We start from the raw sequence: 57,671 nt of genomic DNA, 5'->3' as shown, positions 1-57,671 counted from the left end.
AAACTTTTGACGCCAGAAGCGGGCGCAGGGCGGCTACTGCAAGAAGCCTTCCAACTTTGGCGGGAGGTTGAAATGGAGGTTTTTTGCAGAAAAAAGATCGCAGCCTTCGGCGGCGAGACTATCAGTTCTGCTAGTACCCAATCCCAACTCAACGCTCAATACTGAACACCAGCACTTCGGCCCCTCGGAGCACTCACCATGCGATCACAACCTACCACCCTGCTTTGCCGTTATGGCTACGACCCTCTTGATCGACTCACCCGCCACACGCTGGTGAACACCCTTGAGCGCCAGCGATTTTACTGCACAAGCCGACTGGCCACCGAGATACAGGGGGCGACGCGCTATTCGATCTTCCAGCATGGTGACCAGCTACTGGCGCAACAGCAAAGCGAAGGTAATGCCCTCGATACCACGCTACTGGCCACCGATCAGCAGCGTTCGGTGCTGCAGGTGGTCAAAACCAATCATCCACGACAACCCATTGCCTACTCGCCCTACGGATGCCGGCCCGGTGAAAACGGGTTACTCAGCCTGCTCGGTTTCAACGGCGAACGGCCGGATCCGGTGACCGGGTGTTATTTGCTGGGGAATGGATATCGGGCGTTTAATCCGGTGTTGATGCGATTTAATAGTCCGGACAGTTGGAGTCCGTTTGGCAAGGGCGGGTTGAATTCATATACGTACTGCCTGGGAGACCCAATCAATCTGTGCGACCCTCAGGGGCACACGGCGTTTGCGCTAGCCATCAAGACAGAACATTTACCCGGCTACATACTAAGAGCAATAAAAAATAAAGCATGGGCAAAACTAAACACGCGAGCCCCGCGATCTCAGCGCCTGAGAGATAAAGCGTTTCGTAAATTAACAGAATCCACAAAAGACGAATTCGTACCAAAATTAAAGGAAAGCGCGTTATCAGAAATGCGACTCAAAGCATCGGGACATATCACACCATTCAACCCCCCAGAGACTCCGGGCTTATCCAGAGAAAAATACAACAACCATAAAGCAGAGGGCATTCCATTCGATGAGTTCGGCATTCCCAACCCAAAACAAGCCATTATAACAACGAACAACCACCAAGAGATTTTACGTACAGATTTTTTTGACGACGCTATAGGCCATTTTCACCACCAAGCCAGTAGACCCGCTCCGCAAGGGTATAAATCACGGATGAAAAAAAATGCCGGTTCCGCGTATATTGAAAGATCAGAATACATTCAAAGATACGCTTCAGAATACGATCAAGCTTCGCGATCTTCCTCACTCACTACTCATGAAGAAACAAAGCGCGTCAGAGAGTAAAAATCCATGAAAATGGGGACTGAAAATAGGGACAGATTTATTTAAGAGAACATAAATCTGTCCCCATTCTGGCCCCGGCTACGAGGTACCGAACACGTACTCGCTACCTACGAATGGATTCTACGTCGCTACTGCTAGAACTGCCTCTGCGTGACAACGAAGTGCCATTGATATTAATGGATCTGGAACTAGAATTATTTACAACTGTGCCGCCAGACGATCCTGGCTGCGCAGCGCTTTGACCAGCAATAGGACCTTTGGAAAAATTTACAGAACGGAAATCCCAATTAACCATAACTTCTTCATATGTAGGAGGACTAGCAAGCGAGGAAGAAGTAGAGGTAGTGGAAACATTTGAGACACTGTCACGAGGTCTTGGCATATCTCTCGCCACCGCATATGACGGAGGGGGACGGCTCCCTGCAATACTGATGGCACGATATCTGATTGCCCCACCAAACCGCCCTATAGTCATCGCAGCCCCCCCAAGCGGTACGGCGATCCAACCAATCGTTTTGAGATCTGGATTACCAATAATCGTCCCCACCGCAGCAGTCACTGTTCCAGCAAAAGTAACACCCGCCCCCAGCACCTGTAGGACAAACATGAAAGAGTGCCCAGTCGGGTCACTCCGATTGATTGGATCTGCGCCACAGTACGAATACGCGTTGAAGCCCCCCTTCCCAAACGGACTCATACTGTCCGGACTGTTAAACCGCATCAGCACCGGGTTGAACTGGCGATAGCCGTTACCCAAATGATAATGTCTGGTCACAGGGTCCGGCCGCTCACCATTGAAGCCAGGAACACTGGGCAAACTGATACCACCAAGTCGATGGCCGTAGGGTGTGTAAGCAAAGGGATACAGCCGACTTGCCTCGAGCGCGCTCGACACCGAACGTTGTTGGTCCGTCGCCAGCAGCGTGGCGACAACCTTCCCGCCCTCGCACTGCTGTTGCGCCAATAGCTGGTCGTCGTGCTGCACAATACTGCGTTGGACTGCGGATTGTATTTCGCTGCTCAGGCGCTTTTGGCAGTAAAAGCTCTGTATGGCAGCCTGTTGAAAGGGTGTGCATTCGACCTGGCGATCAAGCGCGTCGTACCGATATCTGCCCAATGGGGTACCACGAGTTGAGGTAGGCATTGACTGCTCCGTGCATGATCCAAATACGAGCCTTGAGCATCTTTCTTTTTTCAGTCGTTGCCTACTATCAGAACTGTTAGTATTTTGACCTGGAAATGTGTGGAAATGGGGACAGATTTATTTAAGAGAAAATAAATCGGCCCGCATTCTGGTCGTCGGCGAAGCAGATAATCGAACAAGTCTGCAGCGGCAAGACTATCAGTTCTGCTAGTACCCAACTCCACCGCATCGATCAATACTGAGTGCCAGCATTTCGGCCCTCGGACCACTCACCATGCCATCGCAACCGCCACCCCTGCTTTGCCGTTATGGCCATGATCCCCTTGATCGACTCATCAGCCAAACACTGCTGAACACCCCTGCACGCCATCGTTTCTACTGCAAAAGCAGGCTGGTGACCGAGATACAAGGTGCGATGCACTGTTCAATCGTCCAACACGGTGACCAGTTGTTAGCGCAGCAACAAAACGAGGCTGGCGCAATCGACACCTCACTACTGGCTACCGACCTGCAGCGTTCGGTGCTGCAAACGCTCAAGGGCAATCAACCACGACAAGCCATCACCTATTCGCCCTATGGCCATCGCCCCTTTGCGAGCGCAATACTCAGCCTGCTCGGCTTCAACGGCGAACGGGCAGATCCGGTGACCGGGCATTATTTATTGGGGAATGGGTATCGGGCGTTTAATCCGGTGTTGATGCGGTTTAATAGCCCCGACAGCCTGAGTCCGTTTGGGGAGGGAGGACTAAATGCATATACGTATTGCGCGGGTAACCCTATTAATACGGCAGACCCAACAGGTCACTCGCCCACAACTTTACAGACTATCAGTAATGCTCTCATTTCCAAGCTATCTGGAACAAAAGGCCTTAAACCAACACTAAAGGCTCTTGAACGTACATACATAAAGGCGGGTGGTGAGGCGAGTATCATTGCGGAGGCAGCAAAGCGCAGCCTAACGCCCCAAGCTTATTTAGTTGAAAAAACTGTAGCCAGCAGACTAGAAAAAATTGATAAACACTTTAAGCACTTTGTAAACTTCAAAGAAAACCTAACTAGCACAGACCAAATAAGCACATTAACAACTCTTACAAGAGACAAAATCTCCAAGCACGTCAATATCATGACAAACATCAAGAACGATTCCAACACATCAATAAGCAAAAGCCTGGATAAGGATGTAAGTTCAAAACTAATGCTTACCGATAGATTTGGGAGCACAGAATCCTCGCGAATCGGCCAAGAAAGGATGCGCACTTTTCACCAGAAAAAAATCGTTCGCCCCCCTGTCGAACAACTCGATTACTTAGACGTGATTTTTACCGACCATAGATTTCGAAGTGCTTATTTTAGCGAAATAAGAAAGTGACACTTTATCGCAAACAGGCCAACTCGAATATGGAGAGCAACAACGAAAATAGAGGGATTTTCAGGGATGTGTTTCGCCTGAACCGGCCTCATCGCGGGCAAGCCACGCTCCCACAAGTGTCGTGATCGTTTGACTGGGCCGGGTTATCAGGAATCGCGTCGCAAATCCGGCGGAATCGGCAAATCATCCTTCAACGGATCCGGACGCTTGCCCTTGCCCGCGCGGTACTGGCGAATCTGATAGACGTAAGCCAGCACCTGAGCGACAGCCAGGTACAGCCCGCCCGGGATTTCCTGCTCAAGCTCTGTCGAGTAATAAATCGACCGCGCCAGCGCCGGCGATTCCAGCAGCAGGATCTCGTTGGCCGCCGCAATCTCACGAATCTTCAGGGCCAGGAAGTCGCTGCCCTTGGCGATCAGCATGGGCGCCCCGCTCTTGTCCGGGTCGTACTTGAGGGCCACGGCGTAGTGGGTCGGGTTGGTGATGACCACGTCAGCCTCGGGAATCGCCGCCATCATCCGCCGCTGGGACATCTCGCGCTGCAACTGGCGGATCCGTTGCTTGACCTCGGGTCGCCCTTCCTGATCCTTGTGTTCGTCGCGCACTTCCTGCTTGGTCATCAGCAGTTTCTTGTGGCTTTCCCACAGCTGCACCGGCACATCCACGGCGGCGATGATGATCAGCCCGCAGGCCATCCACAAGGTGCTCCAGCCCACCAGCTGCAGGCTGTGAATGACCGCCAGCTCCAAAGGCTCATGGGCGATGCGCAGCAGGTCGTCGATGTCTGAGGACAAGACTGCCAGGGCCACGAACAACACGATGAAAAACTTCGCCAATGCCTTGAGCAGTTCCACCAGCGCCTTGGCCGAAAACATCCGTTTCAGGCCGGGGCCGGGGTTCATGCGGCTGAATTTGGGGGCCATGGTGCCCGCCGAGAACAGCCAGCCACCGAGGGCGATCGGGCCGATCAGCGCCGCCAGCAACAAGGGAATCATCACCGGCTGAATGGCCAGCAAGGCAATCTGCCCCGAGTGCAGCAGGTAGGTGCCCATGGAGCGCTCATCCAGAATGACTTCGCGAGACAACGAGAAATTCAGGCGCATGAGCTCCATCATGTCCTGGGCCAGTGCGCCGCCGAACACCAGCAGCGCACCCGCTCCGGCCAGCATGACCGCCAGAGTGTTGAGCTCCTTGGAACGGGCAATCTCACCCTTCTCACGGGCGTCCTTTTTCTTTTTGTCCGTGGGGTCTTCTGTTTTGTCCTGACCGCTCTCGCTCTCAGCCATGACTCAGCGCGCCTTTGCCAGTTCGCGTAAAAACTGCAGGGCCTCTGCGGCCAGCGGTTGATACTGATTGAGGATGTCCGCCAGGCCAACCCAGAAAATGAACAACCCCAATACCAGGGTCAGCGGAAAGCCGATGGAGAAAATATTGAGTTGAGGCGCCGCCCGGGTCATCACGCCAAAGGCAATGTTGACCACCAGCAACGCGGTCACCGCTGGCAGCACCAGCATCAGCGCGGCGCCAAGCACCCAGCCAAGCTTGCCGGCCAGCTCCCAGAAGTGATTGACCATCAAGCCGCTACCGACCGGCAAGGTGGTGAAGCTTTCGGTGAGCACTTCGAACACCACCAGATGGCCATTCATCGACAGGAACAGCAGCGTCACCAGCATGGTGAGGAACTGCCCGATCACCGCCACCGACACACCGTTGGTAGGGTCGACCATGGAAGCGAAGCCCATGCCCATCTGAATCGCGACAATTTGCCCGGCGACCACGAAGGCCTGGAAGAGCAACTGCAAGGAAAACCCCAGGATCGCGCCGATGAGGATCTGCTCGGCAATCAGCATCAGCCCGCTCAGGTCCAGCGCATTCACCGGCGGCATGGGCGGCAGGCCAGGCGAGATGACCAAGGTAATGGCCAGCGCGAAATAGAGACGTACCCGCACGGGCACCAGGGTTGTGCCGAATACCGGCATGACCATCAGCAAGGAGCCGACGCGAAACAGCGGCAACATGAACGTCGCCACCCAGGTGCTGATCTGCGTATCGGTCAGCTGAAGCAGCGACATGGCTTAGCCGATGACCTGAGGAATGCTGCCGTACAGCTGCACGATGTATTCCATGAAAGTCTGTACCAGCCACGGCCCGGCAACGATCAGGGTTACCAGCATGACCAGCAGACGCGGCAGGAAGCTCAGGGTCTGTTCGTTGATCTGGGTGGCGGCCTGGAACATCGCCACCAGCAGGCCGATCAGCAGACTCGGGATCACCAGCACCGCCACCATCATGGTGGTCAGCCACAGCGCTTCACGGAAGATGTCGACCGCGACTTCAGGGGTCATGGTGAGACACCACCGAAGCTGCTGGCCAGCGTACCGATGATCAGCGCCCAGCCATCGACCAGCACGAACAACATGATCTTGAACGGCAGGGAAATGATCAGCGGCGAGAGCATCATCATACCCATGGCCATCAGCACACTGGCCACGACCAGGTCGATGATCAGGAACGGAATGAAGATCATGAAACCGATCTGGAAGGCGGTTTTCAACTCGGAGGTGACGAAGGCCGGCACCAGGATGGTCAATGGCGCCTGATCCGGCGTGGCAATGTCCGTGCGCTTGGACAGGCGCATGAACAACTCCAGATCACTGGTGCGCGTCTGCGCCAGCATGAAGTCCTTGATCGGTACCTGAGCCTTGGCCACGGCGTCCTGGGCCGTGAGTTTCTCCGCCAGATACGGCTGCAAGGCATCCTGGTTCACCCGGTCGAACACGGGCGCCATGATGAACAGGGTCAGGAACAGCGCCATGCCGGTGAGGATCTGGTTCGAAGGGGTCTGCTGCAAGCCCAGGGCCTGGCGCAGGATCGAGAACACGATGATGATCCGGGTGAAGCTGGTCATCAGCATGACGAAGGCTGGAATGAAGCTCAGCGCCGTCATGATCAGCAAAATCTGCAGGCTGACCGAGTATTCCTGCGCGCCCTGGGCGTTGGTGCCCAGCGTAATTGCCGGGATCGACAGCGGGTCGGCTGCCAGCGCCAGCGGCGCGGCCAGCATCAGGACCAGTGTCAGGACGACACGTAACGCACCCATTACTTCTTATCCTTCTGATCTTTGCCCAGAATGTCCATCAGACGCTGGGCAAACTCCGGCGTCGCTTTCTCGCTGCTCGGCACCTGCACCGGCTCCTTGAGCACATGCAATGCGGTGATGGTGCCAGGGCTCAGGCCGAGCAGAATCTGTTCGTTGCCCACTTGCACCAGCATCAACCGGTCGCGGGGGCCCAGCGCACGCGAGCCGATCAATTCGATCACCTGGCCTTTACCGGCCGGTCCCGCCTGCTGAACCCTGCGCAGTAGCCAGGCGAGGAAAAAGATCAGCCCCAGCACCAACAGCAAACCGAACACCAGTTGCGTCAACTGTCCGGCCACGCCACTACTGGCCACCGGCGCAGCGGCGGTCGTGGCAACGGTCTCAGCCGCCAGCACACATACCGGCAACGCCAACACGGCCCCCAACAAGACTGCGAGAAGCTTTTTCACTCAGCGCAGCTTCTTGATGCGTTCGCTTGGGCTGATCACGTCGGTCAGGCGAATGCCGAACTTCTCGTTGACCACCACCACCTCGCCATGGGCGATGAGCGTGCCGTTGACCAGCACGTCCAGCGGCTCACCGGCCAGGCGATCGAGCTCGATCACCGAGCCCTGGTTCAGTTGCAGCAGGTTGCGGATGTTGATGTCGGTGCTGCCGACTTCCATGGAAATCGACACCGGGATATCAAGGATCACGTCCAGGTTCGGCCCTTGCAGGCTGACCGGCTCGTTGCTCTTCGGCACGCCGCCGAACTCTTCCATTGGCAGGCGGTTGTTCGCCGACGAGGCGGTATCGGCTGCCAGCAAAGCATCGATATCGACCTGGGCATCTCCGGTTTCTTCCAGGGCCGCAGCCCACTCATCGGCCAGCGCCTGGTCGTCCTGGGTATTCATGTCGTTAGCCATCACTTGTCCTCGGCGGGGCAACTGTTCAATTAGAAGCAGTCAATAAAATAGGATTGGGGCACTGCTTCAACGGCGCTCGATCGGCTCGATCACCTGCAACGCGAGGTTGCCTTTGTGCGAACCCATCTTGACCTTGAAGGCCGGCACGCCGTTGGCGCGCATGATCATTTCTTCGGGCATCTCAACCGGGATCACATCCCCCGGCTGCATGTGCAGAATGTCCCGCAGGCGCAACTGGCGACGGGCGACCGTGGCACCAATCGGTACGTCGACATCCAGAACGTCCTGGCGCAGCGCGTTGACCCAGCGTTCGTCCTGGTCATCGAGGTCCGACTGGAAGCCGGCATCGAGCATTTCGCGCACCGGCTCGATCATCGAGTACGGCATGGTCACGTGCAGGTCGCCGCCACCGCCATCGAGTTCGATGTGGAAGGTCGACACCACGACCGCTTCGCTCGGGCCGACGATGTTGGCCATGGCCGGGTTCACTTCCGAGTTGATGTACTCGAAGTTCACTTCCATGATCGCCTGCCAGGCCTCCTTCAAATCGATGAAAGCCTGCTCCAGCACCATGCGTACTACGCGCAGTTCGGTCGGCGTGAATTCACGCCCTTCGATTTTTGCGTGACGGCCATCGCCACCGAAGAAGTTGTCCACCAGCTTGAACACCAGCTTGGCGTCGAGGATGAACAGCGCGGTGCCGCGCAACGGCTTGATCTTGACCAGATTGAGGCTGGTCGGCACGTACAGCGAGTGCACGTATTCGCCAAACTTCATCACCTGGACGCCACCGACCGCCACATCTGCCGAACGGCGCAGCATGTTGAACATGCTGATGCGGGTATAGCGGGCGAAACGCTCGTTGATCATCTCCAGGGTCGGCATGCGTCCACGGACGATGCGATCCTGACTGGTCAGGTCATAGCTTTTGACAGTGCCGGGTTCGGCAGCGTTTTCGGTCTGTACCAGACCATCGTCGACGCCATGCAACAGCGCATCGATCTCATCCTGGGACAGCAGGTCCTGCACGGCCATGTCGTGTTCCTACTGCAGTACGAAATTAGTGAAAAGCAACTGTTCGATGACCACTTTGCCGACCTCTTTCTGCGCCACTTCCTGGACGCTGGCCGTGGCTTTCTGGCGCAGCATTTCCTGGCCGACCGGCGAGGCGAGGGTCGCGAAATCCTGGCCGGAGAACAGCATGACCAGGTTATTGCGGATCACCGGCATGTGAACCTTGAGCGCCTCCAGATCGACCGGATTGCGGGCGAGCATGGTGATGCTCACTTGCAAGTAGCGCTGGCGGCCGTTCTGGTTGAAATTGGCGACGAAGGCCGGGGCAATCGCCTCGAAAATCGCTGGCTGCTTGCCGAGTGGAGTTTCGGCCTCGGCGCTGGCGGGCTTGCTCTGGGCGCTGTGCATGAAGTACCAGGTCGCACCCACGGACAAACCGATCGCGAGCAGCAACGCCACTACCATCAAGATGATCAGCTTGAGCCTGCCTTTGGTTGCGGGTTCTTTTACTACTGCGTCGCTCTTCGCCATGCCAATAATCCGTCACTATTCGGGTTTTCACAGTCGCACGGCAAGGCAAGAGCAAGTGTTATGCCAGAAGCGCCCTAGGGAAGAAGTGCTGGAGAAATGTAGTGTGGATGACACATAAACCCCCTGTGGGAGCGCAATACTGTTCACTTAAGCCAGGTCACACCTTTGTGTACACCGCGTGTAATGGTTTTGCGACTGCTTCGCAGCCGAACGGGGGCAAGCCCCCTCGCCACAAGGTGTATTGCCCCGCTTAAGTGAACAGCATTACCTGTGGGAGCGGGCTTGCCCGCGATGAGGGCAGAACAGCCAATATCTTCATTGACTGCTACACCGCCATCGCGAGCAAGCTCACTCCCGCAGGGTTTAGTGGCGTGTGTGGTCAGGCGTAGTAATCGACCGCACTGGAGCCGATCACGCTAGTGGTACTGGCAGCCACTTCGGCAACGCTCGGCGCAAGATCATCATCCATCGAATCCAGCCCCCCGCCGCCAGCATTGGCGCGCCCTCGCTGAGCCTGTTGAGACTGATCCTGCCCCTGCTGCGAACCACGGGACTGGTCCGAAACGTTGACATCGACCTGGCCCATGCCCTGCTGCGCAAACATGTCACGCAGGCGATACATCTGGCCGTCCAGCGCTTCACGGACAGCTGGATGGGCACTCATGAACGTCACTTGGGTCTGCTGATCCGGTACCATGTTCACCCGAATGTCCAGGCGCCCAAGTTCAGCTGGCTGCAACTGAATGTCGGCGGCCTTGAGATTGGTGCTGGACAGGTACATGACCCGATTGACCACCTCTTGTGTCCAGCCGCTCTGATGCATTGCGATCGGCTGGTTCACCGGCAAGGCATTCGCGGTTTTCGGTGTGGCGGCCTGTGTCAGTTCCGCCAGACGGTTGGCGAAATTGTCGACACGGGTGTCGCTGCTGGCGGACGTGAGATCCTTGAGACCGGCGTCGATCAAGCCGCTGAACGCCTTGTCGCCACCCTGGCTGGTACTGTCCTTGTCGGGCGGCATATCCAGCATGCTCGCCATGCCCGCTGCAAAGTTCTGTGCCGAAGTCAGCTCGCCATCAGCCTGGGCTGGTATCGGTGCTGCCTTGGCCTGGCCCTGGCTGGAAGCGGACACATGGCCACTGTGTTCCATCGCCAGACGCACTGCCGGCAATGCATCGAGTGGGTCAGCTTCGGGATTGAAGTCGTTATCCGTGGCGGTCAGCGCCGGGGCCACCGTCGTCTTGGCGGTCGCCGAAACCGAAACCGAAACCGGCACCGGCACCGGCACCGGCACTGCAGCCTGGACAGCTTGTGCCAAGGCCGGGTCCACCACGGCTTCGGCGGCCGTTGCAATTGGCGCCGGCACTACAATCTGGACAACCTGAGCCAATGCCGGATCATAAGCCGGATCGATCGGCGCGCAGTCACCCACCGCCTTATGCTCGATATCCGTCGTTTCGTCGCTGGCGGACTTATCGTCTGCCTGCACCAGGTGATTGACTGGCAAGGATTTGCCGTCATCGGCAACAGCCGGCTCTACAGCGGCAGAACTGTGTTCGCCAGAATCCTGCGTCTCGGGCCCTTCGGTGGTTTTTTTACCAATCGGCTCATTTGATCCGTTACCGGCGGCAGCAGATTTATCCGGGGTTTGATCGGCATACACCCGAGCGAAGCTGGACGCCTTGTTCCCAGGCTCAGGGGACGACACCGGGGCACTGGCGGGGGGCGCTTTAGCCTTGGCCTGTGTGGCGGCCTGAAGAAAAATATCGGGGGTAACGGGCATGAAACGATCTCCGCTGCACTGGATACGTAGGTACAGTTGCGGAGAGTAAAGCAAGGGTCGCGCCAGATTCACTCGAATGTCGCGTCGAACGGCTTAACGGTCCATCAGGAATCGCTGCCGCTCCTCTTCGTACAGTGGCCGGGCAATAGCAAACTCGCTGACGATTTCAGTAATCAATTGCTGAATATCGTCCTTCGATGAATGGGTTGCGCTCTTTTCCAGCCGACAGCACAACGCGGCGAGCCTTAAGGCTCCCATGTTGCTGCTGCTGCCCTTGAAGCTATGGGCGGCCTCAATCAATTGCGCCGCGCTCTGCGCCTTGTGCAACTGCTGCAAACGCGTTTCGCAATCTTCGAGAAAGGTATCCAGCAACGTCGGATACTCGCCCTCCATGATTTCCTGCAACGCATTCAACACGTCGCGATCCAGATGTGTGTCAGCCACTTGCTCACTCCTTGATCAAGAATTGTGCAGATTATGCCAGAGCCTCCCAGAAAAACTCCACGCAAGCACTTCGCCCGTCATCGCTCCATCGGGCATTTCGGCCCAACTGGCGGATCAGACTGACCCCGCGTCCGGACAGACGTATGTCGTCCACAGGTCTTTGCATCACCCGCGCAACATCGAACCCTTTGCCACTGTCCTCGACGCGGATCGTCAGGCAACCGCCCTCGCCTGTCGGCGTGACCTGCAAATGCACCCTGACATAGCCGTCCTGCAACGCATCCAGGCAAGCATTGCGCAGTTGATAGTAGCGGGCGAAACCGCCGGCATCGCGCTTGAGACTCGAATCCAGTCCGAGCACACCATGCTCCAGAGCATTGGAATACAGTTCCGCCAGCACGCTGTAGAGCGCCCCGCTCTGGGCTCGCAAACCGTGGACCTCCTGCAACAACTGCAACAGATACGGCAGCGGATTGAAGCGCTTGAGCGTAGCGGCACGGAACTCGAAACTCACCGACCAATCCAGCGGGCAGGACTGCCCACTATCAGAGTAAACCAGTGCCGGCGGCGTGATCTTCGCCGGTTGCAGCAGGCTGATTTCGACCATGCTGACATCGTCGCGCGCTTGCCCGCCAAAATCGCGCAAGGCCTGCTGGACCTCTTCAAACAGCGCATCAGGCTGACGATTGCTCGCAAACACTCGCTGCAAACCCTGCTCACCGAACAACCGGTCGTTGGCATCTCGAGTATCGATCACACCATCGGACAACAGGAACACCCGATCGCCGAGTGCCATCGGCAGCACCTCAGTGCGATCATCAAATGCCTCAGGGCTCAGCACGCCCAGTGGCAGATGGCGCGCCGCCAGCTGCGTGCGCTCGCCGCTGGCGATACGGTGCAGGTATCCATCGGGCATGCCGCCATTCCAGACTTCCACCGAGCGCCGCTGGAAACTCAGGCACAGCAAGGTCGCACAGCAAAACATGTCCACGGGCAGGATGCGCTTGAGCTTGGCATTCATCTCGCGCAACGTCTCCGCCAGGCCGTAGCCCTTGGCGGTCATGCCATAAAAGACCTCCGCCAACGGCATGGCGCCCACCGCCGCCGGTAACCCGTGCCCCGTAAAGTCGCCCAGTAGCACGTGCATATCGCCCGATGGCGTGAATGCCGCCAGCAACAGGTCACCGTTGAACAGTGCATAGGGCGACTGCAAGTATCGGATGTTGGGGGCGACATTCAGGCAACCGGAATGCGCCACTTTGTCGAAAACGGCCTTGGCCACCCGCTGTTCGTTGAGCAAATAGTCGTGGTGCCTGGCGATCTGGTCGCGTTGCTCCAGCACCGTGGCCTGCAATCGGCGCAAGCGCTCCATCGCCTTGATTTTGGCGGCGAGTATCACCTGGTTATAGGGTTTCGCCAGAAAGTCGTCGCCACCAGCTTCCAGACAACTGGCCAGGGCTTCGTTTTCGGACAAGGACGTAAGGAAGATGATCGGCACCAGGGTTTCACCGGCCAATGCCTTGATTTGCCGGGCGGCCTCGAAGCCGTCCATGACCGGCATCATCGCGTCCATCAACACCAGATGCGGTGTTTGCCGGCGAAACGCGTCGACCGCTTCAACGCCGTTGGCCGCCGTCAGTACCACATGCCCTTGTCGGCGCAGGATGCTCGACAGCAACAGGCGATCAGCGGCACTGTCCTCGGCGATCAGGATGGTCAGTTGCACCTGCGGCTGCATGGCAATCAACTGATGTCGAACAGTTTGTCGAAATTGGAAATGGCGAGGATCTTGCGCACGTCACTGCTGCTGTTGACCACGCGGATGTCGGAGTCGTCGCCACCGGCATGATCGCGCAGCAGCAGCAACATCCCCAGGGCGGAGCTGTCGAGGTAGGTCGCGTCTTTCAGGTCGACCACCACGGCGGCCAGTTCCTTGTTCTCATAGGCATCACGAAATTGCTGATGCTTGGCGAAATCGAATCGTCCCTTGATCGAAATCGTCAGCTTTTGCCCGTCCTGGGACATCTCGGAAATCACTGACATTTACCGCGTCCTAGTCTTTGGAATACGTTTAGAAGGTTTAGCATCTGAGAGAGGCAAGGTCAAAGGATCGCAGGCCCGGGCCGAGTTCGGACGATCTTTTTTCAGGCAACGCTAATACTGATCCTGGCGCGGCAACCGCTGGCACAACTCATCGAGCAGCTTCTGCTCGCGCCTGTCTTCCAGCGCCCGCGCCTCATCGGCATAACGCTGGACCAGTTTGCGCAGGCCTTCGACCCGGGTGAACGCCTGTTGCCAGGTTTCCCGCGCCTTGTTCAGATTGTTCTGATGCCAGGCCAGACTCTGGCGCTGCTGGTCGATGGCCGTGCCCAACTGCGCGAGAAAGCCCTGATACCCCAGCAGCCATTGACCCGAGACGCCGCTGCTGCCGCGTACGATCCATTGCTCCTGATAATCGAGTCGAAAGGCTTCCAGGTCACCCAGCTTACTTTCCGCCAGCCGCACCTGCCCCTGAAAATGGCCCAACCGTTGAGAGGCGGTTTTCTCGGCCTTTTCGGCCATGTCCACCACCGGCGCCAGGCGCCCTGCCCGAGTCTGGGCCATGGCCGCTTAACCGCCAGCCGCGGGCGCAAAGATCGACGCGAGGTACGCTTCGCTTTCGCCCAGGCTGATGCTGTCGTTGAGGCCCTGGCGCAGGTATTTGACCAACTGCGGCTGCAGGGAAATCGCCAGGTCGGTCTCGCGGTCGCCACCCGCGACATAGGCTCCGACGCTGATCAGGTCGCGGCTCTGCTGATAACGCGACCACAACTGCTTGAAATACTGCGCACGCGCCATGTGTTCCGGCGACACCACCGCCGGCATCACCCGGCTGATGGACGCTTCGATATCGATGGCCGGGTAATGCCCTTCTTCGGCGAGGCGCCGGGACAACACGATGTGCCCGTCGAGCACGCCGCGCGCCGCGTCGGCAATCGGGTCCTGCTGGTCATCACCTTCGGACAGCACGGTGTAGAAAGCGGTGATCGAGCCACCCCCCTTCTCGGCGTTGCCCGCCCGCTCTACCAGTTTCGGCAGTTTGGCAAATACCGAAGGCGGATAGCCCTTGGTCGCCGGCGGTTCACCAATGGCCAACGCAATTTCCCGCTGGGCCTGGGCGAAACGGGTCAGGGAATCCATGAGCAACAGGACGTTCTTGCCCTTGTCGCGAAAATACTCGGCGATGCGCGTGCAGTACATCGCGGCGCGCAGGCGCATCAACGGCGCATCATCGGCCGGGGACGCCACCACCACCGAGCGCTTGAGGCCTTCTTCACCGAGGATGTGCTCGATGAACTCCTTGACCTCACGACCCCGCTCACCGATCAGACCAACGACGATAATGTCCGCCTCGGTGAAGCGGGTCATCATGCCCAGCAGCACCGACTTGCCAACACCGGTACCGGCGAACAGACCCAGTCGCTGACCACGGCCGACAGTGAGCATTCCGTTGATGCAGCGAATGCCTACGTCCAGCGGTTCGCTGATGGGCTCACGCTTGAGCGGGTTGATGGTCGGGCCGTCCATCGGCACCCAGTCTTCGGCCTTCATGCCGCCCTTGCCGTCCAGCGCACGACCGGCGCCGTCGAGAACACGCCCAAGCATGCTCATGCCCATCGGCAGGCGACCGGTATCGGCCATGGGCACCACGCGGGCACCCGGCGCAATGCCGGCGACGCTGCCAACCGGCATCAGGAAAACTTTGCTGCCAGAAAAACCCATGACCTCGGCTTCAACCTGCACCGGATGATAGCTGTCGTCATTGATGACCATGCAACGACTGCCCATGGCAGCGCGCAGGCCTTCGGCTTCAAGGGTGAGGCCGACCATACGCAACAAGCGACCTTCGAGAATCGGCGCACCGGCCAGCTCAGTGGCCTCGGCATAGCTGCCCAGGCGCTTGGCGAAACTGGTGCGATCAAGGCGCATCGGCAACGTCCGGCTCAGCTGCGCCCGCAGGCGTGCTTTCGATCGGCAGCTCCAGGCTCAGGTCTGGCGCGGCTGGACGCAGGGCCTGGTCATGCAACTGATCGAAGAGTTTATCCATGACCCGTGCAACCCGGGTTTCGACTGTGGCGTCGATGCGGCTGTGTTCGGTCTCCACCCGGCAACCGCCAGGCAACAGCGACTCGTCCTCGACGATGCGCCAGGTTTCTTCATGGCGCTCGCGCAGGGCTTTGACCTGTTCGAAATCCTGCGGATTGATGTACAACCGCACATTGCCCGCGCCCAGGGGCAACAACTTGAGGGCGTCGCGCATGACGTGCTCGATCTGCGTTGAGTCGATCGCCAGTTCGCGCTGGATCACCTGACGGGTGATGTGCTGCACCAGGTCGACCAGGGACTTTTCAATCAGGGTGTCCTGCTCGGCGATGGGCTCGAACAGGTGCGCCATCAACTGTTCCAGCCCGGCAATCTTGGCCGACAAGGCGACTTCGGCCTCCTGACGCACCTTAAGCGTGGTGCTGTGGAAGCCTTCCTTCTCGCCCACCGCAAAGCCTTCGTTGTAGGCTTCCTGGCGAATGCTTTCGAGTTCCTCGAGGGTCAGTGGCTGGACTTCCTCCAGCGGCACCTCCTCCATTTCCGGCGGTTCGGGCTCAGGCTCAGGTTCCGGCTCGGGTTCTGGCGGGTCGAAACTGGGCAACGCCCAGGTATCGAAGCCACTGACATCCCTGGCGCGGATCAGGTCAGTGGCTGACTCATCATTCTTGACCATGGTGTTAGATCATTTCCTCGCCGCCCTTGCCACCGAGAACGATTTCTCCGGCTTCGGCCATACGGCGGGCGATAGTGAGGATTTCTTTCTGCGCGGTTTCCACGTCGCTGACGCGCACCGGGCCTTTGGCTTCCAGGTCGTCGCGCAGCAGTTCGGCCGCACGCTTGGACATGTTCTTGAAGATCTTTTCCTTGACGCCTTCGTCCGAACCCTTGAGGGCCAGTACCAGAACGTCGGAAGACACTTCACGCAACAGCGCCTGAATACCGCGGTCGTCAACATCGGCCAGGTTGTTGAACACGAACATGAGGTCTTCGATCTGACCGGACAGGTCTTCGTCGACTTCGCGGATCGAGTCCATCAACTGGCCTTCAATCGAGCTGTCGAGGAAGTTCATGATGTCCGCTGCGCGCTTGATGCCGCCCAGGGTGGTGCGCGAGGCATTCGAGTTGCCGGAGAACTGCTTCTCGAGAATCTGGTTGAGCTCTTTCAGGGCTGCCGGCTGCACGGTATTGAGCGAAGAAACCCGCAGGATGATGTCCAGGCGTGCCTTGTGGTCGAAGTTGCCGAGCACTTCCCCGGCCTGATCCGGATCGAGATACGCCACGACGATCGCCTGGATCTGCGGGTGCTCGTAACGGATCACATCGGCCACGGCGCGCGGCTCCATCCACTTCAGGCTGTCGAGGCCGCTGGTGTTGCCACCGAGCAGGATACGGTCGATCAGACCATTGGCTTTGTCTTCGCCCAAGGCCTGGGTGAGCATCTTGCGCACATAGTCATCGGAGCCGACGCCCAGGCTGGTCTGGTCGCCGACCATGTCGACGAACTCGCTCATCACCTGCTCGACCTGCTCGCGGTGCACGTTGCCCATCTGGGCCATGGCCACACCTACGCGCTGGACCTCTTTGGGCCCCATGTGGCGCAGTACCTGGGCGGCGTCAGTAGAACCCAGCGACAGCAGCAGGATCGCGGCTTTGTCGACCTTGGTCAGTTTGGCGGCAACGGCTCGGTTATCACTCATCTGCGTTAATCCACTCTTTCACGACCTGGGCCACGCGACCCGGATCTTCTGCCACCAGACTCTTGATTGCGTTCAACTGAGCGTCATAGCCTTCGCTCGGGCTCGGCAGCAGGATGCTTTGCGGGCCGCCGAGGCTGACACGATCATTGGCCAGTTCGCCATCCAGGCCGCCCATGCCACCCAGCTCGACATCGCTGCCGATACCGGCCAGCTGCTTGCCTTTGCCGCCACCGGTGATGTTGTTGAGCACCGGACGCAGGACACCGAACACCAGCACCAGAATGAACAGCACACCCAGCACTTGCTTGACGATGTCCCAGAACCACGGCTGGGAGTAGAACGGAATATCGGCTATCACTTCGCCGCGATCGGCGGAGAACGGCATGTTGATCACGCTGACACTGTCGCCACGGCTGGCGTCGAAACCGACCGCGTCCTGAACCAGACGGGTGAAGCGTGCCAATTCGTCGGTACTCCACGGCACCCGGGCGGTTTCACCGCTGGCCGGGTTGAGCTTGACCTGATCATCGACGACCACCGACACCGACAGGCGATTCAAACGGCCCTGCTGCTGCCTGGTGTGACTGATGGAACGGTCGAGTTCGAAGTTTTTGGTCGACTGTTGACGCTTGTCTGCCGGGTACGGTGCGAGCATCGGCTGGCCGGTGGCCGGGTCCATGATCTGCTGGCCGTTGGCATCGATCAATGGTTGCCCCGGCTGGACCATGCCAGCTTGTGCGGTGCTGCCACCGGTGGTTTGCGGGGCCGAAGCCGGCGACGGTGGCTGGTTGCTCAAGGCACCCGGCACACCCTGGGGGCCATTGCTGGCGGTGCGCTGCTCATTGACCGACTGCTCGCTGCGCAATGCCGGCTGATCGGGGTTGAATTGCTCGGAGGTCGACTCGACGGCGCTGAAATCAACGTCGGCCGACACTTCGGCCTTATAACGATCATTGCCCAACACCGGTTGCAAGATGTTATGCACGCGCTGGGTGAGCATGCTTTCCATGCGACGGCTGTAATCGAATTGCTTGCCGGCCATGGTCAGTTCGGAGTTTTCCGCCTGATCGGAAAGCAGGTTGCCCTTCTGGTCGACCACGGTGATCTGCGACTTGCTCAGTTCAGGAACACTGGTCGCCACCAGATTGACGATGGCCACGACCTGGCCCGGCTCCAGGGAGCGACCGGAATACAGTTCCACCAACACCGAGGCGCTCGGCTTGCGCTCGTCGCGCACAAACACCGAACTCTTGGGAATCGCCAGATGCACCCGGGCACCCTTGACGTTGTTCAGGCTGGAAATGGTCCGCGCCAGTTCGCCTTCGAGGCCGCGACGATAACGGGTCGCTTCCATGAACTGGCTGGTCCCCAGGCCCTGTTCCTTATCGAGGATTTCGAAGCCGATGTTGCCATCGCTGGGAGTGACACCAGCGCCCGCGAGCTTGAGTCGCGCACGGGACAGATCCTCGGCCTTGACCAGCAAGGCGCCGGAGTTGGGTTCGACGGTGTACGCAATATCGGCGCTGGCCAGGGTATCCATGACCTGCTTGGCGTCCATACCGGCAAGGCTGCCGTACAGAGGCCGGTAGTCCGGCTGCTGGGACCACAACACCACGGCAAAACCAATCGCCACGCTCGCTGCCAGGCCGACCAACAGGCCCACCTGACGCAACATGGTCATCTCTGAAAGGTTTTCCAGGAACGACAATCCGAACAGCGGCGGCTTGCCGTCTATCGGGGTGGCCTTGGCCGGAACATTATCGGCGACTGCTTCTGCCATGACTCAATCTCGTCCTTTAAACAGGCATCTGCATGATGTCTTGATAGGCCTGAACCAGCTTGTTGCGCACCTGGGTCAACGCCTGGAATGACACACTGGCCTTTTGCGAGGAAACCATCACATCCGTCAGGTCGACGCCGCTTTTGCCGATTTCGAATGCACTGGCCAACTGAGTGGAAGCCTGCTGGGTGTCGTTCACTTTATTAACGGCCTGACCGAGCATGTCGGAAAAGCTGCTGCCCGCCACTTCAGGGACGCCGGCAGTCGATTTCGGCGCAGACATGGCATCCATTTGCATGGCCCGCATATCCAGCATCAATCGATTGAATTCAATACCTTGGCTCATGATCTACTCTCGTTGGCGACCCGCAATTTTTTGACGCTCACTCGGCGGGTAGTCAGGTGTTAGCAACAAGGGTGCCAGCTCCACGGCAAACTCGAACAAAAGCTCTAGCCACATGGCGCAACCGGCATCCGCCTATTGCCGACTGTAGGAGCGAGCATGCTCGCGATGGGCCTGAGAACACCGCGGGGTGTCAGGTTCCCAGCGTTATCGTTGACGACCATCGCGAGCATGCTCGCTCNGGAGCGAGCATGCTCGCGATGGGCCTGAGAACACCGCGGGGTGTCAGGTTCCCAGCGTTATCGTTGACGACCATCGCGAGCATGCTCGCTCCTACAGGGGACCGTGGCGCAACCGGMATCCRCCTACTGYAGGAGCGAGCATGCTCGCGATGGGCCTGAGAACAMCGCGGGGTGTCAGGTTCCCAGCGTTATCGTTGACGACCATCGCGAGCATGCTCGCTCCTACAGGGGACCGTGCTGCAACCGGCATCCGCCTACTGTAGGAGCGAGCATGCTCGCGATGGGCCTGAGAACACCGCGGGGTGTCAGGTTCCCAGCGTTATCGTTGACGACCATCGCGAGCATGCTCGCTCCTACAGGNGGAGCGAGCATGCTCGCGATGGGCCTGAGAACACCGCGGGGTGTCAGGTTCCCAGCGTTATCGTTGACGACCATCGCGAGCATGCTCGCTCCTACAGGAACAGATTCAAGTAGCGAATAGAAAGGCTTCCACGTCCATCCCGGCATCACGCATCTGCGCCAGCTTGTAGCGCAAGGTTCGCGGACTGATGCCCAGGCGCTCGGCCGCTTCCTTGCGACGGCCGCGTTCGGCGCGCAAGGTGTCGATGATCATCTGAAATTCGCGTCGGCGCAGGTCATCGCCCAAGGCTCCCGCCGACTCGGATTCAATTTCCACGGCGCGCACAGCTGCGGGCGTCGATACCGGCAATGGCGCACAGGCGACTGGCCCGGCCAGGCAGAAATCCTGCGGCTGAATCAAACCGCCCTGCTGCAGAATCAAGGCGCGCTGAATCGCATTGTCCAGTTCCCGTACATTACCCGGCCACGGATACCCGACCAGGCACGCCTGCGCCTCGGGCGACAGCCTGGCGGGCGCATGCTTCATTTTATTGACGTGACGGGCCAGCAAGCGCTCGGCCAACGGCAGGATGTCGGCGGTGCGCTCGCGCAATGGCCGCCAGGCCAGGGGAAACACCGACAGACGATAGAACAGGTCTTCACGGAAACGCCCGGCCGCCACTTCTGCAGCCAGGTCGCGGTTGGTCGTGGCGACCACGCGGATGTCCAGGGTGATCGGCTTGCGCGCCCCGACCCGCTCAACCTCGCGCTCTTGCAATACGCGCAGCAGTTTGGCCTGCAGCCCGAGGGGCATTTCGGAAATTTCGTCGAGCAGGATGGTGCCACCGTCGGCCTGCTCGAATTTGCCGGCCTGGGCGGCGATAGCACCGGTGAAGGAACCTTTTTCGTGGCCGAACAGGGTCGCTTCGAGCATGTTGTCCGGGATCGCTGCACAGTTGATCGCAATGAACGGCTGGCTGGCCCGATGGGAATGCTGATGAATGTAACGCGCCAGCACTTCCTTGCCGGTCCCCGACTCACCGGAGATCAATACCGTGGAGTCGCTGCGCGCTACCCGCGCCGCCAGTTCCAGCAATTGCGCGCTGGCCGGCTCGTTGGCAATCGGTCCTTCGCACGCCGTCGTACCAAGGTTGCCCAGGGCGTGACGCGCCACCAGATCGAGCAACGCCCGGGGCTCGAATGGCTTGACCAGGTAGTCCACCGCGCCCTGGCGCATCGCATCGACTGCGCGCTCCACCGCCCCATGAGCCGTCATCAGCAGCACGGGCAATTGCGGTTGTCGCGCACGCAACAGGCCGAGCAACTGATGGCCGTCCATGCCCGGCATGTTGACGTCGCTGATCACCAGACTGAAAGACTCGCCAGCGGCAGCGGCCAATGCTTGCTCTGCCGACCCCACGGCGGCGTAATCATGCCCCGCGAGCATCAGCGTATCGGCCAGCGCTTCGCGCAACGCGCGGTCATCCTCGACCAGTAGAACCTTGATTGCCATGTCCGTCACTCCGCGCCCAAGGCGCCGCAGAACAACGGCAGGATTACCAGTGCGCACGTACCGCGACCCGGGCGCGAGTGCAAACGCAGATCCCCCTGGTGAGCACGCGCCACCGCCTTGACCACCGTCAGGCCAAGGCCGGTACCGTTGGTTTTGGTGGTAAAGAACGGCTCACCCAGACGCTCCAGCACCCCGGCATAGATACCGCTGCCACTGTCGCTGACACACAGGCGCAGATGATTGCCACGGGTGTAAAGATGAACCTTGAGGCGCAGGTCGCCGGCATTGGCCTGGATGGCATTTTCGATCAAATTCAAAATTGCTCCGACCAGGGTGTCGCGATTGCACAGCAACTCCCCAGCATGGCTGTCGCACTGCCAGCGGATCGGCAGGTCCTGCACATGGGGCAGTGCAGCCGCTTGCAGCGACTGCAACAATTGGCCAGGCGTCAGCCGGTCGGTCAACGGCAGCTCGCCACGAGCAAACACCAGCATGTCGCGCACCTGATGTTCCAGTTCGTGCAGGCGCTCCTTCAGGCGCCCGGCAAAACGTTGCTGGGTCGCGACCGGCAACGCCTGCTCAGTCAAATGGCTGGCGTAAAGCAACGCGGCGGACAAGGGCGTACGAATCTGATGGGCCAACGAGGCCACCATGCGCCCAAGGGACGACAGCCGTTCGTGGCGCGCCAGCTGATCCTGCAGGTGACGGGTTTCGGTCAGGTCATTGAGCAACACCAGTTGACCGGGTTCGGCGTCCAGCGAGCGGGTGGCAATCGACAGGCGCCGACCATCCTTGAGTGAAACCTCATGGCCGTCGTCTTCGCGAGGCGCAAAGCAGCGGGCAATGACCAGGCGCCACAACTGGCCTTCGAGCGGCAGACCGAGCAACTCGCGGGCCGCCGGGTTGGCTTCGCGCACGATGCCCTGGGCGTCGATGACAATGACACCGCCAGGCAACAGATCAAGGAGATTTTGCAGGCGATTGGCCAGGCGCTCTTTTTCCGCCAGTTCCTGCATGCGCTGGGCGCTGACCACCGCCAGCTCGCCCTTGAGCTCGGTCACCCGGGCTTGCAGCAGGCTGTAGGAATCAGTCAACTGACTGGACATCTGGTTGAACAGAGAGAACGCCTGCTCAAGACCAAGCCGGCTCGCCTGCTCTACGGACGACGGTTGCCCCGAAACGTCAGGGACAGGAGACATCTGGGCGGCTTGGGGCATCGTGCTCTCTCGCGTGGCTGACCGTCAGTTAAACGGAACGTTGCGAGGGACGTAGCAATACCCGTGCCTAAAAAAAACAGCCTGAAAATGAAGCACTTGAAAAACAGGCGTCAATCATCCGCCTGTTCGTCTCCATCACGACGGCTCATGCCGTACTTGCGCATCTTCTCCACCAGCGTGGTACGTCGAATGCGCAGCCGCTCGGCGGCACGGGCCACGATGCCATTGGCATCATCCAGCGCCTGCTGAATCAGCCCCTGCTCCAGGCTACCGAGGTAGTCCTTGAGGTCCAGGCCTTCCGGCGGCAGCATGGCGCTGGCGGTGAAGACCGGCGTATGGCCGTTGATGGCCACGCGCTCTTCAAGGTCACTGCGCAGGCTGTCGACCATTTGCTCGTCTTCATCGTCGACGTAGCGGAACTTCTTCGGCAGCTCGACCACACCGATCACCCCGTACGGATGCATGATCGCCATGCGCTCCACCAGGTTGGCCAGCTCACGGACGTTGCCCGGCCAGCCATGCCGGCACAGCGACATGATGGCGGCCGAGTTGAAACGGATCGAACCGCGTTTCTCGTGCTCCATGCGCGAGATCAATTCGTTCATCAGCAGCGGAATGTCTTCGACCCGCTCGCGCAGCGGTGCCATCTCGATCGGGAACACGTTCAGGCGATAGTACAAGTCTTCGCGGAAGGTGCCAATCTCGATCATGCTTTCGAGATTCTTGTGGGTCGCGGCAATGATGCGCACGTCGACGCTCTGGGTCTTGTTGCTGCCGACGCGCTCAAAGGTGCGCTCCTGCAACACGCGCAGCAGCTTGACCTGCATCGGCAGTGGCATGTCGCCGATTTCATCGAGGAACAACGTGCCGCCATTGGCCAGTTCGAAACGCCCCGCACGGCTGGTGATCGCCCCGGTAAAAGCGCCCTTCTCGTGACCGAACAACTCGCTCTCGAGCAACTCTGCCGGAATGGCCCCGCAATTGACCGGCACAAACGGTGCCTCACGGCGTTTGGAGTGATAATGCAGGTTGCGCGCGACCACTTCCTTGCCGGTACCGGACTCACCGAGGATCAGCACGCTGGCATCGGTGTCGGCGACTTGCTGCATCATCTGCCGCACGTGCTGGATCGCCCGGCTGGTGCCGACAAGGCTGCGGAACAGATTGGGTTCGCGATGACGCCCCCGCTCGCGCGCCTGGTCGTACATCTCGCGATAGACCTGGGCACGATGCAGGGAGTCGAGCAATTTGCTGTAGCTGGGCGGCATCTCGAGCGTCGAAAGCACTCGGCGACGCTGGTCTTCGGGCAGCTCAATGGAAGAATTATCGCCCATTAGCAAAACCGGAAGGAACTCATCCCAGGTTGACAGTGTCTTAAGCAAGCCCCCAAGTGCGCCAGGAGCATTGACCGTCCCGATGAGGACACAGATTACTTCACGACTTGATGACAAAGAGCCGACAGCCTGCTGCCAGTCATGGCTGCCGCAGGGTAAATTTTCTTCACCGAGAAAATTCAAGATCACCGCCAGGTCGCGGCGGCGGACGCTATCGTCATCAATCAGCAGAATTTTGGTTTCACGCCACATGCAATAGCAACTTCCCTAGTCAACTCAATACCCAAAATGTTGGGGCAAGCTAGACGCTTGCAGACTTGTTATGCCTGAAGACGACTGAAATCTGGAACCAGCTCTAGTTAAGTCAAAAAACCGTGCACAGTCAAATTTATGGCGCACAACTCTGAGGTTATTTAACCAAACAGATGGTAAACCTTTGCCGCGTTTTGTGCTTGATGGATCTGCGACATCTCATCGACTATCGCTTGCCTCTCCCCCGTAGCCGCCTCAAGAAGCTGCTTGTACACCCCTAGCAGCTCCTGAAGATTGTCGCGCAACGCGGCCTCGTCCACCGAAGCTTCACTCAAGACGTCTTCCATGCAGGAACGGCACGCCAGGTCCAACTCACCGATCGCTTGCCAGTTGCGTTCGGCTAATGCGCCGACCAGGGCTTGGCGGGTGTGTTCGATTCGCTGCAGGACAAGACTCATGATGATCTCCTTAAAACTGCGGACCCGCAGGGGCGATACCGTCCCAGCCGTCTTTGACGGTGCGAAGCAAGTCGCCAACTTCGTCAAGAATCGCTGGATCGGTCGTGATGTTCGCCTCGGCGAGACGCTTCATCATGTACATGTAGAGATTATCCAGCCTCTCCACCTCTTCAGCCTTGTTCTCGAGGTCCAGGCCCTCACGCAAGCCGCCAATGATCCCGATGGCCTTGCTGATCAACACACCTTTACCCGGAATATCGTTGCGCTCCATGGCGCCTTTGGCCTGAGCAATACGGTCCAGCCCACCCTCCATCAGCATCTGCACCAGGCGGTACGGGCTGGCTTCGGAGACTTGAGCTTGCGCTCCAACTTTCTGATATTGCCGAAGGGCCAACATCGGATTCATGTTCTTACCTCATCGCAACTTTAGGACTCACCTGACCAATATATCGTCTACGAGTCAAAGAACTTTAAACCGGAAGACAAAAACCCGGCGCGTTTAAAACGTCGCCGGGTTTTTTGTCATGGGCTCAACGCTTAACTTTTGGAAGCCTGTGCATTCAGGCTGTCGAAGAACGAGGTGATGTTGGTCGCCGTCGCCTTCATTTGCCCGACCAACAGGTCCATGGCGTTGTACTTGGCCGTCAGCGACGCGGTCAGCGACGTCACGCGCAGGTCCAATGCCATCTGCTGATCGCTCAGCTCGCTTTTCTGCTTGTTCAGACTGGTGGTGCGCTGATCAAGAATGCCACCGGTCTGAGAATAGGGTTTGATCGCCGCGCTCATGCGGGCCAGCAGGCCATTGGTACTGTTGGTACCGGTAAACAGCGTCTGGACCTCACCACCCAGCGACTTGCTGGTCATCGCCTTGGTGAATTTTGCCGAGTCGAAATTCAACGTGCCGGCTTTCTGGTCGGTGGTGATACCCAATTGCGCCAGCACCGACAACTGCCCACCCGGGCCTGGTGTGGTCAACTCCTTGCGGATATCGGCAATCAACGAACGGGGCATGGCGTCACCGGTCATTGCCGCAGAGACAGTCGGCTTGCCATCAGCACCGACAGTGGCCTGAGTCAGCGAGTTAACCGTTCTCACCAGCGTGTTGTAGGCGTCGACAAATGACTGGATCGAAGTCTGCAACCCCGTCGTATTGGTCGCCACGGTCACGGTCGAGGTGCCTGCTGCCACCAGGGTCATGCTCAAGCCGCTGACTGACGAGTTGACGGTGTTGGTTTTGCTGGTCACTGCCAGACCATCGATCGTCAGGTTCGCATCAGCCGCCAGCGCACCGATGGTGCCGGCACTGTTCGGATCAGGCAGGGTCGCCCCCGGATTCGCCGGATCGGGAATGGTCCCCATGATCTGGCTGCCATCGATCTCAAGGCCCGCGATGCCGCTGACAATGAGATCCGTGCCCTTGCCGGTCGTGGTCGAGCCGATCACCAGTCGCGACCCGTTGCTGTCGGTGACGATGTTGGCCGAGATACCCTGGGCACCCAGTGTTGTGTTGATAGCGTCACGGGTCGACTGCAAGGTCGCACCGCTCGGTATAGCAACGCTGTAGGCAGTGCCATTTTGACTGATGTTCAATGTACCAGTCGGAATGGCACTGGACGCACCGCCCGCGAAAGAAGCACTGGCAACCTTGGAGCCGGTAGCCAGGTTGTCGACTTTGATGGTGTAAGTACCGTTGACGGCAGTGTTGTCCGAGGTTGTCGTCAAAACCGTCGGCGCTGAGGAGGTTGCCGCGAAACCGGAAAACGCAGGGCTTGTCGCGCTGTTGAGCTTGTTCATGGCAGCCTGGTAGGCGGCCAGAGCACTTTTGAGTGTGCCTATACCAGAAATCTTGGACGTATTGATCGTGGTCTGAGTGGTGATCTGAGTCTGCTTGGCCGATTTATCGCTGTTGACCAATGCTGTAACGATCGAGTTGATATCAATACCGGACCCAAGGCCCAAACCTGGTGTAATCGGACTTGCCATGCACATTCCCCTTTATGTCTGCTGCCGGTCTTTTGACCGGTCACGCCGTCACATCAACGTACAAACACGATTCATGCCAGCTGTCAGGCTTTTGCTTCAAACAGCACGTTGCTTGCCGTCGTCAAACTTTCCGCCAGTTTCAGGGCTTCTTCGCAAGGAATCTGGCGCACCACTTCACCGGACTCCGAGGCGATCACTTTCACCACAACTGTGCCGGAAGCCTCATCGATCGAGAACTCCAGATTGCGCTTGATCGACTGAACGAATTTCTCGATCTCTTGCACGGCCAGTTTAAGCTTCTCGGGATCCGAGTCATCTCTTGCAGCCACTGACTTGACGCTATCGCGTTCGGTGCTGCTGTCGCTACGAGTGACGCCAGCCGGCTGAGCAGAAGCCGTATTTGACGGTTGAGCGGCCAGGTAAGACAAGTTCAGCTTGACGCTCATGTCCATATCCATCACCTCATGAAGCAAAAAGCGAGAGAGCGCGACTGGCGCACTCCCCCGCTAAAACTCAACCGAATTACTGAAGCAGTTTCAGTACGGCGGAAGGCAACTGGTTGGCTTGAGCCAGAACAGCGGTGGAAGCTTGTTGCAGAGTTTGCTGTTTGGTCAGGCTGGCAGTTTCAGCAGCGAAGTCGGTGTCTTGAACGCGACCCAGTGCAGCGCTGGCGTTTTCGTTGACGTTCTGCAGGTTGGAGATGGTGCTGGTCAGACGGTTTTGCGAAGCACCCAGGTTGGCGCGAGTGGCGTTCACCGTGTCCAGAGCTTTGTCGATCGCGGTGATTGCGCCGTCGATTGCCACGAAAGCAGCAGCACTGGTAGCACCAGTCAGAACGGTAGTACCCGAACCTACGGACAGGCTGGAGGCGGCGAAGCTGGTGCTCAGAGCCAGAGTGATCTGGTTGGCGGTACCGGTGTTGGAACCCACTTGCAGGGTCATGACGCTAGCAGAACCGTCCAGAAGGTTTTTGCCGTTCAGGTTGGTGCTCTGGGCAATACGAGTCAGCTCGTCGGACAGCTGAGTGAACTCGGCGTTGGTTGCGGTACGGTCAGCAGTGATGTTGGTACCGTTACGTGCCTGGACAGCCAGTTCACGCATACGTTGCAGAATGTTGGTGGTCTCTTGCAGAGCGCCTTCAGCGGTCTGAGCCATCGAGATACCATCGTTGGCGTTCTTGATTGCCACGGTCTGACCACGAATCTGGCTGGTCATACGGGTAGCGATCTGCAGGCCGGCGGCGTCGTCTTTAGCGCTGTTGATTTTCAGGCCGGAAGACAGGCGGGTCATGGAGGTCGACAGAGCATCCGATGCACGGCCCAGGTTCTTTTGAACGTTCAGGGAGGCAACGTTAGTGTTTACGCCTAATGGCATGATGTATTCCTCGTTGGTTGGGTACTGGCTTCCGGCCCTGGCAACCGCCGGGTATGGCCTAGAGAACCTTCGTAATAGTTATCGTCGCTATTGCAGGTTGCTTGAGGGCTTTTTTGAAAAAAAATGCCATCACACTGCCACCCCTACGAAAACAAAGGCTTGCAAGACACCCACGCGAGAAAAATGGCGCCAGAAAGTCGCCCACAACACAATTACGAATGAATCACGCCGGCAGACGGAGTAACGCTCAGAGGTGAGCGTCCCCCGCTTCCAGCAAATCGACCAACTCATACTCCATCGAATCCGCCAGCCCCAGCCAGTCCATTGCTTCTTGAGCGGCGAACATCGACATGAGCAATTGCGCCCATTGCTGCTGGATCGTTTGAGGCGTTTGACTGAACAACGCCTGCGAGTTTTCGAAGATATCGACCATGTTCAGCGCCGCCTCGACATCACGCCCAAGTCGAAACAACTGCGCGCACTGGCGGCAATCAATGACACATTGCGCAAACCCGCTCATTGCACGAACTCCTGATTGAACGTCGTACCGACAATCATTGCGCCTGCCCGGCTACTGTTGAAAAACTGTACCTGCGGGTGCCCGGCAATGTAGCGCTCCAGCTCGCACAGGTAACTGCGAAAATTCAACTGCGTGCTGACACGCTCGCCATTGCCGTCGAGCACCCAGTACCTGGCCTGACTCAGTGCCGGCCCCAGGTCGCCATCGTTCCAGCCGGCGTGGGTTTTGTTCATGGGGAACGCAAAGTCGGCGCCGAACAGCGTAATCCGCTGCGCGCCCATCTTCACCGCCAAGTCCACTGCCGGATGAATCACACTGCCGCCGACATACAGTTCAGCCCGGCTGACCTGCTGGCGCAAAGCGGCATAGACCGGACTGGCGGAATACCCGACATAACGGGCACCCTGCCAGGCCGCCAACACCCGCGGATCGCTCAAGGGCAGATAGACCAGCGGGATGTCGCCAGTGTCCTCGGGCGGCAGATGCCTGAAACCGATGCGCTGATCGATACTGACCACCACGTCCGGTTTGATGCCATGCTCGCGCAGAGGTTTGTAGGCGGTATCGACACTGATGAACAACGGTCGCGGCACCTGTTCGCGCACAGCCCTGAGCTGCTCGAAATGCTGCTCAAGGCTAGGCCCGGTGGCGATAACGTAGACCTCCCGCCCCGGGCATGTCGCGAACAACTCGGCAACATCGGCATCCTGACTGACGAGCCCGAAACTCTCTTGCAGCCGCTGGACAATTTCCGGGGATTGCGGATCGAACTCGCGATTATTGAACGTCAGGTGCACTTCACTGAGCAGGCGGTCGCGAATTTTGGCATTGAAGTCATCGGCCAGCAGCATCTCGGAAGGCAAGGCAAAAAATGGCTGGCAAATTTCCGGCGAATCACCGGCATACCTCAATTCGACGCGCGGGTCGTCGAGCCAATGCCGCTGATCGAGTAACTGTAGCGTCAGCATGAAAATCGCACCGTTGAGGATATGCACGTACAAACGCTGAAGGTCTGCGCCTTCGAGCAGCACTGTCGGCAAATCACCCAGCCCTGTGCCGTAGACATGCACCACCGAACTGCCCGGGGGCAAGCTGGCGGCCTGCAGTCGTGCTTCACGGGTGCGATCATGGCGACTGGTAAGCTGAATACCGCCAATACTCAGCGTCGAGCCCAAGCCTTGCACCAGCTCAGCCTGCTCTTGCATGCCGGGTTCGGTACTCAACCACGCAAACAGTGCCGGCCAGCGTCGCTCTATCACCTGAGCATTGTGGTCAAAGCTGTCGCTCATATCGCCTCGCGCACCAACGAAAAAAATAGCGCTCAAGGTTACACCCGGAGCGCTATTTTTTATGCCACAAAGTTCGTGTCAGGGGCGATAAATAATCGCCGAACCCCACGACAAGCCAACACCGAAACCACTCAGCGCAACACGCTTCCAGCTGGAATCGAGCACGTGCTTTTCCAGCAGCAACGGAATGCTCGACGACACCGTATTGCCGGTCTCGACCATGTCCTTGATGAATTTCGCAGGGTCCCCTTCGAAGCGGCGTGCCACGGCATCGACAATGGCCGCACTGCCCTGGTGAATGCAGAAGGCATCGACATCGTCAGCCGTCAGTTGCGCCTCGGCCAGCAGTTCATGCAAATGCGCCGGGACTTTGAGCAAGGCAAAGTTGAACACCTGACGACCGTTCATGAAAAACACGCCATCGCTGACTTTCAGGTGCGGCGCGCCGGAACCGTCGGTGCCGAACTTGGCTTTGCCCAGCTGCCACGGTGCGTTTTCGCCCATCCAGGTCGCGGTGGCGGCATCGCCGAACAGCATGGTGGTATTGCGATCTTCCGGGTCGACGATCTTCGAATACGGATCGGCAGTGATCAGCAAGCCATTCTTCAGGCCCGCGGCTTCCATGAAGCCCTTGATGGCGTAGATGCCGTAGACGTAGCCGGAGCAGCCCAGGGAAATATCGAACGCCGCCACGTTGGTTGGCAGGCCCAGCTTGTCCTGAACGATGGCAGCGGTGTGAGGCAGACCTTCTTCGTCACCGTTCTGGGTGACCACGATCAGCACGTCGATGGCTTCACGTTTCAAATCAGGGTTGTTGGCGAACAGCGCATTGGCCGCTTCGACACACAGGTCCGAAGTTTCCTCGCCCTCGCCTTTACGAGGCAGGAAGGCCGAACCGATCTTGCCAAGGATGAACTCTTCATCCTTGTCGAATTTTGCACCTTGTGCGTAATTGTCCAAGCCGGCTACAGGAACGTAGCTCGCAATGCTCTTTATGCCAATCATTACGGCTTCCCAATAATAAACAGCCCAATACCACCGCTCGTGATGATTCGAGGGGCGCCGACAAACAGAGAAATACGTCGCCCCGAAGCGGCGACCACGGGAAGAATAAAAGGCTATCACTGGGCCAGACAGAAGCCAGGCGCCACCTTCCCGATCAATACAATACAGTGAAGATGCGCGTAATGACTCACAGGTCACTCTATTTTGCCGAATCCGCCCGACAAGACGTTATTCGACCAATGACCAATCCAGCGGTGTACCGCGTTTGAGGTCCTGCCCGGCGCGCCGGCCCATAAGGCTTTCAGCGTGCCGGGGAGCCAACCCCAGGCCCGGGCGAATGGCCCGCAGATTGTCGGCGCAAAACAGCTCGCCGGCCGCCATGTCCCGGGTGACATACAGCGAACGCCGGTACACCAGTGACTTGCGTTCGGCCTCGGTCACGCCGTAATGCACCTGGCCCATGGCCTGCCAGGCGCGCTCGGTTTCAATCACCAGGCTGGCCAGTTCGGCCGGCTCCAGGGAGAAACTGGCGTCGACGCCACCGGCAGCTCGATCCAGGGTGAAGTGCTTTTCAATCACCGAGGCGCCTAGCGCAACCGCCGCCACGGACACCCCGACGCCCATCGAGTGATCGGACAGGCCGACTTCGCAGCCGAACAATTGGCGCAAATGCGGGATGGTACGCACGTTGCTGTTGGCCGGCGTTGCCGGATAGGTACTGGTGCACTTGAGCAACAGCAGATCCCTGCAACCGGCCTCACGGGCGGCTCGCACGGTTTCGTCGAGTTCGGCGATGCTGGCCATGCCGGTGGAGATAATCAGCGGCTTGCCGGTGGCCGCGACCCGCCGGATCAGCGGCAGGTCGGTGTTCTCGAAACTGGCGATCTTGTAGGCCGGCACCTCAAGGCTTTCGAGGAAGTCCACCGCCGTGTCATCGAATGGCGTGGAGAACGCCAGCATGCCCAGTTCCCTGGCCCGGGCAAAGATTGGCGCATGCCATTCCCATGGCGTATGAGCCTTCTCATACAGCGCGTACAACGAGGAACCGGCCCAGAGACTGTTGGGATCCTTAATGAAGAACTCGCCCTCGGACAGGTCCAGGGTCATGGTGTCGGCCGTGTAGGTTTGCAGCTTCAAGGCATGCGCACCGGCCTTGGCCGCGGCTTCGACAATCTGCAGTGCCACATCCAGCGACTGGTTATGGTTGCCACTCATTTCAGCGATGATGAACGGCGGCGCATCGGCCCCGATGCAACGGTTGCCAATCTTGAAACCAGTCATTTGTGATCCTTCAATACGCGCGTGAACTGGCAGGTACCCTGAGTGAAACCTGCCTCACGAAAGACTTTCAGTGACGGCTGATTGGCCGGCAATACCTGCGCAGTGATAGCCAGCAGCTGCGGCCAGTGGGCGCTCACGAAGTCTTCGCCCCGCGCCAGCAACGCCCTGCCCCAGCCCAGGCGGAAGCGTTCTTCGAACAGATAAATCGAGACTTCGGCTTCAAAACCGTGCAGGTCATAACGCAACACACCCACTGGGCCGTCATCGCTTTCGGCGATCAACAACAAGCGCTGGGAATTACTCAAACTGGCGGCCAGCCAGTTTTGATGGGACTGCCATTCAACTACACCGGTTTGCAACGACCAGCGCCGTACTGCCTCGGCATTGCGCCCGTCGAACAACAACTGCGCATCCTCTTTGGTTGCAGGTCGGATGCGCAAAACTGCTCCAGCCAGGGCTGCCGCCACCCGTTGCGCCCCCCGACCATCGACCAATTGCCGTGAACGATCGGCAAGGCTCTGGCGTATGCCCTGATTGTCCGCCACAAAACCGATAGCCAGACGCAACTGCTCGACGCTGACCTGCTCGCGAACGCCAAGATAGACGTGCGCACCTGCAGCCGCCATCACCTCGCCGTTGGCTTGCTGATTATTGGACACAGCGATGCAGATCGTCGGCAACCCCATCGCTGCCCGTTCCCAGCTGGTACCGCCACCGGCGCCGACAAACAGGTCCGCCTCGGTCATCAAGCGGTAGAAGTCGCTGACAAAGCTGTGCAAGCGCCAGTTCGGATGCCCCGCCGCGAGCGCCTGCATCTGGTTCCAGGCGGGGTTGTCGGCCCCGGCGACGAAGTCGACCTCCAGTTCATGGAAGTCCGCCAGCGCCAGCATCGCGTGTTGTGTCTGCATGGCTGCATCAAAGCCGCCAAAGTTCACCAGTACTCGCCTGGCCCGGGGTTTGATCTCGATGGCCGGGCAGCAAAACTCTTCGCGCAGCATGGCAAATCGTGGGCCGAACAGCGTCTGGCAGTCCGGCGGCAGCAGCGAGGCATAAGCCTGGGGCGTGCCAGACAAGTTCTGATTGAGCAGCAGATCGACGCGGTACTGGCGGGTTGCGAGGTCATCCACCGCTGCGATCCGTGGTGCCCAGCGGCGAGCCGCCGTTTGCCAGTGATGGTCGAGGCCGTAGTGATCGACGATGATCCAGTCGAACGCCGGATGACCTTCCAGCACCAGCGCCAGCGCGTCGATATCCGCCTGCCACGGCAGCATGGACTCGATGGCCTGCAACGGGTCTTCACCGGGATAACGATCCGGCAGCGCGAAGGTTTCGAAGCCTTCGCCCGCCAGGGTATCGAGCCGATGCCCCGGCAACCGTCGGCAGGCAAATGCGACGTGCGATCCCTGCTTTCGCAGGGTTCTGGCCAGCGGCAACAAACGAGCGATATGGCCGCTGCCAATGGCTGGCGACGAGTCGGAACGAATCAGCACCCTCATTGCAATTCCCCGCCGGCCTTGAGCGCGGCGTAAAGGTATTCGGCACGCGTCCAGTCCTCAAGCGTGTCTATGTCCTGCACCAGATGCCGCGGCAGAATCACTGGCAGGCTTGCCGACGAGAACAGCGCATCACCACGCAACCAGGCCTCGCTGCGCCCCCAGTAGAACTGGCCGGCATCCTGGAAGGCTGCGGGCAAGTCCTGGGAACGGGTCTGGCGAAACTCCGGGTAGAGCGGGGTCAAGGCGCCCTGCTCGTCGAGGGTCAAGGCCCGTTGCACCGGGAATCCGAAACTGCCTACGGAAAAGGCGAAGGCCTTGTCCCCATGCTGTTCAAGCAACTCGAAGCCCTGATGCAGATATCGCGCCTGCAACAGCGGCGCGGTCGCGTAGATGCAACACGCATAGTCGAACGCAGGCAGTTCACCCAGGGCATGGACGATCACTGCCGCCGTGCCGGTGAAATCATCGGCCAACGACGCCGGACGCATGAACGGCACCCGCGCCCCGTGACTCCGTGCGACCTCAGCAATTTCTTCATCGTCGGTGCTGACGATTACCTCGTCGAACAGATTCGATTGCAGCGCCGTAGCAATCGAACGGACGATCATCGGCACGCCGTCGAACAGCTTGAGGTTCTTGCGCGCGATTCGCTTGCTGCCGCCACGCGCAGGAATGATCGCGACGCTGCTCACCGTCGCCGCCCCGATACAAGACGATAAATCATGATGTTCAACCCAAAACCCGTCTCAAATGCTCCACCACTTCATCCTGCTCTTCATCCGTCAGGTCCGGGTACAACGGCAAGCTGATGGCTTCGGAAAAATAGCGCTCGGCCTGCGGAAAATCGCCGTCCTTGAAACCCTGTTCACGGTAGTACGGCTGCAAATGCACCGGAATGTAATGCAGGTTCACACCCAACCCGGCTGCGCGCAAGGCTTCGAACACTTGAGTCTGGTCGAGTTTGATCTGCGACAACTGCAACCTGACCACGTACAGGTGCCAGGCTGACTCGGCGCCTTGCTGAACCGTCGGCAATGTCACCGCCAGGCCCGCCAACAGCGTTTCATAACGGGCGGCCAATTGACGACGCCTGGCGACAAACCCGTCCAGCCGCGCCAGTTGCGACAATCCCAGTGCCGCATGCAGATCGGTCATGCGGTAATTGAAGCCCAGTTCCAGTTGCTGGTAGTACCACAATCCCGTGTCCGGCACGTTCATCTGTGCCGGATCACCAGTGATCCCGTGGCTGCGCAGGCGTCGCAAGCGCTCGGCGAACTCCGGGCGATTGGTCAGCACCATCCCACCCTCGGCGCTGGTGATGATCTTGACCGGGTGAAAACTGAAAATCGTCATTGCCGCGTGTTGGCCACAACCCACCGGCCGCCCAAGGTACGAAGCACCCACTGCATGGGAGGCGTCCTCGATCAGCGTAAAACCATAGCGCTCGGATAGCTGCGCGATCGCGCGCATGTCACAACTCTGACCGGCGAACGCAACCGCCACCACCACTTTGGGTAACTTGCCGCAGGCTTGGGCGATCTCGAGTTTCTGCGCGAGTAACCGCGCATCCAGGTTCAAGGTGCCCGGGTCAATGTCGACAAAATCGACTTCAGCGCCACAATAGCGACCACAGTTGGCCGACGCGACAAAAGTATTCGGACTCGTCCACAGCACGTCGCCCGGCCCCAGCCCGGCGACCAGGCAGGCAATGTGCAGCGCCGCCGTGGCATTGCACACCGCTACCGCATACTCAGCCTCGCAACGTTGGGCCAAGGCCCGTTCAAAGCGTTCGATGGTTGGCCCCTGGGTCAACCAGGGGGACTTGAGCACCTCCATCACGGCATCGATGTCTGCCTGGTCGATGTTCTGCCGGCCGTAGGGAATCCGGTAGGGCATCATGACCATGACTCGACACAACGCCCAACCAGCGGGCAGGCACGCGTGGCCTCGAACATCATTTCGCCGTTGAGCATGTGAGCGTCCTTTTATTGATCAGACAGTTGAGCGAGCAACTGCGCCCAGTTCACACTGCGCGCGGTGCCGAGGGTAAAGCCCTTGCCGGTCATGGCCAGGTTCTGGTTGTACGCCAGATCGTGGCTCAATGCCCCGGGCCACTTTTCCCGCAAGGCTTCAAGGGCCTGCGGTGCCTCGGGCAAGGTGCCCGGATGGATGACCTGAACCTGTGGCGTCCACACCACCAGATAGCCCGCCTGGCCGGTTTTCAGGCAAAGGTCGACGTCGCTGAAGGCGTCCGCGAACACGCCCTCGTCCAATCCGCCAACCTCGTCAAACAACGCTTTGCCGATCATCAGACACAGGGCCGAGACAGCTGAGTAATTTTGCTCAAGCACCAGGCGATCAAGGTAACCCCTGGCCTCTTTCGGTTCGCCGGCAAAGGCGCAACCGACACCGTCGTTCATGCCCAGAATCAGCCCGGCCTGCGTGACGTTGCCATCACGGTCCTGCAGCTTGGCACCGACCACACCCACTTCCGGACGCTGGGCCTGGTTGAGCAGCGATTCGAGCCAGGTCGGGTTGACCACTTCACTGTCCGGCGCCAACAGCACCAGGTATTCACCCTGGGCCTGCCGACAGGCTTCGTTGTACAAGGCCGACGCGCTGAGAGGCTCGTGTGCCCGCAGGACACGGGCCCTGTCGCCTGGCTGTCCCAGACCGTCCAGCCATTGCAGCATGTCGGGGGACTGGCTGGCGTTATCGGCAATCAGCACTTCGTAACGGGTGTAGCGGGTACGTTGCACAATCGCGGTCAGGCAACGTTGAACCTGCGCCAGGTTGTCCTGGCTCGGCACAATGATCGACACCAGCGGGCGCTCAGTGTGCCGGTAGTCGATGCGGAAAGTGCCCGGCGTGTCCGAGGTGACTTGCGCCTTGTAGCCGCGGGTGGCGAGGTGACGGATCAACGTCTGGCGCTCGTGGGCATTTTCTTCGCGTGCGGCTGCAGGGGCGATCAGCAGCGGTTCGTCCAGATGAGCCAGCCAGGCCATGCCGCCCTGTTCGATGATACGCAGCAGCAGGTCGAACTCCAGCGCCTTGCTGAAGTCGGCCTGGTAACCGCCGGCGTCCAACCAGACATCCTTGCGGATCAGCCAGTGCCGCGCCATCAGCGCTGGAAGGCTGAGCAGCAGGTCGAGGTTGAAGCCCGGACGAAACACGTCAACCAGCGCGCCATGGGCGTCGCGATGAATTTCGTCCATTGCCACCGCTCGGCAGTCAGGTGCGGCGTGCAATTCCAGACCGGCGCGCAACAGGCCACCGGCGGTGAACTCGTCACCCGCCTCGGTCAGCAGCAACCAGTCGCAGGTAGACAGACGCGCGACTTGATTGAGCTTGTCGACAAAGTTGGCCTGGGTCACTCGAACAAAGTGCAGCGTGTTCTGCTCCGTCGTCGCCGTCAGCGGCTCACCCGTGGTGAACACCACGATTTTGAAGGCGTGGTTGTGACCTTCCAGCAAGCTATCGAGGGTGATCTGCAGCTTGGCCGCGTCGTTGTCGAGGTCCAGTATCAGAATGCCGAATTGCGGACCACCGTTGTGGGCCGCCAGGTGACGCGAAGTCGCGGCGACTTCGTCTGCGTCCGGCGTACGCGCTGCCAGCCACTTGAGCAGGCGACCGGAACGCATGGCACCGAATGCTTCTGTATGGTCTTGGGTCGATACGGCGTCCAGGCGCTCGCTCCAGGCGAACATATCCTGTGCCTCTTGGGCTGTACCCAGAAGTTCCAGCTGTTGCGCCAGACGCGTGACCACCCTACGGTTGAATGGGCCGCTGTCAAATGCGTGCCACAGCCGATCGACGACGCTTTGGGCGGTGTCGTTGTTGCGTGGCCGCATCATGTTTTCCTGGTCCGCCCAAATACCTTCAAGCCCTTGTAGCTGAAGACGACCGGCCGGCATGGCATGCAGCAAAAATTCGATTTGAGTCAACAGGTCGAAGAATGCCTGATTGTAGTAAGGCATCTCGACGTATTGTAAAAGGCCGAATTTACGGTCTGGCCCATTCTGCACATTGCTCCAGCGCGATTCGAAAATGGGTTCGATGGTCAACGATCTGGAAGTGCGCAGGCACTGACCCATTGCCTCAAAACTGTCCAGAGCCAACTGCCTGCCCTGTGCCGGATCCAGTCCGGTTTGCACACTTGGCAGTGTCGACAGCAACTCGGCGAAAGCCTCACGCTCCGACACCGATTTGGCATCGCTGGCGCTGAGGGTGGTCATGACCTCGGTATTGTGCTCCGAGGCCATGTAATTGGCCTCTCGCACGACATAAGGAATGGGTAGCAGCCGCGCCTTTGACCTTGCCAGCATGTAGTACGCATGGCCGATTTCCTGCCATTCGAAACTGGTGTTTTCCGGCATGACTGCGTACCAGTCGCGCAACAGCTCGACACGGTGGACGGCATAAAACGGCGGAACGTACTGCTGCATGAAATCGATGACCCGGTCCTGCGCACGCTCGGACGAATAGTCTTCGCAGACCTTCTTGTCCCGACGGTAGTAGCACACGCTGCTCGCCAGGGTCAGGTACATCAGGCAATAGCCGTGGCACATGCCGTAATCGGGGTTCGACTCCAGAAACGAAACCGAAGCCTGGATCGCGTCATGCACGATGAAGTCATCGTCGGCGGCGAATATCATGTACGGCGTGGTGACCTGTTGCACGCCGTAGTCGAGCTTGGCCCGCAGGCCCTGATAGCCAAACTGCGGCACATGCCGGTAGTCGACCGACGGGAACACGCCGCCGATGCCATCGGTGACCCGGGTCGAAGAGTCCAGCAGCAAAATCCTGCAAGGCAAGGTGCTGTAAAACTTGATTGCCCGGCGCACAAAGGCCGGACGGTTATGGGTGACCAGCACCACCGTCAACAACTCGTTCAGTGGTAATCCGCTTTCAGAACCGTACTTGCCTTGCATTTTCTTCCCCGCCACTGGCTATCGCCCGATGAACTCAACAATGATGCTGTTGCTTAACGAACCCGACGCAGATAGCCGTCCGGCGCCACGGTAATCAGCAGTTTGTTCTGCAACTGACGGTCGACTTCAAAATCAGCGTTTTCTTCCAGGTACTTCCATACGGCGGTCTTCGGGTTGTTGCCCGGGCCCCATGGACGGTCCGGGAAGAAATCGGCCGGCATGTCTTCAACCACGGTGTCCATAACCACGCAGTAGCTGTCCACCGAGACCAGCGGCGCGTACAGACGCAGCTCTTCGAGCACGTGGTCGTGGGTGTGGTTGGAGTCCAGGACCAGAATGACTTTCTTGCCTGCGGCGGCAGCACGCACTTGGGCCGCGATGCCCGCGTCAATGCTCGAACCTTCGATCATCTTGATGCGCTTGCTCATCGGGTGGCTTTCGATGGCTTCGCGATTGTGCGGACGAATGTCCAGGTCGATGCCCAGCACTTCACCGTGGCCTTGCAGCTCCAGCAGGGACGCGTAGTAAATGATCGAACCGCCGTGGGCGATGCCGCACTCGATCACCAGGTCCGGTTTGACCTGCCAGATGATCTCCTGCATTGCCATCATGTCTTGCGGCAACTGAATGATCGGACGGCCCATCCACGAGAAGTGGTAGCTGTACTTGTGTCGGGCCGACTCGTTGAAAAAATCCTGCGCCAGGCCGGTAAGTTTCTGGTTGTCACCCTGCTGGGCGATCTGTTCCTGGCATTCGGCTTCGAAGGCTTTATTGATGGTGTTGTCGGTCATTTTAGAATCTCAATAGTCACTGGAACGAAGCGCTGTCGACGGCGTGATAGACGTAGCGTCCATCGGTCATCCGCTTGATTTCTTCGAGGTAATTGGAGTTCATCACAAACACATTGGCGCCTTCTGGCAGCGCATCCATGGCTTCTTGCGGCGAGCAAACCCGCGCGCCGCTCAGGGGCAGGTACCGCCCCTGTTTGGCCGGGTTGATATCCACCACACGATCTACCGTTACGCCCGCCCGTTGCAGGAACAGCGAATAGATCACGCCTTTGGATGACGCGCCCCAGATCGCTGAACCCTGTTCTGGTGCTGCCTGAATGATCTGCACCGCGCGCTCCAGGCTGCTGGTGAAACCGTCGGGCAGGTCCAGGCGCGGCACCGGTTGCTCCGGGGTCAGGCGCAAGGTCGCAAGGTCGGCAACGATGTACAGGTATTGGCCACCGAACAGGTGACCGGCCTCATGCACCGTGCCGAACATCCGGCGCAGGTCATCGAGGCGGAAGTAATTGACGTGTTCGTAGAACAGGTCGAACCAGGCTTTGTGATCGAGGATCCAGTCGAAGCACGGCACCTCGATGTAGATCTGCCCGCCCTGGTTGGCATCGGCCATTTCGGCGAGAAAGCTCACCGGGTCCTGAATGTGCTCCAGCACATGGCGCAGCACGATGGCGTCCGCCGCCAGCCCCAGGCCGCGCGTGAACGGCGCCTTGATCACATCGGCATTATCGCCTTCGTAAGCAGGGTCGATGCCGGTAATGGCGTAGCCGAGGCCTTTCAACAGTTCGAGAAAGTAGCCCTTGCCACAGCCGACTTCGATCAGTTCCCGGCCCTTGAAGTGACGGGCAATGATGCCCTCGACATCGCTCAAGTGTTTCTGGAACTGGCCGGAGTGCGCTTGCTCGTTCTGATAATCGGCGTCGTAGCTGAGCTTGTCGGCATCGAAGGCCTGGTTGAAGATCAACCCGCTCTTGTGGTCTTGCACCAGCACCATGTCGGCGCGGGCAGAGGCCCTGGCCGACGCGGGGTCGGCAAAGGTGCGGTTCTGCAACACCGGCAGGTCGGCGACCCGATACAACTCATGCCTCATGCGATGCTCCCAGTAGCTGTTGCAGACGGTCCGCCACACCCCAGAACGCCATCGGTTCGTGGATCGGATATGGGTAGTGACCGAGGTTCAATTGGATCGATGCACCGCGCGCGCGCAGCCGCTGCTCGACCAGGGCTCGCACCGAAATCGGCTGGCCGCTGGAGCAATTGATGACACCATCGAAGTCGCGCTGATGCAGGATCGCGGCGAGGTAGCCGGCAGCCGTTTCAATCGATAGGTAATCACGCAACTGTTCGCCAGCGGACATGTTGAAGCTGTCATCCCCGGCATCGATGGCCCGGTCCAGTGCGGCCAGCAGACTGTTCGGGTTTTGCCCCTCGCCGTGCAGGTAAAACAACCGCGCCCACTGCAGGGTGAACGGCTGAACCCGCTGCAGATTCTGTAAAAACACACGCAGCGTATTTTTTGCCAAACCGTAAGGGTTGCCTGGCTGCGGCTCGGTCTGCTCACTGAGCGGACCACTTTGCATGCCGTATTCGAAACAGGTGCCAGTAACCAATACCTGTGAGACGCCCGCCTCCACCACGCCTTTGATGAACCGGTAGTCGGCCATCAGGTTGTGCTCGAAGTGAAACAGCGCCTGATAGTTCGGCAAGCCTGGCCACGCCAGATGCATCAGGGCGTCGACGCCATCGGTCAGCGCGTCAAGGTTCAGCGTCGGGGCGTGAATATCCGCAGCGATGAACTCCACTGCATTGATCCACGGCAAGCACGCGGCGGTCTCGGCGTTGCGCGCTACCGCCCGGACTTCACAGCCACGGGCGAGCAAGGCGGCGACCAGATGACGGCCGACGAACCCGGTGGCACCGGTCACGAGCACTTTCACAGGACAGTCAACTCGGGTACGGCGATCACGAAGCGGCCGTCCCACTGACGCACCTGCGCCAGTTGTTGACTGACTTCGTGCAGCAGGTTCCACGGCAGGACCAACACGTAATCCGGCTTCTCTATATCGATCTGCCCAGGCGCCACAATCGGAATGCGACTGCCCGGCAAATACTTGCCCTGCTTGTGCGGATTGGCATCGGCCACCCAGGCCAACAGGTCCGGCTTGACCCCGGCGTAGTTGAGCAAGGTGTTGCCTTTGGCAGCGGCGCCGTAACCGACCACACGCTTGCCGTCCGCCTTGGCCTGCAACAGGAAGCGCAGCAGTTCGTGCTTGATGCGCTCGGCGGCAGGCGCGAGGGTCGCGTAGTACCCGGCAGTTTTCACCCCGGCGGCAAGCTCGGCCTGCAGTTGTTGTTGAACCGCCGGCTGCACGTCGCGGCGAACGCCGTCGGCGCGCTGGATGAACACCCGCAACGAACCGCCATGGGTCGACAACTGACTGACGTCGAACACTTCCAGGCCATTGCGCGCGCACAAGGCCTGCACGGCGGTCAGCGACAAGTAGGAATAGTGCTCGTGATACAGCGTGTCGAACTGCTGCCCGGCCATCAGTGTCAGCAACTGCGGAAACTCGAACGTCGCTACACCGGTCGGTTTGAGCAGGGTCGCGAAACCGCCGAGGAAATCATTGATGTCCGGCACATGGGCCAGCACGTTGTTGGCCGCCATCAGGTCGGCAGACCAGCCCTCGGCGATCAACTGCGCAGCGGTTTCGCGGCCAAAGAACAGCTCACGAATTTCCAGGCCTTTTTCCCGCGCCGCTTGCGCGGTGCTGCGGGTCGGTTCGACGCCCAGGCAGGGGATGCCGCGCCCGGCCACGTACTGCAACAGGTAACCGTCGTTGGCGGCGATTTCCACCACGCGGCTGTCGGCGCTCAGGCCAAAGCGCTCGACCATCTCGGCCACATAGCGTTCGGCATGGGCCAGCCAGGTACTGGAGAACGAACTGAAATAAGCGTATTCGGCGTCAAACAGGCTGTCGGCGCTGGTGTAATCCTCGGTCTGTACCAGCCAGCACTGCTGACACACTGCAACCTTCAGCGGCACCCATTGTTCGGCGTGCTCCAGCTGATCGGCGCGCACGTAGGCATTGGACGGCGGCGAAGTGCCCAGGTCGATCAGCGGCAAAGCCAGAGCAGTACCGCAACCACGGCAGTTCATAGAGTCACTCCGGCGAAGTGTTCATCGAGCAAAGGATGGTTGGCATCCCTGGCCGACAGATTATTGACAGGTAACGGCCAGGTAATCGCCAGCCGTGGATCGTTCACCGACAAGCCACCCTCGTGGGCGGGCGTGTAATCGGCGCTGTGCAAATAGAGCAACTCGGCGTCGGCGGTCAGGGTCTGGAAGCCATGGGCAAAACCGGCCGGGATCAGCAGGCTGCGACCGTCACCGGCACGCAGGTGCTCGGCGTGCCAGTGCAGGAAGGTGGCGGAATCGGGGCGCAAATCCACCGCCACGTCCCAGACTTCACCGCGCAGGCAGGTGATCAACTTGGCCTCCGGCGCACTGGCGTTCTGATAATGCAGACCGCGCACAGTGCCGCGTTCACGCGTGCAGGAATGATTGATCTGACGAATATGAAACGGCTCGCCGAACGCGCTCAGGCTGCCCTCGCAAAACAGCCGGGCAAAGTGTCCGCGCTCGTCTTCGAAGCGTTTGTGCTGCACGCTGAACAGTCCGCCCAAGGGCAATGGCTTCAACACAAACTCACTCACAGCGCGCCTCGGTACAGGTTCAACTGAGCCAGGGAGATTGCGCGCATGTCGTCGCCGTTTTGCCAGGCCAGGTGCCAATCGAGGGTCTGGGTCAGGCACTGCTGCAACGACCAGCGCGGTTGCCAGCCCAGCAACTGACGGGCGCGGCTGCTGTCCAGGCGCAACAGGCCCGCCTCGTGCAGTTCACTCGGTTCGATGCGCAAGCCACGCGCTTGCGGCCAGCGGCTGGAGAGCAACTTGACCACCTCGCCAACGCTGCACATGTCGGCTTCGCTCGGGCCGAAGTTCCATGCACCGGCAAATTCGGGGCCTTTTTCATAAAGGCTGGCGGCCAGTTGCAGGTAACCCGCCAGCGGCTCCAGCGCGTGTTGCCACGGGCGTACGGCGTGCGGGTAGCGCAAGGTCACCGGTTCGTCGGCGGTCCAGGCCCTGAGCACATCGGGGATCAAACGCTCCGGTGCAAAATCACCGCCACCCAGAACGTTGCCGGCGCGCGCGGTGGCCAGGGCCAGACCGTGTTCTGCGTATTTGTGCGCAGGGAAGAAAGAAGCGGCATAGGACTGCGCCAACAATTCACAGCAAGCCTTGCTGCTGCTGTAAGGGTCGTGCCCGCCCAGCGCTTCGGTTTCGCGATACGGCCACGCCCATTCCTGGTTGGCGTACACCTTGTCGGTAGTTACCAGCACGCACGCGCGCACGCCGCCGACCTGACGGATCGCCTCAAGCAGATTGAGTGTGCCCATGACGTTGCTGGAGTAAGTCCCCAGCGGGTCGCGATAGCCTTCACGCACCAGCGGTTGAGCCGCCAGGTGCAGGACGATTTGCGGTCGGGTCTCGGCGATCAGCTCCAGCAACGCGCCCAGGTCACGTAGGTCGCCGCGCTGATCGTTGATGCCCTCGTGCACCCGCGCCAGTTCGAACAGGCTCGGTTCGGTCGACGGATCGAGCGAGAACCCGCTGACCTCGGCTCCGAGGCTTTGCAGCCACAGCGTCAACCAACTGCCCTTGAAGCCGGTATGGCCAGTCAGCAGAACCCGCTTGCCGCGCCAGAACTCCGGGCTCAGTCCCATTGCTTCCATGGGGCCTCCCCGCTCTGCCACAGGTGCTCAAGGTGGTTTTTGTCCCGCAGGGTATCCATCGGGTGCCAGAAACCATCGTGCTGGAACGCTTGCAGCTGTTGCTCGTTGGCCAGTGCGGCCAAAGGTTCGGATTCCCACGAAGTCTGATCATCGGCGATGTACGGCAGCACCTTGGGCGACAGCACGAAGAAGCCGCCATTGATCCAGCCACCGTCGCCGCGCGGCTTCTCGACGAAGCCTTTGACGCTGTCACCGTCACGCTCCAGCGCGCCGTAACGCCCCGGTGGCTGTACGGCGGTCACGGTCGCGAGCTTGCCGTGGGTCAGGTGGAAGTCCACCAGGGCGCCAATGTTCAGGTCCGAGACACCGTCGCCGTAGGTAAAGCAGAACGCTTGCTCGCCCTCCAGATAACGCGCGGCACGACGCAGGCGGCCACCGGTCATGGTGTCCTCGCCGGTATCGATCAGGGTCACGCGCCACGGCTCGCTGTAGTTCTGGTGAACGTCCATGCGGTTGTTGGACATGTCGAACGTGACGTCAGAGGTGTGCAGGAAGTAATTGGCGAAGAAGTCCTTGATCGCGTAACCCTTGTAGCCAAGGCAAATCACGAAGTCGTGAATTCCGTGAGCGGAATATTGCTTCATGATGTGCCAGAGAATTGGCTTGCCACCGATCTCGATCATTGGCTTGGGCTTGAGGTGCGACTCTTCGCTGATACGCGTGCCCAGACCACCCGCCAGAATAACTGCCTTCATCTGTTCCCCTCTTGTTCTTCACAGCGCCAGCCCAAGCCTGAAAAGGCTTTTCGAGCATCTGGATAAATCGCACAAGGCCGCATCCATAGCTTCTGACTGCGTCGCACATGCTAGATTTATGGCGATTTTCAGGGGACTTGCAGGAAACGCGCCAGCTCGAACGGCGGCGCCGTGTAGCCGCTACCGTTGGGGCAGCGACTACATCAGGGATGGATCAATCGGCCAGCCAGCCATTCTCCCAATAGCGCACGTTGTCGCCACGCAGCATGAAGTCACGCAGTACCGCCTCGCGCAATTCATCGCCCATGCGGTAGCTGGCATCCGGGTCTGCCAGGTGCATGCGGATGGCTTGCAACCACTCATCGGTAGTGTTGCTGATCACCCGCGTACAAGGCAGGTAACCGCGATATGCCTCGGTATCGGTACAGACCACCGGGTAGCCGCACGCGCCGTACTCCAGCAAACGCAGGTTGCTCTTGCAGTCGTTGAAGATATGGAATTCCAGCGGCGCCAACGCCAGGTCAAGGTTCAGGCTGGCCAGCTTCGCCGGGTAGATGCTCAGGTCGATCACCCCATGGAACTCATAGACGTAGGGCAGTAACTCTTCGGGGCACATGCCGAAGAATACCCAATCCACCTCGTTGGCCAGTTCACGAACCACATCGGCAATGATCGCCAGGTCGCCTGAGTGACTGGTGCCGCCACCCCAGCCAACCCGCGGTTTTTTCGAGGTGCGACGCTGACTGCGCAGATCACTCCAAAGGTCAGTGGCGAGCATGTTCGGCACCACCCGAATGTCGTGATGCATGGATGACAACGCTTCGGCCAGCGGCTGCGTCGATACCACCACCCGATCACACAGGCCGATGGCGCGACGAACCAGACGCTCCATTTCGACATTGTCCGGCATGTTGCGAATGTGCAGGTTCTTCTTCGGCGCCTTGATGACGTAGTCATCGAGCTCATAAATCATTCGGGCATTGGTGTGGGGCCGAATGGCGGCGATGTCGCTGATTGGTCCTTCGCTGTAGCGCCCCTGCAGGATGATGACGTCAGGTGATTCGCGCTCGATCTCGATAATCGAGGGCAGATCATAGTAGACGCGCCCGGTTGCCCGACCCGCTTTCTCCAGCTCGATCAGTGGCTGGAGCGCCCGGTAGTGTCCAACCGCCGAGGAGTTGACCGGCAACGCCATGACTTTCGGTACTTGGCGCGCGGAAAACGGGCTCCAGCCTGCGCATAAGCCTGGCTCCAGACTGAAGCTGGAGCCCCCCGGCGTATTCAGCGTCAGGTTAGGGTTGTAAGCCGGATCGCGGGCAATGACGGGCAGCCAGCGCCGGTAAAACGTTTGCTGCTCCTGACTGCGAAGTGCCGCCTCGGCCGCGCTTGCCTCGACCGCAGGCGATGTCCCGAGGACCAGTTGGGCATACGGCGTCCAGACCACCAGATAGTCGTTTTGCCGGATCCGCAGACACAGATCCACCTCGTTGAGGGTCAAGGCAAAGTCCTGGGCCTGGAACCCCCCTACACTGTCGAACAACGCTTTGCGCACCATCAGGCAATCGGCACCGACTGCGCTCATGTCCTGAACCACCTGCAAACGCTGCATATAACCCTGTGAATTCAGCGGGTCGCCGACAAATGGCGAGCCTGCCGGCCCCTGCAACCCGAGGATCAGGCCCGCGTGCTGCACACGGCCGTCCGCGTTGAACAGCTTGGCCCCGACCACACCGACCTCAGGACGCTGGGCATGATTGAGCATCTCATCCAGCCAGTCACCCCGGGTGATCACCGCGTACGGGTCGAGCATCAGCAAGTATTCGCCACGGGCCTGCTGCGCGGCAAAATTGCGCGTTGCCGCGATATTTCCCTGCGGCGCAAACGACTTCACCCGCAACCGCTCACTGCCCATTTCGGCCATGCCACTGAGCCATTCACGTGTATGCGGTGACTCACTGCCATTGTCGATCAGCAGCAACTCGTACTCGCTGTAAGTGGTTTTTTCCAGGAGCGTTTCGACGCAACGCTGCACGGCAGCCAACTGGTCTTTACAGACAATGATGATCGACACCAGCGGCCGGGTCGCGTGCAAGTAATCGACACGATTGAGCGAGGTGAAACTGCCCTCGCGAATCTCATGGGCGATGCCCAGTCGTTGCAGATGCGCCTCCAGCACCAGCGGATTGAGTTCTATGACCTCGGGCAATACCAACCACTGCGCCAGGCCTAATGGCGACTCAAGCATCACCTCGGCGATATGCTCGACAACCTTGATGCCGTCATTTTCAACCATGCGCCATAGCACATCGTGGGGCGCCAATTCGCCGTAGTTCGAATTGAAGCCGCCAAGCTTGAGGAAACTCTCGCGCTGAAATGCCAGGGAGCGCCCGACATAAGGGTAACTGCGCATCAGGTCCAGATTGAAATCCGGCTTGAAGACCGGGTCTTGCGACTCACCGTCACATAATCTGCCTTCATCGGCGTAGATACACAAAACATCCGACGAGACACTGATGCGCTCGGCCAGCAGCAATAGCGCCGGTTCTACCAGACGATCGCCGGCACGCAGCATGTAAAACCAGTCAGCCCCGTCGAGCTGTGCCAGCAACCCGTTGATCTGCTCAAACCCGTCGTCTTGCAACGGTAAATTGAACACCCGCTCGTCAAGATAGGCTTCAGTGCAGGCGCTGGATAACACCAGGGTCAGTTCCGGCGCATAGAGCTGCCGGGCGAGGCTCTGAAGGGTGAGATCCAGAGCGGCACGACTGGCCTGGTCATCGATGATGATCGGGACGATTTTCGGTTGCCGCGCCCAACCGGCCAGGGTTTCCGGCAAGTGACGGCGCGCGGTTTCGCTGAGCGTGCGACACGCCAGCCACTGAGTGTAAAGCTGGGGAAAACTCTCGCTGGCCACCCCCACCCGAAACTCTTGGTGGGCCTGGCTGGCACCCAGGTTTCGACTCACGGCCACCTCATCCCAGACCCGCGGCTCTTCCTTACTGCGGCTCAATGGCAAGTAACGAACCCAGCCCCCGGCAGGCGCATCTTCGCCGCCGCGAACCTTGAGCATCTGCACCAGCCAGTCCTTTTCCACCTCGGCCGCGTCCTTGATCGGTTGTTGGCGGCTCAATCGCTCCGGATGCAGGCGTTCGACGCTCAGCACGTAGTTTAGCTGCGCCATATTGCCCCGACGCATCAGGCAGATGTACAGGGCCAGATCGAGAGAGGCGACAAAGCAATGGCCGGGTTGAGTCAGGGCCGGCAGCAACTCCAGGACATCCTCGCGGCGAAACAGTGCATTACTGAAGCCACCGAGGAAGTTGATGGGAAACCTTTCAAAAATCGCCAGCAGGTCATCGCCCTTGTAGATCCCGCAAGCCGGCGACAACGTGCTGTTCTCCAGCCGGGACGGCAACGGATGGTTGTCGGCATCCCAGAAGGTGCGCTGAGCCAGTACCAGATTGATGTCCGCATTCTCGACCAGCACCTGCGCCTGGTACTCGATGCACGCAGGAGACAGCTGATCATCGTCGCAGAGGAACTTGATGTAATCGCCTTTTGCTTCGTCGAGACACGCCAGCAGGTTGCCGACAAACCCCAATGTCTGCGGGTTTCGTACATAACGCACGCGCAGCGCTGCATCGCCCGTCAGCGACTCGACAACCTGCGCAATCTCATCGCCGCGGCTGTCGTCGCACACAATGATCTCAAGGTTGGCGTATTGCTGGATCAAGGCACTGTGCAGGGCCCGGGAAAAAAAGCGCGGGTTGAAGGCGGGAATGACGAGGCTGACTAACGAGACTGGATTCACGGCGGGACTCTCAAGCGATAGACGCTCACCCATGCGGGTGAGCACCTGAAACCGCTGAAAAAAGACGATAGATATTCGGCGATTTGTGGCCGGGAGCTTTCGCGCCCGACACCTTTAGATCTTGTTGAACAGACCCAGCTGACTGATTTTGCTGAACGCCAGTTGCGAGGCCTGCAACATGGTTTGCTGCAGGGTCAGACGCGTCATCACCTCCGCCGGATCGGAATCGCGGATGGCCGACTGGGTCTGTTTGTTGGCCATGGTCAGGCTCTGGTTGATCGCCGATTGAGTATCCAGAGCCGAGCCACGCCCACCCACCGAACTCAGTGCACTGGACAATTGATCGTTGCCACTGGCGAGGTTGGCGATGCCTGAGGACACGGCGGCCAACTGCTTCTGGATCAGGACCTGGTTGCCGTTGGTTGGCGTGTTCAAAGCGCTCTTCAACTGGCTCACGGTATCCAGGATGTTCTGGGTCTGGTGAGCATTGACGGCAATACTGAACTGATCATTGGCAGACGGGCCCGGCGGGCCTGTCAGGGTGAAACTCACACCCGATGCGGTGGCGACGTTGCCCGCCATGGTCCCGGTGGAAACCGGCTTGCTGCTGGCGGTCAAGGGCGCCGCGTACAGTTCGAAGTCGGTGGCACTGGTAAACTTCAGGACGGCCGAGCCGGACGGGAAACTGGCGTGATAATCGGTCGGGTTGCTGATGGTGGCCGCAGTAACCTGCGCTGTCGATGCGTTGCCAGGGCTGCGGGTTGTCGTGAACGTATCGGGCTTGGAACCTAGTGTGAAGCTGTGGCCAGGCAGCACTGCCGCGGCGCTATCACCGCTTTGCAGATTGATGTTGAGGTTAAGTTCGACACCGCGAAAACTGACAGCCTGCCCAGCGGTGGTACTCGGATCGAAAACGCCCACCCGAGAGGCTTCGGCAGTGACGTCGGTACCGCTGGCATCGGTGATTTTCAGCTGGGTACCGCTAACGAAAGACACGGTATACGGCTCGCCGCTGCGGAACTTGCTGTCGTAGGCGACGTTCGACGATACCTGTCCGTTGGACAGTGTCACGCGACCATCATCAATGGCCGGCGCGGTCATGGTGACCTGGCTACGGCTGGTATTGATCGCCTGCTGGAACACCTCCCAGCCGGTGCTGTTGGTGGCCATGGACATGGTGTCGCCAACCTGCAGGTCGAGGGTCACCTGATCGCCGTTATAGCTGTAGGTGCCGTCGTTATTGCGCGAGAACGGTGGGGTATCACCCTTGGAACCGGCGAAAATGTAGGTACCGTTTTCGTCCTTGGCGTTCATCAGGCTCAACAGTTGTTCTTCGATCTGGCCCAGCTCCGAGGCATTGGCCTGGCGGTCGGCGTCGGTGAGGTTGCCGTTACCGGAACCAATAGCCAGTTCCTTGGCGCGCTGCAGCACGTTGTTGATACTGGTCATTACCGACTCGGTCTGCCCCAGGGAGGCCTTGATCGTGTTGGTGTTGGCGTTGAACTGATCGAGCATCGACGCTTGCTGACCCAGTTGCAGCAGACGCGAGGCGCCGACCGGATCATCGGCGGCGGTATTGACGCGAACCAGGCTGCTGGCCTCTTCGCTGCTCTTGACCGCATTAGCGAAGTTCTTCTGATAATTCGCCGCGGTGGACTCGTAAAACTGGCCAGTGGAAATGCGCATGGGCTACGACTCCTTAGAGACTGTTGATCAGTGTGCTGAAAGTTTCCTGCGCAGCCTTGATGATCTGCGAAGAGGCGGTGTAGTACTGCTGATACTTGACCAGATTGCCGGTTTCCTCATCGAGGTCGACACCCGAGAGCGAGTCGCGAGCACCCTTGGCGTTGGCCAGGATGGCGCCGGTTGCGGCGCTGTCGAGCTTGCCCTGGGCGGTTTTGGCACCCACGCCTTCGACCAGTTTGCCGTAGGCGTCGGTCAGGGAAATGCCCTTGCTGGCCGTACCGGTTTCCACCACCTGCCTGGTTTGCAAGCCCGCCAGTGCGGTGCCGTTACGGTTGTCCAGGGTGCCCGGCTGCGCGATGCTGATGTCGATCGCTGTGCCCTTGCCCGGCGAACCGGCCACGGTCATCTCGAAGGTCGCGGTACGCTGCACGGCAGGCGGCCCCGGATCCATGATCGGCGCACCCGAGGCGTCCTTGAGCGGCACACTCAGGCTCAGGGTGTTGTTCGCGTTTGGCTTGATCGTGCCATTGCTGATTTCGACACCTTTGGCGTCGAGCAACTGATAGGTCTGGGTGCTGCCGTCGGCAGACGGTGAGCCGAACACGAGCTTGACCGGCGTCGAATTCTTGAGGCCGTTCTGCATGGCCGTGGCGGTGGCCGCGTCGTAAATGTCGAACCTGGTGGTCAGGGCCGGCTGGCCGCTGGACGGGATCGTCAGGGTGCCGCTGCCGCCCGGTGCAATGGCCGCGCTCAGGGGTGCGGCGATGGCCAGGCGCTTGGGGTCGGTCATCTCGGTCTGGATGGTTGCGGCCGCGTTGCGGGTCGGGGTGATCCTGAACGTATCGCCGGTGGCAGCACCACCGCTGAACGACATCGCGAAGCCGTCGATGACTGGCGCAGGCGTGGTCGCGGTGCTGAAGCTACCCATCGACGTATTGTCTGGCAGGCGCTGGACCGTGTAGTTGGTGGCGCTGGTGAAGGTGACCTTGTAATCGTTGATCGTCAGCTTGCCAGTGTCCTTGACCGCCACATTGAAATTGCCTGAACCGGCACTGTTGCCAGTCGAGGCAATACTGCGCTGAGACATCTGCGCGGCGCTATTAAGACCGTTGAACAGGTTCGAACCGAAACTGCCGTTCTTGTCGATACCCTGAGCCTGAAGGCTGTTCATCTGATCGGCGACGACCAGGGCGACACGGCCCAATTCATTCAAGGCGGGGTCGAGGACTTCGCTGCGATAGCGCAACAGGCCGCCGATTTCGCCCCCGGTCATGATCGAGGTGATTTCGATAGTGCTCGCACCACGATTGAGCTGCAGCGCCAGACGACCCGGGTCATCCTTGCCCGGCACCGCCTCCAGCTTGTTGACGGTGTCGCCAATCACCAAGGGCTGCCCGCTGCCCAGGTAAATGTCTATGTTGCCGTCACGCTCGATATACTGCGCCCCGGTGAAAGAGGACAGCTGGCGCATGGTCTCGTTGCGCGCGTCGAGCAGCTCGTTCGGCGTACCGCCGGCGCTGGTCACTTCGCCGATTTTCTTGTTCAACTGCGCCATGGTACTGGCCAGGTTGTTGACCTGGCCAACCATGTCCGTCAGGTTGCCGTTGATGGTCGAGTTCTGCGAGTTCAACTGCCCGGCCACCGAGTTGAAGCGATTGCTCAGGGCCTGCGCATCGCTGAGCAACAACTGCCGGGAAGCGTCGTCACCGGGTTTGGCATTGACGTTCTGTACCGAGGCGAAGAACTTGGTCAGCGCACCGCTGAGGCCTGTGGCACTGTCTGACAAAAGCGTGTCGAGCGGCGTGATTTGCCCCTGGTAGGCGGCCGCATCACTGTTGAGCGAAGTCGTCGTCTGCAATTGTGCATCGAGGTAGCTGTTGTACACCCGGCGCACATCGGCCAGGGTCGTGCCGGTGCCGATGTACACATTGCCGTACTGAATGGAGTTTTTGCTGCTCTGTACCGTCTGCTGGCGCGAGTAGCCGGCGGTGTCGGCGTTGGCAATGTTATTGCCGGTGGTCGCCAAGGCGTTATGGCTGGCACTCAGCCCCGACATCCCGATGTTTAGCAAACTCATGGTTCAGACCCTTATGCCTATAAAGGCGTGGTGGAAGCGCCCGCCGCAGCGTAGTTCTGGTAACTGGTCATCTGCTTGGCTATCTGCGAAATCTTGCTTGCGTAGTCCGGGTCGGTTGCGTAACCGGCCTTCTGCAACTCGCGTACAAACTGTTCTGGGTTATCGGCCGACTTCACGACTTCTTGATAGCGATTGTTGCTCTGCAGCAAGGTGACAAGGTCATGGAAACTGTCTTTGTAGGAGTCGTAGGAACGGAACTCGGCCGTCTCCTTGACCATCGCGCCGTTGCGGAACTCGCTGGTGATCGCCCGCGCCGAACCGCCGTTCCAACTGCTGCCGGCCTTGATGCCAAACAGGTTATGGCTGCTACTGCCATCCTGGGCGCGCATGACCGATTTGCCCCAACCGGTTTCCAGTGCGGCCTGGGCCACCAGGTAACGTGGGTCGACGCCGATGCGATCGGCAGCTTCCTTGGCCATTGGCAGCATGGTGTTGACGAAATCGTCGGCGGAATTGAAGGCTTTCTTCGCCGGCGCCAGGGGAATCTGCGCCATCGCGCGACCATAAATCTGCAAGCGAGCGCCCGACGCCTGCTGCTGCGCAGTCGCCAGCCAGTCGCCGTTGTACAACGGCCCCGAGCCGGTCGTGCCGATACGTTCCGGCAAAGGCGTCTTGTTGACTGTTACCGAAGGCGTCGCTGAAGGCACCAAGCCTGCCAGCAGACGATCCGCCAGCTTGGGCGGCAGAGCCAGGCGTCGCTGATTGATCAGCGCCATGTCATTGCGATGGGCACCCTCGCCCGCCTCTTGCGGCGCATGCACCGAGCGCGAAGCCCATAATGGACGCTGACCATTGATTCGCGACAGCGGCCCGTTGAGCGCCACCGTACCGGCAGCCACCGGTGTTTGCACGGCAGCTTTGGCCGCCTCCTGTTTGGCCAGCGATGCAGCGGCCGCTTCACCCGGCGCCAGCGGTTTGTCCTTCGACATCTGCCGCATCAGTACGTCCGCCAGGCCAATACCACCGCCTTCGCGGGACATGGAAACGGCCAACTGCTGGTCGTACATTTCCTGGTACTGCTTGGCCGCCGGCGTATTGAGCGGATTGTCCTGGCCAAGCGCGTCGGTGGCCGAACGCATGGACTTAAGCATTTCCCCCAGGAACAGCGACTCGAATTCCTGCGCGACCTTGCGCAGGTTGCCGTCGCTGTTCTTGTCACCGACCTTGAGCTGATTCAGACGATTGAGGTCCGAATAGGAACCCGAATCGCTACTGCTGACCAGACCGCTCTTGCGCATATCCACGATGGCCGTCCTCAGATCACGATCAGGTCGGCTTGCAACGCACCGGCCTGCTTCAGAGCTTCGAGGATCGCCATCAAGTCACCCGGTGCCGCGCCGACCTGGTTCACCGCACGGACGATTTCGTCGAGGGTGGTACCCGGGCCGAACTTGAACATCGGCTTGGCTTCCTGCTGGGCGTTGACCCGCGAACGGGGCACGACGGCCGTCTGACCGTTGGACAGAGGGCCGGGCTGGCTGACGATCGGGTCTTCGGTGATGGTCACGGTCAGGCTGCCGTGGGTCACGGCGGCCGGGGATACCTTGACGTTCTGGCCGATCACGATGGTACCGGTGCGGGAGTTGATGATGACTTTCGCCACCGCCTGGCCCGGATCGACTTCAAGGTTCTCGAGAATCGACAGATAGTCGACCCGCTGGCTTGGATCGAGCGGCGCGCTAACGCGAATCGAGCCACCGTCGATGGCCTGGGCCACGCCTGGGCCGAGCATGTTGTTGATCTTGTCGACAATGCGCTTGGCCGTGGTGAAATCGGAGCGGTTGAGGTTCAGGGTCAGGCTGTTGCCCTGGTTGAACCCGCTCGGTACCGCTCGTTCGACCGAGGCACCGCCAGGGATGCGACCGGCCGACGGAACGTTGACGGTGATCTTCGATCCGTCGCGGCCTTCGGCGTCGAAACCGCCGACCACCAGGTTACCCTGGGCCACCGCATAGACGTTGCCGTCGATACCCTTGAGCGGCGTCAACAGCAAGGTACCGCCGCGCAGGCTCTTGGAGTTGCCGATGGAGGAAACCGTGATGTCGACCTGCTGCCCAGGCTTGGCGAACGGCGGCAAGTCGGCGCTGATCGACACCGCCGCGACGTTCTTCAACTGTACGTTGCCCGAACCCGGCGGCACCTTGATGCCGAACTGCGAAAGCATGTTGTTGAATGTCTGCAGGGTGAACGGGGTTTGCGTCGTCTGGTCGCCGGTGCCGTTAAGCCCGACCACCAGGCCATAACCGATCAATTGGTTGGAACGCACGCCGGAAATGCTGGCGATGTCCTTCAGGCGCTCGGCTTGAGCACTGAAGGCGACCGGCAACATCAGGGCGGCAACGATGAGACTTCTGAAGTTCAACATGCTCAACTGGAAAGCCACCTAGAAAGGAAACAGCGGGCTGAGGAAGAAACGGTCGAACCAGCCTGGCTGACTCGCATCGGCAAAGGAACCTGTACCCGAGTAGGTGATGCGCGCATCGGCGACACGGGTCGACGACACGGTATTGTCGGTGGCGATGTCATCGGCGCGAACCAGTCCGGCGATCCGCACCAGCTCGTCGCCGGTGTTGAGGGTCATCCACTTCTCGCCACGAACCGCGATGATGCCGTTGGGCAATACATCGGCAACAGTCACCGTGATCGAACCGGTCAGGGTATTGCCCTGTGCGGCCTTGCTGTCACCCTTGGTCGCGCGATCGCCTTCGTAGCTGGCATCCAGACTCAGGTCACCACTGCCAAACGGGTTGTTGGTGCTGGGCGTGGCGCCGAACAACGAAGTCAAGCCGATGCTCGCCTGGCTGTTCTTGCCGATTTGCGAGTTGGCGTTTTTGCTGGCCTGGGTCCTCTCGTTCAAGGTGATGGTGATGATGTCGCCCACCCGGAACGCCTTGCGGTCGCTGTAAAGGTTCTGTTCAAACCCGGCCTGATAAATCGAGCCATTGTTCGCTGCAGCCGGCAACGGCGTACGCGGCAACACCGGCGCGTAATAAGGGTCGTTGGGCTTGGGCGTCGAAGGAACGCAGCCGGCGAGCACGACAGCCCCACTCAGTGCCAGAACAGATACAAAGCGATTCATGACCCTACCTCACGGTGTTGCAGGCGGCCTCATGACCGCCTCATAGACTTGATTACAGATTCTGCGTTACGAACGAGAGCATCTGGTCGGCGGTGGAGATCACCTTGGAGTTCATCTCGTAGGCGCGCTGAGTGGTGATCATGTTGACCATCTCCTCAACGGTGCTGACGTTGGAAGTTTCCAGGGTGTTCTGCAGCGTGGTGCCGAAGCCAGCCAGGCCCGGAGTGCCGACTTGCGGCGCGCCACTGGCAGCGGTTTCCAGGAACAGATTGTTGCCCACTGCCTGCAGACCGGCCGGGTTGATGAAGTCGGCGGTTTGCAGGTTGCCGATCACCTGGGAAGCCGGGTTGCCGGCAACGGTGATGGACACGGTGCCGTCACGACCGACGGTGAAGGTTTGCGCGTCGTTCGGAATGACAATGGCCGGTTCCAGGGCGAAGCCGCTGGCGTTGACGATCTGACCATTGGAGTCCAGGTGGAACGTACCGTCACGGGTGTAGGACGTGGTGCCGTCCGGTTGCAGGATCTGGAAGAAACCGCGACCGTCGATGGCCATGTCCAGCGGCTGCTCGGTGGTTTGCAGGCTGCCGGCGGTGAAGTTTTTCTGGGTGCCGACGATGCGCACACCGGTACCCAGTTGCAGACCCGACGGCAGTTCGCTGTCCTGGGTCGACTGGGCGCCTGGCTGACGCTTGATCTGATAGAGCAGGTCCTGGAACTCGGCGCGATCACGTTTGAAGCCCGTGGTCGATACGTTGGCCAGGTTGTTGGAAATGGTGGTGAGGTTGGTGTCCTGGGCGGACAGACCTGTTTTGGCAACCCATAGAGCCGGAAGCATTCGATTCTCCTCGTGCGCCTGTTTTACGGCGCGACGTTCTGATAATTAGCTGATCTGCAAGACCCGAGCCATGGCCTGGTCATCGTCTTTGGCGGTGTTCATCATCTTGATGTGCAGTTCGAATTGCTTGGCCAGGGCCAGTACCGAGGTCATCTCGTCCACGGCATTGACGTTGCTCGACTCAAGGAACCCGGACACCAGCTTGACGTTGGCATCGGCTTGCGCCGGCTGGCCGTCCCGGGTGTGAATCGAACCGTCCAGGCCTTTGGTCATGTTCTTGATGTCCGGGTTGACCAGCTTGATGCGGTCGACTTCCGCCATGACACGAGGGCCTTCGCCCATCGCGCGAATGCTGATGGTGCCGTCCTCGCCCACCTCGATTTGTTGCTCGGGCGGCACGGCAATCGGCCCGCCATTGCCGATCACCGGCATGCCATTGCCAGCGCGCAGCACGCCCAGGGCGTCGACCACCAGGCTACCGGTACGCACGTAGCTTTCGCCGCCATCGGGGTTCTGCACCGCCAGCCAGCCATTGCCTTGCACGGCAACATCGAGGTCGCGGCCGGTTTCCACCAGGCTGCCAGGGGAGAAGTCGGTGGCCGGGCGTTCAGACATGGCAAACGCACGCGCCGGAAAGCTGTCACCGAACACCGGCATCGAACGCGCCTGCTCCAGGTCCTTCTGGAAGCCGTTGGTGGAGATGTTCGCGAGGTTGTTGGCATGAGCCTTTTGCGCCAGTGCATTCTGGCTGGCGCCGGTCATTGCCACATAAAGGTACTTGTCCACAATCTTTCCTCTGCATGCCGGACGGTTGCCGCCCACCGCTGTGTTGCGCAGGTTGTAGCAATTTGCAGACCAACTTGCGCGCAGCGGCGCCAACCCCTTTTAAACAGGGGGCTGGGGCTGATCGGAAGGGAATTGAACGATGTATCGAAGACGAAAAACCGGCGCGCTGATGCCGCTTGGCGGCAACGCCGTGAAAAGCCGGCTACCAGCCTTTCACGCCGCTCATGTCGGGCAACTTGTGAGCAATGCCTTTATGGCAGTCG

The 57,671-nt window shown here is 59.6% G+C and carries 53 protein-coding genes (1 of these 53 running past the window's edge); 2 read left to right on the top strand and 51 right to left on the bottom strand.

The genetic code is table 11. The features are described 5' to 3' along the window. The first annotated feature begins 198 nt into the window (after positions 1–198). Positions 199–1,308, top strand: coding sequence for an RHS repeat-associated core domain-containing protein (locus ASE98_RS25780; protein WP_082457523.1), 1,110 nt, complete (start codon positions 199–201; stop codon positions 1,306–1,308). A 103-nt stretch (positions 1,309–1,411) separates the two neighbouring features. Here the strand turns inward: ASE98_RS25780 and ASE98_RS25775 are convergent, their stop codons facing one another. After that, positions 1,412–2,452, bottom strand: a complete 1,041-nt coding sequence (locus ASE98_RS25775; RefSeq protein WP_082457522.1) for an RHS repeat-associated core domain-containing protein — start codon at positions 2,450–2,452, stop codon at positions 1,412–1,414. Positions 2,453–2,726: 274 nt separating this feature from the next. Here ASE98_RS25775 and ASE98_RS11135 point away from each other — a divergent pair, with 274 nt between their 5' ends. Further along, on the top strand, positions 2,727–3,821 hold the full coding sequence (locus ASE98_RS11135; RefSeq protein ID WP_082457521.1) for an RHS repeat-associated core domain-containing protein: 1,095 nt from the start codon (positions 2,727–2,729) through the stop codon (positions 3,819–3,821). A gap of 146 nt (positions 3,822–3,967) precedes the next feature. On the opposite strand, the gene flhB is transcribed toward ASE98_RS11135, so the two are convergent. The 50 genes from flhB to ASE98_RS10880 form a co-directional block, all read right to left on the bottom strand. Further along, positions 3,968–5,107, bottom strand: a complete 1,140-nt coding sequence (gene flhB, locus ASE98_RS11130) for a flagellar biosynthesis protein FlhB (protein ID WP_060541419.1) — start codon at positions 5,105–5,107, stop codon at positions 3,968–3,970. 3 nt (positions 5,108–5,110) lie between these two features. Then, positions 5,111–5,893: a flagellar biosynthetic protein FliR gene (gene fliR / locus ASE98_RS11125; protein WP_060541418.1), complete on the bottom strand. Its 783-nt coding sequence runs from the start codon at positions 5,891–5,893 to the stop codon at positions 5,111–5,113. A 3-nt stretch (positions 5,894–5,896) separates the two neighbouring features. Next, on the bottom strand, positions 5,897–6,166 hold the full coding sequence (gene fliQ, locus ASE98_RS11120) for a flagellar biosynthesis protein FliQ (protein WP_060541417.1): 270 nt from the start codon (positions 6,164–6,166) through the stop codon (positions 5,897–5,899). Further along, positions 6,163–6,921 (bottom strand): flagellar type III secretion system pore protein FliP, encoded by a 759-nt coding sequence (fliP, locus tag ASE98_RS11115; RefSeq protein ID WP_060541416.1) that lies wholly within the window; start codon positions 6,919–6,921, stop codon positions 6,163–6,165. Before fliP ends, fliQ begins: the two co-directional genes overlap by 4 nt. Continuing rightward, on the bottom strand, positions 6,921–7,370 hold the full coding sequence (gene fliO / locus ASE98_RS11110) for a flagellar biosynthetic protein FliO (protein ID WP_060541415.1): 450 nt from the start codon (positions 7,368–7,370) through the stop codon (positions 6,921–6,923). Before fliO ends, fliP begins: the two co-directional genes overlap by 1 nt. Next, positions 7,371–7,826 (bottom strand): flagellar motor switch protein FliN, encoded by a 456-nt coding sequence (gene fliN / locus ASE98_RS11105; protein ID WP_060541414.1) that lies wholly within the window; start codon positions 7,824–7,826, stop codon positions 7,371–7,373. A 66-nt stretch (positions 7,827–7,892) separates the two neighbouring features. After that, positions 7,893–8,861 (bottom strand): flagellar motor switch protein FliM, encoded by a 969-nt coding sequence (gene fliM / locus ASE98_RS11100; RefSeq protein WP_060541413.1) that lies wholly within the window; start codon positions 8,859–8,861, stop codon positions 7,893–7,895. Between the two features lie 9 nt (positions 8,862–8,870). After that, positions 8,871–9,371: a flagellar basal body-associated protein FliL gene (gene fliL, locus ASE98_RS11095; RefSeq protein WP_060541412.1), complete on the bottom strand. Its 501-nt coding sequence runs from the start codon at positions 9,369–9,371 to the stop codon at positions 8,871–8,873. Positions 9,372–9,750: 379 nt separating this feature from the next. Next, complete coding sequence (locus ASE98_RS11090; RefSeq protein ID WP_060541411.1) at positions 9,751–11,151, bottom strand: flagellar hook-length control protein FliK; 1,401 nt, start codon at positions 11,149–11,151, stop codon at positions 9,751–9,753. A gap of 93 nt (positions 11,152–11,244) precedes the next feature. Then, on the bottom strand, positions 11,245–11,595 hold the full coding sequence (locus ASE98_RS11085; protein ID WP_060541410.1) for an Hpt domain-containing protein: 351 nt from the start codon (positions 11,593–11,595) through the stop codon (positions 11,245–11,247). 31 nt (positions 11,596–11,626) lie between these two features. Further along, positions 11,627–13,333, bottom strand: coding sequence for an ATP-binding SpoIIE family protein phosphatase (locus ASE98_RS11080; protein ID WP_060541409.1), 1,707 nt, complete (start codon positions 13,331–13,333; stop codon positions 11,627–11,629). A gap of 5 nt (positions 13,334–13,338) precedes the next feature. Beyond that, positions 13,339–13,638, bottom strand: a complete 300-nt coding sequence (locus ASE98_RS11075; RefSeq protein ID WP_060541408.1) for an STAS domain-containing protein — start codon at positions 13,636–13,638, stop codon at positions 13,339–13,341. Positions 13,639–13,749: 111 nt separating this feature from the next. Continuing rightward, complete coding sequence (fliJ, locus tag ASE98_RS11070; protein ID WP_060541407.1) at positions 13,750–14,199, bottom strand: flagellar export protein FliJ; 450 nt, start codon at positions 14,197–14,199, stop codon at positions 13,750–13,752. Between the two features lie 6 nt (positions 14,200–14,205). Continuing rightward, a complete protein-coding gene (gene fliI / locus ASE98_RS11065) occupies positions 14,206–15,564 on the bottom strand; it encodes a flagellar protein export ATPase FliI (RefSeq protein ID WP_060541406.1) in 1,359 nt (452 codons plus the stop codon). After that, a complete protein-coding gene (gene fliH / locus ASE98_RS11060) occupies positions 15,554–16,351 on the bottom strand; it encodes a flagellar assembly protein FliH (protein ID WP_060541405.1) in 798 nt (265 codons plus the stop codon). Before fliH ends, fliI begins: the two co-directional genes overlap by 11 nt. Before the next feature lie 4 nt (positions 16,352–16,355). Next, a complete protein-coding gene (fliG, locus tag ASE98_RS11055; protein WP_060541404.1) occupies positions 16,356–17,375 on the bottom strand; it encodes a flagellar motor switch protein FliG in 1,020 nt (339 codons plus the stop codon). Further along, positions 17,368–19,155: a flagellar basal-body MS-ring/collar protein FliF gene (gene fliF / locus ASE98_RS11050; RefSeq protein WP_060541403.1), complete on the bottom strand. Its 1,788-nt coding sequence runs from the start codon at positions 19,153–19,155 to the stop codon at positions 17,368–17,370. The genes fliG and fliF overlap by 8 nt, the downstream gene beginning before the upstream one ends. A gap of 16 nt (positions 19,156–19,171) precedes the next feature. Beyond that, positions 19,172–19,501, bottom strand: a complete 330-nt coding sequence (gene fliE / locus ASE98_RS11045) for a flagellar hook-basal body complex protein FliE (RefSeq protein ID WP_060541402.1) — start codon at positions 19,499–19,501, stop codon at positions 19,172–19,174. 705 nt (positions 19,502–20,206) lie between these two features. After that, positions 20,207–21,592 carry a sigma-54-dependent transcriptional regulator gene (locus tag ASE98_RS11035; protein WP_060541400.1) on the bottom strand — a complete coding sequence of 462 codons (1,386 nt, stop codon included), beginning with the start codon at positions 21,590–21,592 and terminating at the stop codon, positions 20,207–20,209. A 5-nt stretch (positions 21,593–21,597) separates the two neighbouring features. After that, entirely contained in the window at positions 21,598–22,791 is a 1,194-nt protein-coding gene (locus tag ASE98_RS11030; protein ID WP_162237394.1) for a sensor histidine kinase, read from the bottom strand. A gap of 128 nt (positions 22,792–22,919) precedes the next feature. Beyond that, positions 22,920–24,395 carry a sigma-54 dependent transcriptional regulator gene (locus ASE98_RS11025; RefSeq protein WP_060541398.1) on the bottom strand — a complete coding sequence of 492 codons (1,476 nt, stop codon included), beginning with the start codon at positions 24,393–24,395 and terminating at the stop codon, positions 22,920–22,922. 161 nt (positions 24,396–24,556) lie between these two features. Next, positions 24,557–24,853: a hypothetical protein gene (locus tag ASE98_RS11020; RefSeq protein WP_060541397.1), complete on the bottom strand. Its 297-nt coding sequence runs from the start codon at positions 24,851–24,853 to the stop codon at positions 24,557–24,559. A gap of 10 nt (positions 24,854–24,863) precedes the next feature. Further along, a complete protein-coding gene (fliS, locus tag ASE98_RS11015; protein ID WP_060541396.1) occupies positions 24,864–25,259 on the bottom strand; it encodes a flagellar export chaperone FliS in 396 nt (131 codons plus the stop codon). A 131-nt stretch (positions 25,260–25,390) separates the two neighbouring features. Then, the gene (gene fliD / locus ASE98_RS11010) at positions 25,391–26,836 is read right to left on the bottom strand and encodes a flagellar filament capping protein FliD (protein ID WP_060541395.1); all 1,446 of its coding nucleotides are present in this window, start codon (positions 26,834–26,836) and stop codon (positions 25,391–25,393) included. An 83-nt stretch (positions 26,837–26,919) separates the two neighbouring features. Beyond that, complete coding sequence (locus tag ASE98_RS11005) at positions 26,920–27,288, bottom strand: flagellar protein FlaG (RefSeq protein WP_060541394.1); 369 nt, start codon at positions 27,286–27,288, stop codon at positions 26,920–26,922. Between the two features lie 70 nt (positions 27,289–27,358). Then, positions 27,359–28,210 (bottom strand): flagellin domain-containing protein, encoded by an 852-nt coding sequence (locus ASE98_RS11000; protein ID WP_060541393.1) that lies wholly within the window; start codon positions 28,208–28,210, stop codon positions 27,359–27,361. 247 nt (positions 28,211–28,457) lie between these two features. Next, on the bottom strand, positions 28,458–28,730 hold the full coding sequence (locus tag ASE98_RS10995) for a hypothetical protein (protein WP_060541392.1): 273 nt from the start codon (positions 28,728–28,730) through the stop codon (positions 28,458–28,460). After that, positions 28,727–30,019: a motility associated factor glycosyltransferase family protein gene (locus tag ASE98_RS10990; RefSeq protein WP_060541391.1), complete on the bottom strand. Its 1,293-nt coding sequence runs from the start codon at positions 30,017–30,019 to the stop codon at positions 28,727–28,729. The genes ASE98_RS10995 and ASE98_RS10990 overlap by 4 nt, the downstream gene beginning before the upstream one ends. 78 nt (positions 30,020–30,097) lie before the next feature. After that, positions 30,098–31,024: a ketoacyl-ACP synthase III gene (locus tag ASE98_RS10985; protein ID WP_060541390.1), complete on the bottom strand. Its 927-nt coding sequence runs from the start codon at positions 31,022–31,024 to the stop codon at positions 30,098–30,100. Positions 31,025–31,252: 228 nt separating this feature from the next. Beyond that, on the bottom strand, positions 31,253–32,305 hold the full coding sequence (pseI, locus tag ASE98_RS10980; protein ID WP_060541389.1) for a pseudaminic acid synthase: 1,053 nt from the start codon (positions 32,303–32,305) through the stop codon (positions 31,253–31,255). Further along, positions 32,302–33,801: a UDP-2,4-diacetamido-2,4,6-trideoxy-beta-L-altropyranose hydrolase gene (gene pseG / locus ASE98_RS10975; RefSeq protein WP_060541388.1), complete on the bottom strand. Its 1,500-nt coding sequence runs from the start codon at positions 33,799–33,801 to the stop codon at positions 32,302–32,304. Before pseG ends, pseI begins: the two co-directional genes overlap by 4 nt. After that, positions 33,798–34,493 (bottom strand): pseudaminic acid cytidylyltransferase, encoded by a 696-nt coding sequence (pseF, locus tag ASE98_RS10970; RefSeq protein ID WP_060541387.1) that lies wholly within the window; start codon positions 34,491–34,493, stop codon positions 33,798–33,800. The genes pseG and pseF overlap by 4 nt, the downstream gene beginning before the upstream one ends. A 37-nt stretch (positions 34,494–34,530) precedes the next feature. Then, positions 34,531–35,700 carry a UDP-4-amino-4,6-dideoxy-N-acetyl-beta-L-altrosamine transaminase gene (gene pseC / locus ASE98_RS10965; RefSeq protein ID WP_060541591.1) on the bottom strand — a complete coding sequence of 390 codons (1,170 nt, stop codon included), beginning with the start codon at positions 35,698–35,700 and terminating at the stop codon, positions 34,531–34,533. A gap of 86 nt (positions 35,701–35,786) precedes the next feature. After that, positions 35,787–38,732 carry a TIGR00180 family glycosyltransferase gene (locus tag ASE98_RS10960; protein WP_060541386.1) on the bottom strand — a complete coding sequence of 982 codons (2,946 nt, stop codon included), beginning with the start codon at positions 38,730–38,732 and terminating at the stop codon, positions 35,787–35,789. Between the two features lie 53 nt (positions 38,733–38,785). Further along, positions 38,786–39,523, bottom strand: a complete 738-nt coding sequence (locus ASE98_RS10955) for a cephalosporin hydroxylase family protein (RefSeq protein WP_060541385.1) — start codon at positions 39,521–39,523, stop codon at positions 38,786–38,788. A gap of 16 nt (positions 39,524–39,539) precedes the next feature. Next, on the bottom strand, positions 39,540–40,610 hold the full coding sequence (locus ASE98_RS10950; RefSeq protein ID WP_060541384.1) for a class I SAM-dependent methyltransferase: 1,071 nt from the start codon (positions 40,608–40,610) through the stop codon (positions 39,540–39,542). Next, positions 40,600–41,457: an NAD-dependent epimerase/dehydratase family protein gene (locus tag ASE98_RS10945; RefSeq protein WP_060541383.1), complete on the bottom strand. Its 858-nt coding sequence runs from the start codon at positions 41,455–41,457 to the stop codon at positions 40,600–40,602. Before ASE98_RS10945 ends, ASE98_RS10950 begins: the two co-directional genes overlap by 11 nt. After that, entirely contained in the window at positions 41,454–42,680 is a 1,227-nt protein-coding gene (locus ASE98_RS10940) for a class I SAM-dependent methyltransferase (protein ID WP_060541382.1), read from the bottom strand. Before ASE98_RS10940 ends, ASE98_RS10945 begins: the two co-directional genes overlap by 4 nt. Continuing rightward, a complete protein-coding gene (locus ASE98_RS10935; protein ID WP_060541381.1) occupies positions 42,677–43,237 on the bottom strand; it encodes a dTDP-4-dehydrorhamnose 3,5-epimerase family protein in 561 nt (186 codons plus the stop codon). Before ASE98_RS10935 ends, ASE98_RS10940 begins: the two co-directional genes overlap by 4 nt. Then, positions 43,234–44,316: a CDP-glucose 4,6-dehydratase gene (gene rfbG / locus ASE98_RS10930; RefSeq protein ID WP_060541380.1), complete on the bottom strand. Its 1,083-nt coding sequence runs from the start codon at positions 44,314–44,316 to the stop codon at positions 43,234–43,236. Before rfbG ends, ASE98_RS10935 begins: the two co-directional genes overlap by 4 nt. Beyond that, on the bottom strand, positions 44,298–45,071 hold the full coding sequence (gene rfbF, locus ASE98_RS10925; protein ID WP_060541379.1) for a glucose-1-phosphate cytidylyltransferase: 774 nt from the start codon (positions 45,069–45,071) through the stop codon (positions 44,298–44,300). Before rfbF ends, rfbG begins: the two co-directional genes overlap by 19 nt. Before the next feature lie 214 nt (positions 45,072–45,285). Then, positions 45,286–48,882, bottom strand: coding sequence for a glycosyltransferase (locus tag ASE98_RS10920; protein ID WP_060541378.1), 3,597 nt, complete (start codon positions 48,880–48,882; stop codon positions 45,286–45,288). Between the two features lie 114 nt (positions 48,883–48,996). Beyond that, complete coding sequence (locus ASE98_RS10915) at positions 48,997–50,568, bottom strand: flagellar hook-associated protein 3 (protein ID WP_060541377.1); 1,572 nt, start codon at positions 50,566–50,568, stop codon at positions 48,997–48,999. Positions 50,569–50,581: 13 nt separating this feature from the next. Beyond that, positions 50,582–52,645, bottom strand: coding sequence for a flagellar hook-associated protein FlgK (flgK, locus tag ASE98_RS10910; protein WP_060541376.1), 2,064 nt, complete (start codon positions 52,643–52,645; stop codon positions 50,582–50,584). Positions 52,646–52,662: 17 nt separating this feature from the next. After that, positions 52,663–53,949 (bottom strand): flagellar assembly peptidoglycan hydrolase FlgJ, encoded by a 1,287-nt coding sequence (gene flgJ, locus ASE98_RS10905; protein WP_060541375.1) that lies wholly within the window; start codon positions 53,947–53,949, stop codon positions 52,663–52,665. An 11-nt stretch (positions 53,950–53,960) separates the two neighbouring features. Continuing rightward, positions 53,961–55,070: a flagellar basal body P-ring protein FlgI gene (locus ASE98_RS10900; RefSeq protein ID WP_060541374.1), complete on the bottom strand. Its 1,110-nt coding sequence runs from the start codon at positions 55,068–55,070 to the stop codon at positions 53,961–53,963. An 18-nt stretch (positions 55,071–55,088) separates the two neighbouring features. Next, positions 55,089–55,784 (bottom strand): flagellar basal body L-ring protein FlgH, encoded by a 696-nt coding sequence (flgH, locus tag ASE98_RS10895; protein WP_060541373.1) that lies wholly within the window; start codon positions 55,782–55,784, stop codon positions 55,089–55,091. Between the two features lie 52 nt (positions 55,785–55,836). Next, positions 55,837–56,622: a flagellar basal-body rod protein FlgG gene (gene flgG / locus ASE98_RS10890; protein ID WP_056742138.1), complete on the bottom strand. Its 786-nt coding sequence runs from the start codon at positions 56,620–56,622 to the stop codon at positions 55,837–55,839. 45 nt (positions 56,623–56,667) lie between these two features. Beyond that, positions 56,668–57,408, bottom strand: a complete 741-nt coding sequence (locus ASE98_RS10885) for a flagellar basal body rod protein FlgF (RefSeq protein WP_060541372.1) — start codon at positions 57,406–57,408, stop codon at positions 56,668–56,670. Between the two features lie 202 nt (positions 57,409–57,610). Further along, positions 57,611–57,671: the final stretch of a cytochrome c3 family protein gene (locus tag ASE98_RS10880; RefSeq protein ID WP_060541371.1), read on the bottom strand. The gene runs 536 nt beyond the window's last position; 61 of the gene's 597 nt are visible here — the last part of the coding sequence; its start codon lies beyond the right edge, outside the window; the stop codon is at positions 57,611–57,613.

The organism is Pseudomonas sp. Leaf48 (assembly GCF_001421885.1).
In the GTDB taxonomy this organism is placed as follows: domain Bacteria; phylum Pseudomonadota; class Gammaproteobacteria; order Pseudomonadales; family Pseudomonadaceae; genus Aquipseudomonas.
This window is presented reverse-complemented; position numbering and strand designations above follow the sequence as displayed.

Bases quoted from the DNA above. Each gene is read 5' to 3' on its own strand.
- ASE98_RS10955 (WP_060541385.1), bottom strand. From the start codon at position 39,523: ATGACCGACAACACCATCAATAAAGCCTTCGAAGCCGAATGCCAGGAA.
- fliP (WP_060541416.1), bottom strand. From the start codon at position 6,921: ATGGGTGCGTTACGTGTCGTCCTGACACTGGTCCTGATGCTGGCCGCG.
- fliS (WP_060541396.1), bottom strand. From the start codon at position 25,259: ATGAATCCGATGTTGGCCCTTCGGCAATATCAGAAAGTTGGAGCGCAA.
- flgG (WP_056742138.1), bottom strand. From the start codon at position 56,622: ATGCTTCCGGCTCTATGGGTTGCCAAAACAGGTCTGTCCGCCCAGGAC.
- ASE98_RS11000 (WP_060541393.1), bottom strand. From the start codon at position 28,210: ATGCCATTAGGCGTAAACACTAACGTTGCCTCCCTGAACGTTCAAAAG.
- ASE98_RS11135 (WP_082457521.1), top strand. From the start codon at position 2,727: ATGCCATCGCAACCGCCACCCCTGCTTTGCCGTTATGGCCATGATCCC.
- ASE98_RS11005 (WP_060541394.1), bottom strand. From the start codon at position 27,288: ATGGACATGAGCGTCAAGCTGAACTTGTCTTACCTGGCCGCTCAACCG.
- pseG (WP_060541388.1), bottom strand. From the start codon at position 33,801: ATGAGGGTGCTGATTCGTTCCGACTCGTCGCCAGCCATTGGCAGCGGC.
- fliR (WP_060541418.1), bottom strand. From the start codon at position 5,893: ATGTCGCTGCTTCAGCTGACCGATACGCAGATCAGCACCTGGGTGGCG.
- ASE98_RS10940 (WP_060541382.1), bottom strand. From the start codon at position 42,680: ATGAACTGCCGTGGTTGCGGTACTGCTCTGGCTTTGCCGCTGATCGAC.
- fliN (WP_060541414.1), bottom strand. From the start codon at position 7,826: ATGGCTAACGACATGAATACCCAGGACGACCAGGCGCTGGCCGATGAG.
- flgH (WP_060541373.1), bottom strand. From the start codon at position 55,784: ATGAATCGCTTTGTATCTGTTCTGGCACTGAGTGGGGCTGTCGTGCTC.
- ASE98_RS10915 (WP_060541377.1), bottom strand. From the start codon at position 50,568: ATGCGCATTTCCACTGGCCAGTTTTACGAGTCCACCGCGGCGAATTAT.
- fliG (WP_060541404.1), bottom strand. From the start codon at position 17,375: ATGAGTGATAACCGAGCCGTTGCCGCCAAACTGACCAAGGTCGACAAA.
- fliQ (WP_060541417.1), bottom strand. From the start codon at position 6,166: ATGACCCCTGAAGTCGCGGTCGACATCTTCCGTGAAGCGCTGTGGCTG.
- pseC (WP_060541591.1), bottom strand. From the start codon at position 35,700: ATGATGCCCTACCGGATTCCCTACGGCCGGCAGAACATCGACCAGGCA.
- flhB (WP_060541419.1), bottom strand. From the start codon at position 5,107: ATGGCTGAGAGCGAGAGCGGTCAGGACAAAACAGAAGACCCCACGGAC.
- ASE98_RS10900 (WP_060541374.1), bottom strand. From the start codon at position 55,070: ATGTTGAACTTCAGAAGTCTCATCGTTGCCGCCCTGATGTTGCCGGTC.
- ASE98_RS11025 (WP_060541398.1), bottom strand. From the start codon at position 24,395: ATGTGGCGTGAAACCAAAATTCTGCTGATTGATGACGATAGCGTCCGC.
- fliI (WP_060541406.1), bottom strand. From the start codon at position 15,564: ATGCGCCTTGATCGCACCAGTTTCGCCAAGCGCCTGGGCAGCTATGCC.
- rfbG (WP_060541380.1), bottom strand. From the start codon at position 44,316: ATGGAAGCAATGGGACTGAGCCCGGAGTTCTGGCGCGGCAAGCGGGTT.
- ASE98_RS11090 (WP_060541411.1), bottom strand. From the start codon at position 11,151: ATGCCCGTTACCCCCGATATTTTTCTTCAGGCCGCCACACAGGCCAAG.
- fliM (WP_060541413.1), bottom strand. From the start codon at position 8,861: ATGGCCGTGCAGGACCTGCTGTCCCAGGATGAGATCGATGCGCTGTTG.
- fliE (WP_060541402.1), bottom strand. From the start codon at position 19,501: ATGAGCCAAGGTATTGAATTCAATCGATTGATGCTGGATATGCGGGCC.
- ASE98_RS11080 (WP_060541409.1), bottom strand. From the start codon at position 13,333: ATGCAGCCGCAGGTGCAACTGACCATCCTGATCGCCGAGGACAGTGCC.
- fliJ (WP_060541407.1), bottom strand. From the start codon at position 14,199: ATGGCCCAGACTCGGGCAGGGCGCCTGGCGCCGGTGGTGGACATGGCC.
- ASE98_RS25780 (WP_082457523.1), top strand. From the start codon at position 199: ATGCGATCACAACCTACCACCCTGCTTTGCCGTTATGGCTACGACCCT.
- ASE98_RS10990 (WP_060541391.1), bottom strand. From the start codon at position 30,019: ATGAGCGACAGCTTTGACCACAATGCTCAGGTGATAGAGCGACGCTGG.
- flgK (WP_060541376.1), bottom strand. From the start codon at position 52,645: ATGAGTTTGCTAAACATCGGGATGTCGGGGCTGAGTGCCAGCCATAAC.
- fliL (WP_060541412.1), bottom strand. From the start codon at position 9,371: ATGGCGAAGAGCGACGCAGTAGTAAAAGAACCCGCAACCAAAGGCAGG.
- fliH (WP_060541405.1), bottom strand. From the start codon at position 16,351: ATGGTCAAGAATGATGAGTCAGCCACTGACCTGATCCGCGCCAGGGAT.
- ASE98_RS11035 (WP_060541400.1), bottom strand. From the start codon at position 21,592: ATGGCAATCAAGGTTCTACTGGTCGAGGATGACCGCGCGTTGCGCGAA.
- ASE98_RS25775 (WP_082457522.1), bottom strand. From the start codon at position 2,452: ATGCCTACCTCAACTCGTGGTACCCCATTGGGCAGATATCGGTACGAC.
- ASE98_RS10985 (WP_060541390.1), bottom strand. From the start codon at position 31,024: ATGATTGGCATAAAGAGCATTGCGAGCTACGTTCCTGTAGCCGGCTTG.
- pseI (WP_060541389.1), bottom strand. From the start codon at position 32,305: ATGACTGGTTTCAAGATTGGCAACCGTTGCATCGGGGCCGATGCGCCG.
- ASE98_RS11020 (WP_060541397.1), bottom strand. From the start codon at position 24,853: ATGAGTCTTGTCCTGCAGCGAATCGAACACACCCGCCAAGCCCTGGTC.
- ASE98_RS11075 (WP_060541408.1), bottom strand. From the start codon at position 13,638: ATGTCAGTGATTTCCGAGATGTCCCAGGACGGGCAAAAGCTGACGATT.
- fliF (WP_060541403.1), bottom strand. From the start codon at position 19,155: ATGGCAGAAGCAGTCGCCGATAATGTTCCGGCCAAGGCCACCCCGATA.
- rfbF (WP_060541379.1), bottom strand. From the start codon at position 45,071: ATGAAGGCAGTTATTCTGGCGGGTGGTCTGGGCACGCGTATCAGCGAA.
- ASE98_RS10960 (WP_060541386.1), bottom strand. From the start codon at position 38,732: ATGCAAGGCAAGTACGGTTCTGAAAGCGGATTACCACTGAACGAGTTG.
- ASE98_RS10950 (WP_060541384.1), bottom strand. From the start codon at position 40,610: ATGAGGCATGAGTTGTATCGGGTCGCCGACCTGCCGGTGTTGCAGAAC.
- ASE98_RS10995 (WP_060541392.1), bottom strand. From the start codon at position 28,730: ATGAGCGGGTTTGCGCAATGTGTCATTGATTGCCGCCAGTGCGCGCAG.
- fliD (WP_060541395.1), bottom strand. From the start codon at position 26,836: ATGGCAAGTCCGATTACACCAGGTTTGGGCCTTGGGTCCGGTATTGAT.
- ASE98_RS11030 (WP_162237394.1), bottom strand. From the start codon at position 22,791: ATGTCTCCTGTCCCTGACGTTTCGGGGCAACCGTCGTCCGTAGAGCAG.